Annotated in this window: 41 protein-coding genes, 1 tRNA gene and 1 pseudogene (1 of these 43 cut by a window edge); 12 read left to right on the forward strand and 31 right to left on the reverse strand. The window is 70.7% G+C overall.

The window, feature by feature from the left end; genetic code table 11:
* Both ACERZO_RS32500 and ACERZO_RS32505 read right to left on the reverse strand, forming a co-directional pair.
* A protein-coding gene (locus ACERZO_RS32500; RefSeq protein ID WP_372669135.1) for an acyl-CoA synthetase crosses the window boundary here: on the reverse strand, positions 1-361 show its 5' portion. Its footprint begins 1,184 nt before the window's first position; 361 of the gene's 1,545 nt are visible here — the first part of the coding sequence; its start codon is at positions 359-361; its stop codon lies beyond the left edge, outside the window.
* A 122-nt stretch (positions 362-483) separates the two neighbouring features.
* Entirely contained in the window at positions 484-846 is a 363-nt protein-coding gene (locus ACERZO_RS32505; RefSeq protein WP_372669137.1) for a winged helix-turn-helix transcriptional regulator, read from the reverse strand.
* Between the two features lie 92 nt (positions 847-938).
* Between ACERZO_RS32505 and ACERZO_RS32510 the strand changes: the two genes are divergently transcribed.
* Complete coding sequence (locus ACERZO_RS32510; protein ID WP_372669139.1) at positions 939-1,325, forward strand: RidA family protein; 387 nt, start codon at positions 939-941, stop codon at positions 1,323-1,325.
* Here ACERZO_RS32510 and ACERZO_RS32515 read toward each other — a convergent pair.
* The 3 genes from ACERZO_RS32515 to ACERZO_RS32525 all read right to left on the reverse strand — a co-directional run bounded on the left by ACERZO_RS32515 (position 1,322) and on the right by ACERZO_RS32525 (position 5,405).
* Positions 1,322-2,524 carry a GTPase gene (locus ACERZO_RS32515; protein WP_372669141.1) on the reverse strand — a complete coding sequence of 401 codons (1,203 nt, stop codon included), beginning with the start codon at positions 2,522-2,524 and terminating at the stop codon, positions 1,322-1,324. The genes ACERZO_RS32510 and ACERZO_RS32515 overlap by 4 nt on opposite strands.
* Positions 2,521-4,305: an isoniazid inducible protein IniA gene (locus ACERZO_RS32520; protein ID WP_372669143.1), complete on the reverse strand. Its 1,785-nt coding sequence runs from the start codon at positions 4,303-4,305 to the stop codon at positions 2,521-2,523. Before ACERZO_RS32520 ends, ACERZO_RS32515 begins: the two co-directional genes overlap by 4 nt.
* A 101-nt stretch (positions 4,306-4,406) precedes the next feature.
* A complete protein-coding gene (locus ACERZO_RS32525; RefSeq protein WP_372669144.1) occupies positions 4,407-5,405 on the reverse strand; it encodes an IniB N-terminal domain-containing protein in 999 nt (332 codons plus the stop codon).
* A 302-nt stretch (positions 5,406-5,707) separates the two neighbouring features.
* On the opposite strand from ACERZO_RS32525, the gene ACERZO_RS32530 reads away from it, so the two are divergent.
* Together ACERZO_RS32530 and ACERZO_RS32535 are read left to right on the forward strand one after the other, a co-directional pair.
* The gene (locus ACERZO_RS32530; protein WP_372669145.1) at positions 5,708-6,838 is read left to right on the forward strand and encodes a molecular chaperone DnaK; all 1,131 of its coding nucleotides are present in this window, start codon (positions 5,708-5,710) and stop codon (positions 6,836-6,838) included.
* The gene (locus tag ACERZO_RS32535) at positions 6,835-9,237 is read left to right on the forward strand and encodes a helix-turn-helix transcriptional regulator (protein ID WP_372669147.1); all 2,403 of its coding nucleotides are present in this window, start codon (positions 6,835-6,837) and stop codon (positions 9,235-9,237) included. Before ACERZO_RS32530 ends, ACERZO_RS32535 begins: the two co-directional genes overlap by 4 nt.
* 7 nt (positions 9,238-9,244) lie before the next feature.
* Here ACERZO_RS32535 and ACERZO_RS32540 read toward each other — a convergent pair whose 3' ends face one another.
* From ACERZO_RS32540 to ACERZO_RS32555, 4 genes are all read right to left on the reverse strand, one after another.
* On the reverse strand, positions 9,245-11,869 hold the full coding sequence (locus ACERZO_RS32540; protein WP_372669149.1) for a fibronectin type III domain-containing protein: 2,625 nt from the start codon (positions 11,867-11,869) through the stop codon (positions 9,245-9,247).
* A 90-nt stretch (positions 11,870-11,959) separates the two neighbouring features.
* Complete coding sequence (locus ACERZO_RS32545; protein ID WP_372669151.1) at positions 11,960-12,703, reverse strand: ferredoxin reductase; 744 nt, start codon at positions 12,701-12,703, stop codon at positions 11,960-11,962.
* Complete coding sequence (locus tag ACERZO_RS32550) at positions 12,673-13,272, reverse strand: sulfite oxidase-like oxidoreductase (protein WP_372669153.1); 600 nt, start codon at positions 13,270-13,272, stop codon at positions 12,673-12,675. Before ACERZO_RS32550 ends, ACERZO_RS32545 begins: the two co-directional genes overlap by 31 nt.
* 28 nt (positions 13,273-13,300) lie before the next feature.
* Entirely contained in the window at positions 13,301-13,912 is a 612-nt protein-coding gene (locus ACERZO_RS32555; protein ID WP_372669155.1) for a pentapeptide repeat-containing protein, read from the reverse strand.
* A 43-nt stretch (positions 13,913-13,955) separates the two neighbouring features.
* Between ACERZO_RS32555 and ACERZO_RS32560 the strand changes: the two genes are divergently transcribed.
* The 3 genes from ACERZO_RS32560 (at position 13,956) to ACERZO_RS32570 (ending at position 16,814) form a co-directional block, all read left to right on the forward strand.
* Complete coding sequence (locus ACERZO_RS32560; protein WP_372669157.1) at positions 13,956-14,849, forward strand: ornithine cyclodeaminase family protein; 894 nt, start codon at positions 13,956-13,958, stop codon at positions 14,847-14,849.
* Positions 14,850-15,043: 194 nt separating this feature from the next.
* Positions 15,044-15,298, forward strand: coding sequence for a hypothetical protein (locus ACERZO_RS32565; protein WP_372669159.1), 255 nt, complete (start codon positions 15,044-15,046; stop codon positions 15,296-15,298).
* A gap of 703 nt (positions 15,299-16,001) precedes the next feature.
* Positions 16,002-16,814: a hypothetical protein gene (locus ACERZO_RS32570; RefSeq protein WP_372669160.1), complete on the forward strand. Its 813-nt coding sequence runs from the start codon at positions 16,002-16,004 to the stop codon at positions 16,812-16,814.
* A gap of 60 nt (positions 16,815-16,874) precedes the next feature.
* On the opposite strand, the gene ACERZO_RS32575 is transcribed toward ACERZO_RS32570, so the two are convergent.
* From ACERZO_RS32575 to ACERZO_RS32620, 10 genes and pseudogenes are all read right to left on the reverse strand, one after another.
* Entirely contained in the window at positions 16,875-17,441 is a 567-nt protein-coding gene (locus tag ACERZO_RS32575; RefSeq protein ID WP_372669163.1) for a hypothetical protein, read from the reverse strand.
* Positions 17,438-19,042: a substrate-binding domain-containing protein gene (locus ACERZO_RS32580; protein WP_372669165.1), complete on the reverse strand. Its 1,605-nt coding sequence runs from the start codon at positions 19,040-19,042 to the stop codon at positions 17,438-17,440. The genes ACERZO_RS32575 and ACERZO_RS32580 overlap by 4 nt, the downstream gene beginning before the upstream one ends.
* Positions 19,039-20,166 (reverse strand): toxic anion resistance protein, encoded by a 1,128-nt coding sequence (locus tag ACERZO_RS32585; RefSeq protein WP_372669167.1) that lies wholly within the window; start codon positions 20,164-20,166, stop codon positions 19,039-19,041. Before ACERZO_RS32585 ends, ACERZO_RS32580 begins: the two co-directional genes overlap by 4 nt.
* 1 nt (position 20,167) lies before the next feature.
* Positions 20,168-21,244: a hypothetical protein gene (locus tag ACERZO_RS32590; RefSeq protein ID WP_372669168.1), complete on the reverse strand. Its 1,077-nt coding sequence runs from the start codon at positions 21,242-21,244 to the stop codon at positions 20,168-20,170.
* Between the two features lie 84 nt (positions 21,245-21,328).
* Positions 21,329-22,822 (reverse strand): carboxylesterase/lipase family protein, encoded by a 1,494-nt coding sequence (locus ACERZO_RS32595; protein WP_372669170.1) that lies wholly within the window; start codon positions 22,820-22,822, stop codon positions 21,329-21,331.
* The gene (locus tag ACERZO_RS32600; RefSeq protein ID WP_372669172.1) at positions 22,822-24,243 is read right to left on the reverse strand and encodes an ATP-binding protein; all 1,422 of its coding nucleotides are present in this window, start codon (positions 24,241-24,243) and stop codon (positions 22,822-22,824) included. The genes ACERZO_RS32595 and ACERZO_RS32600 overlap by 1 nt, the downstream gene beginning before the upstream one ends.
* A complete protein-coding gene (locus tag ACERZO_RS32605) occupies positions 24,240-25,892 on the reverse strand; it encodes an FAD-dependent oxidoreductase (RefSeq protein WP_372669174.1) in 1,653 nt (550 codons plus the stop codon). Before ACERZO_RS32605 ends, ACERZO_RS32600 begins: the two co-directional genes overlap by 4 nt.
* 10 nt (positions 25,893-25,902) lie before the next feature.
* Positions 25,903-26,829: a ribonuclease Z gene (locus tag ACERZO_RS32610; RefSeq protein WP_372669176.1), complete on the reverse strand. Its 927-nt coding sequence runs from the start codon at positions 26,827-26,829 to the stop codon at positions 25,903-25,905.
* A 13-nt stretch (positions 26,830-26,842) separates the two neighbouring features.
* Entirely contained in the window at positions 26,843-27,412 is a 570-nt protein-coding gene (locus ACERZO_RS32615) for an HdeD family acid-resistance protein (RefSeq protein WP_372669179.1), read from the reverse strand.
* A gap of 158 nt (positions 27,413-27,570) precedes the next feature.
* Positions 27,571-29,740, reverse strand: a pseudogene (locus ACERZO_RS32620) (RICIN domain-containing protein).
* 275 nt (positions 29,741-30,015) lie between these two features.
* Here ACERZO_RS32620 and ACERZO_RS32625 point away from each other — a divergent pair.
* Positions 30,016-30,088, forward strand: a tRNA-Ala gene (locus ACERZO_RS32625).
* Positions 30,089-30,825: 737 nt separating this feature from the next.
* Here ACERZO_RS32625 and ACERZO_RS32630 read toward each other — a convergent pair.
* The 5 genes from ACERZO_RS32630 to ACERZO_RS32650 form a co-directional block, all read right to left on the reverse strand.
* The gene (locus ACERZO_RS32630) at positions 30,826-34,416 is read right to left on the reverse strand and encodes a P-loop NTPase fold protein (RefSeq protein WP_372669181.1); all 3,591 of its coding nucleotides are present in this window, start codon (positions 34,414-34,416) and stop codon (positions 30,826-30,828) included.
* An 86-nt stretch (positions 34,417-34,502) separates the two neighbouring features.
* A complete protein-coding gene (locus ACERZO_RS32635; protein ID WP_372669183.1) occupies positions 34,503-35,204 on the reverse strand; it encodes a glycosyltransferase family 2 protein in 702 nt (233 codons plus the stop codon).
* A 471-nt stretch (positions 35,205-35,675) separates the two neighbouring features.
* Complete coding sequence (locus ACERZO_RS32640; RefSeq protein ID WP_372669185.1) at positions 35,676-35,948, reverse strand: hypothetical protein; 273 nt, start codon at positions 35,946-35,948, stop codon at positions 35,676-35,678.
* A gap of 117 nt (positions 35,949-36,065) precedes the next feature.
* Complete coding sequence (locus ACERZO_RS32645) at positions 36,066-36,524, reverse strand: hypothetical protein (RefSeq protein ID WP_372669186.1); 459 nt, start codon at positions 36,522-36,524, stop codon at positions 36,066-36,068.
* Positions 36,521-37,045 (reverse strand): RNA polymerase sigma factor, encoded by a 525-nt coding sequence (locus ACERZO_RS32650; protein ID WP_372669188.1) that lies wholly within the window; start codon positions 37,043-37,045, stop codon positions 36,521-36,523. Before ACERZO_RS32650 ends, ACERZO_RS32645 begins: the two co-directional genes overlap by 4 nt.
* Positions 37,046-37,595: 550 nt before the next feature.
* Here ACERZO_RS32650 and ACERZO_RS32655 point away from each other — a divergent pair.
* The gene (locus tag ACERZO_RS32655; RefSeq protein ID WP_372669190.1) at positions 37,596-37,769 is read left to right on the forward strand and encodes a hypothetical protein; all 174 of its coding nucleotides are present in this window, start codon (positions 37,596-37,598) and stop codon (positions 37,767-37,769) included.
* A gap of 109 nt (positions 37,770-37,878) precedes the next feature.
* Here the strand turns inward: ACERZO_RS32655 and ACERZO_RS32660 are convergent, their stop codons facing one another.
* A complete protein-coding gene (locus ACERZO_RS32660) occupies positions 37,879-38,172 on the reverse strand; it encodes a hypothetical protein (protein WP_372669192.1) in 294 nt (97 codons plus the stop codon).
* Between the two features lie 14 nt (positions 38,173-38,186).
* Positions 38,187-38,927 carry a galactan export ABC transporter ATP-binding subunit Wzt/RfbE gene (gene wzt / locus ACERZO_RS32665; protein ID WP_372669194.1) on the reverse strand — a complete coding sequence of 247 codons (741 nt, stop codon included), beginning with the start codon at positions 38,925-38,927 and terminating at the stop codon, positions 38,187-38,189.
* A 108-nt stretch (positions 38,928-39,035) separates the two neighbouring features.
* Here wzt and ACERZO_RS32670 point away from each other — a divergent pair, with 108 nt between their 5' ends.
* Positions 39,036-39,701 (forward strand): TetR/AcrR family transcriptional regulator, encoded by a 666-nt coding sequence (locus tag ACERZO_RS32670; RefSeq protein WP_372669196.1) that lies wholly within the window; start codon positions 39,036-39,038, stop codon positions 39,699-39,701.
* Positions 39,702-39,938: 237 nt separating this feature from the next.
* Positions 39,939-41,684: an arabinofuranosyltransferase gene (locus ACERZO_RS32675; protein ID WP_372669198.1), complete on the forward strand. Its 1,746-nt coding sequence runs from the start codon at positions 39,939-39,941 to the stop codon at positions 41,682-41,684.
* A gap of 25 nt (positions 41,685-41,709) precedes the next feature.
* Here the strand turns inward: ACERZO_RS32675 and ACERZO_RS32680 are convergent, their stop codons facing one another.
* From ACERZO_RS32680 to ACERZO_RS32695, 4 genes are all read right to left on the reverse strand, one after another.
* Entirely contained in the window at positions 41,710-46,575 is a 4,866-nt protein-coding gene (locus ACERZO_RS32680; protein WP_372669200.1) for a DNA repair ATPase, read from the reverse strand.
* Complete coding sequence (locus tag ACERZO_RS32685; protein WP_372669202.1) at positions 46,572-48,581, reverse strand: flotillin family protein; 2,010 nt, start codon at positions 48,579-48,581, stop codon at positions 46,572-46,574. The genes ACERZO_RS32680 and ACERZO_RS32685 overlap by 4 nt, the downstream gene beginning before the upstream one ends.
* A 6-nt stretch (positions 48,582-48,587) precedes the next feature.
* Positions 48,588-49,157 (reverse strand): hypothetical protein, encoded by a 570-nt coding sequence (locus ACERZO_RS32690; RefSeq protein WP_372669204.1) that lies wholly within the window; start codon positions 49,155-49,157, stop codon positions 48,588-48,590.
* Positions 49,158-49,379: 222 nt separating this feature from the next.
* Positions 49,380-51,827 carry a glycoside hydrolase family 3 N-terminal domain-containing protein gene (locus tag ACERZO_RS32695; RefSeq protein WP_372669206.1) on the reverse strand — a complete coding sequence of 816 codons (2,448 nt, stop codon included), beginning with the start codon at positions 51,825-51,827 and terminating at the stop codon, positions 49,380-49,382.
* Between the two features lie 187 nt (positions 51,828-52,014).
* On the opposite strand from ACERZO_RS32695, the gene ACERZO_RS32700 reads away from it, so the two are divergent.
* Positions 52,015-53,043 (forward strand): helix-turn-helix domain-containing protein, encoded by a 1,029-nt coding sequence (locus ACERZO_RS32700; protein ID WP_372669207.1) that lies wholly within the window; start codon positions 52,015-52,017, stop codon positions 53,041-53,043.
* Here the strand turns inward: ACERZO_RS32700 and ACERZO_RS32705 are convergent.
* Positions 53,036-56,689 (reverse strand): S8 family serine peptidase, encoded by a 3,654-nt coding sequence (locus ACERZO_RS32705; protein ID WP_372669209.1) that lies wholly within the window; start codon positions 56,687-56,689, stop codon positions 53,036-53,038. The two genes, ACERZO_RS32700 and ACERZO_RS32705, sit on opposite strands and share 8 nt — an antisense overlap.
* A 156-nt stretch (positions 56,690-56,845) precedes the next feature.
* On the opposite strand from ACERZO_RS32705, the gene ACERZO_RS32710 reads away from it, so the two are divergent.
* Positions 56,846-57,667: a helix-turn-helix domain-containing protein gene (locus ACERZO_RS32710; RefSeq protein WP_372669751.1), complete on the forward strand. Its 822-nt coding sequence runs from the start codon at positions 56,846-56,848 to the stop codon at positions 57,665-57,667.
* Positions 57,668-57,671 lie beyond the last annotated feature (4 nt).

Below are 57,671 nucleotides of genomic sequence, written 5' to 3' on the forward strand. Positions count from 1 at the left end.
GCGCGGGCACCAGCTCGGCGCCGACGAAGACGACCTTCGCGCCGGCGTCCTTGAGGACGTACGCGAGCTCGTCACCGGAGAGCCGCCAGTTGACCACGGCGTTCGCGGCGCCGACCCCGGCGGCCGCGAAGGTCGTTTCCAGGCAGGCGGGGTGGTTCTTGTCGACGAACGCGACCCGGTCGCCCTTCCCGACCCCAGCGGCGGTGAGCGCGCCCGAGAGCCGCCGGACGCGCTCGTCGAACTCCGCCCAGGTCCACTGCCGGTCGCCGAAGATCAGCGCGGTGTCGCCGGGCCGTTCCCGCGCCCAGTGCGCCAGGAGCTCGCCGAACAACCGGACGCGGGGGCGGACGTCATCGGGCATCAGGGAACTCCTCGGGCCGGCGCTGGACCATAGATCGGTCTATGGTGCGTCGCGCCCGGCCGGTCGTCAACACCGGACAACGATGACCACGACGCCCGGATTGCCCGTTTCTTCTTGGCGCGTCAGGCTTCGAACCGGCGCCGGGCCGTCTCGATTTCCCCGAGGAACCGCTGCGTCCACCCGCACATGGCGTCGACGGTCGCGCGCAGCCCCTGCCCCGGTTCGGTGAGGGTGTACTCGACCCGCGGCGGCACGGTCGGGTGCACCTCGCGCTCGACGAGGCCGTTGCGCTCCAGCATGCGCAGGTTCTGGGTGAGCATCTTGTGGCTGATGCCCTCGACGGCGTCGCGCAGCTCGCTGAAGCGCAGCGTCCGGTCACCGAGGGTCTCGATGATGAGGAACGCCCACTTGTTGGCGACGTCGGAGAAGATCTCGCGGGCGAGCGAATCCGCGCGGGAGAGGTCCGCGTCCTGCTTGGTCACCATCTGGTTCCCCCGTCACGAAAAAGTGCCTTCTTCCGCATCGTCCAACACTCTCCTACGGTTCCTGGGTAACCACAAGAGACCACGGAGGAAAAGTGGCTGTCACCCTGATCAATGTCCCCGAGCTGCCCGAGATCGACGTGTACCACCAGGTGGCGGTCGCGTCCGGGACGAAGCTCGTCTTCGTCGCCGGGCAGGTCGCCTGGGACACCGAGCCCGACCTCGCCGCGCAGGTGGAGCAGTGCTACGTCAACGTCGGCGCGGCCCTCGCCGCGGCCGGCGGTTCGTTCGACGACGTGGCGAAGCTGAACTTCTCCGTCGTCGGCTGGACTCCGGATCAGATGCCCGCACTGCTGGCGGGGATCGCCCGGGGCAGCGCGAAGGTGGGCACCACCGCCAAACCCCCGGCCACACTCATCGGTGTCGCCGCGCTGGACGTGCCCGAGCACCTCGTCGAGATCGAAGCGACCGCGGTCCTCTAGGCGAACAACGCCAGGAGCCCCTCGGTGGACCGCACCACGACGTGCGCCGCCGCACGTTCCGCGTGGGGGCGGTCCGGTCGCTCCGCCTCGTGGCGCCAGCGGCGCAGCGCGTCCAGGCCCGCGTCGTAGATGTCGCCCGGGTCCGCGTCCGGGTCCAGGCCCAGCCGGTCCGCCGGGGACGTGCCCTGCGCGCCCAGCAGCCGGATCGCCTCTTCCGCCGGCTCGCCGGACAACGCCGTGCGGCCGCCGGTGATGTCCGCGATCAGGCGCAGCTCGCGGAAGTCGTGCGCGGCCGCCGCGAAGCGCTCCACCCGGGACACCAGCCGGTCGCCGCCCGGGCGGGGCTGGGCCGCCAGCAACGCCTCCAGCCGGATGACCGCCGTACGCGCCTTCAACGCTTCGGCGCGCGCCACGAAACACCCGGCGAGGGTGTCCCGCAGCTCGCCGAGACCGCTGCGGCGGACCAGTTCCGCCGACAGCTTGAGGCGGTCGTCGCAGCCGGTGCGGATCAGCGTCAGCGCCAGCCGGACGCCGAACATCCCGAACCGGACCACCAGCGAGCGCCGCGTCTCGACCGGGATCGGGCCGGGGAACGCCGGGTCGGTGAACGAGTCCACCGAAAGCACGTGCCGTTCCAGCTCTTCGCGCGGGACCGCGGCGAACGCGGCGAGCAGGTCGAACTCGTCGTCGCGCAGGGACCGCCCGCCGTAGGCCAGCTGGCCCGCGACGGCGATCACGCCCAGGAAGCCCGTGCACAGCGGGTCTTCGCGCCACGCCCGGCGCGCGAGCTGCTTCGCGGTCAGCAACGCGTCGATCCGGCCCGCGCCGACCTCGTCGGCGCGCGAGAGCACCAGCACCGAGTTCACCGCGGTCTGCCGCGCGAACGGCGAACCGCCCGGTGTGTGCGCCGCCGCGAGCTCGTCCGGCTCGAGGTGCCGCACGAGCCGGACGGTCGCGTCCGGGAAGTCGTCGGCCGGGCCGGGGTCGTCGAGCAGCACGAGGTCGCGCAGCGCCCGCGTCGGCCATTCGCCGAGCGCGGCGGCGAGCGTCGTCTTGCCCGACGACGGCGACCCGGTGAACGCGACGCGCAGCGGCTGCTCCAGCCGGTTCAGGCAGTCGTGCAGGAGCGCCGAAGCCCGCGGGTCGTCGCGGTAGAGCCCGGCCGCGGCGTGCAGCAGGTCGCGGACGTCCTGGGTCACGCCGAAAGCTCCCGCCGCTTCCGCCCGGCGATCGTGCCGAGCTCGCCCGCGCGCTGGTGCAGCCCGGCCAGGCGGTCGATCTCGCGGCGGATGTGCCCGGTCTTGCGTTCGCGCTCGGCCGAGCCGGCCATGATCGTCTCGCGTTCGCGCGTCAGCTCGTCCGCGAGGTCCTCGGCCAGGCCCGTGAAGTGGTCGCGCAGCCGCCGCTGCACGACGCGGATCGCGTCGCGGCTTTCCTTGCTGAACCGCAGGAACACGTCGTCGACGTGCCGTTGCGCGGCCTGCTTGGCGACGGCTTGCCGCCGCTGCAGCCGCATCCCGCCCTCGTCGCGGATCGTCTTCACCGCGAACGCCGCGCCGGCGCTGATCGAGACCGGGTTGATCAGCGGCAGGCCCAGCCACGGCAGGCTGGTGACGAGGCCGAACATCAGCACGCCACCGTACGAGCCGCGCAGGCCGGTGAAGGCCTGCTGGCCGATCTTGAACTTCTCGATCTTCGGCCGCCGGACGTCGTCGAGGCTTTCCACGCCCGAGCCGTCGAGCGGCAGGTCGGGCAGCGCGTGGTCGTACTGCGCGCCGAAGCACGCCGCGACCGCCTGCGCGGTCCACTGCGCCCGCTCGGTCAGCCACGCGTAGTTCGTCTCGATCGCTTCGGCCAGCGCGTTGTCCAGCCACGGCGCGAACTCGTCCCAGACCTTCGCGGGGTCGCCCTCGTCGAAGGTCTGGTCGATGGTGTTGACGATCTTGCGCGTCCGCTCGCGCAGGTCGTACTCGACGTCGCCCATGAGGTCGGTGATTTCGTCGGAAAGCAGGTTCTGCCACCGGGTGTTCTGCCGACGCAGGTCGTCGGCCCGGCGTTGCGCGCGCTGCAGGAGAGCGGCCTGCCCGAGCCCGGCGTCCTGCCCGGCGGCCTCGACGCGGTCGCGGAGCGACTCGACGAGCTCCGCGGCAGCGGCGCGGACGCCGACGGCGGCGAGCAGCGCGCGGGACTGCTCCGGCGGGCGCGCGGCCTGTTCGGCGATCCAGGTGAGCAGCTCGGGGAAGCCCGAACGCGCGTTGAGCTCGGCGTCCCCCGCCTTCGCGGCGGCTTGGCGCACGACGGCCGAGACCGGCAGAACGGGCGCGTCGATCCCGGCCTCGGCGAGCATCCCGCGGTTGCGTTCGGCGACCGCGCGCCACCCCGGCGAAGCGTCGATCTTGGTGAGCGCCAGCACGACGTGCGGGCACCAGGTGCGCACGTGCCGGGCGAGCGCGAGCTCCGCCGCGCTGAGCGGCGCGGTCGCGTCGGAGACGAGGATCACGGCGTCCGCTTCGGCGAGCAGGTCGAGCGCCGCGGCGGTGCGGGGCGAGCGCGGGTCGCCGACCGACGGGGTGTCCACCAGGACGAGCCCGGCGGAAAGGAGTTCCCGCGGCACCCCGACCTCGACCCGGCTGAGCGTGCCGGCCGGCCGGGCGCCGAGCTCACCGCTGAGCCGTTCGACCGCGACGGGGGTCCGTTCACGGGAGCGGCTGACCAGGGTGGCGGCGGGTTCGGCGGCGTAGCCGATTTCGGTCGGGACCTCCGGGGTCGCGGCGTCGCCGACCGCGCACACGGGCGCGTTCAGCACCGCGTTGAGCAGGTATCCCTTGCCCTGTTTGGGGAAGCCGAGCACGCCGAGGCGGATCTGCCCCTCGGGGGCGTCTCGACGTCTGCGGAGGCGCTCGGCGAGATCTGCGCGGCCGTGCGTGCGGCACGCGTCCAGCGTCTCGTTGAGCACTTCGAGCCAAGCCGGTGCGGTCACAGCGGACGAGTGTCCCCGGTTTACTCCCCGTACGCACACCGGGTGCCCGTCCCGCGGCTGCACCCAGACCGCGGGACGGGCACCGGTGACCGGTTCGGGGATCAGTGCCCGAGGTGGATGTCGTTCGACGCGATGTCACCGATGTGCAGGTTGCCCAGCGCGTTGTGGCTGACGTCCGCCACGTCGGAGACCACGTCGTGGACGGCGGTGCCGTTGCCGCTGGCGATGTCGCCCACGGCGCCGGTGACCTGGCCCGCGACGTTGTGGTCCACGTTGATGCCGGTGGCGTTCGTCACGACGTTGGTGACCTCGCCCAGCGGGCCGGCGCCGTGGTGGCCGCCACCGTGCGTGGAGGCCACGTCGCCGGCGCCCTGGAGGATGCCGGAGAAGTCGCCGATGTGGCCGGTGAGGTTGCTGACCGCGTCGCCGACGCCGAGGCCGCCGGTGACGTCGTTCACGTCGGCGGTGACCTCGTGGACCTGCGCGTTGGCCAGGCCGACGGCCTGGTGCGCCTGGTCGACAGCGCCGCCCACGGCCTGGTAGCCCTGGTCGACGGCGCCGGCGACGACACCGTCGTTGGCGTCGGTCAGGTACGCCGGCGCGGCGGTCAGGTTGGTCAGCGCGGCCGAGTCGAGGCCGTTCGCCAGGTCGCCGCCGAGCACGTTGCCGGCGATCGCGGTGACGTTGCCGACGTTGGTGAGGTCGTTCACGCCCGGGAGCGCGCCGACGGCGGGCAGCTGGCCCACGGCGGGCAGCTCGCCGACGCCGAGGTCGCCGACGCCCGGCAGCTCCGGGACGGCCGGCAGGCCGAGGCCCGCGGTGAGGGCGGTGAGCTGGTCGATCGCGCCCTGGATGCCGGGGGCGTCGGTGCCGACCGGGGCCAGGTCGCCGACGACCGGGAGGCCACCGACGGCCGGGAGGCTGTCGACCGGGACGAAGTCGAGCACCAGCGGGATGACCTCGTGCACGTCGGCGGCGCTGACGTCACCGAGACCGGCGGCGGCGAGGACGCCCTGCGGGTCCGTCCCGAAGGCCGCGAGCGCGGTCGGGTCGTTGAGCAGGTTCAGAGCGAAGTCGTGCAACGTCTGCACGGAGTCCATGGGGATTTCTCCTGGTCCGGTGGTTCGGGGGACAGCATCGGCCGCAGGGACCGGTGCTCCGACATCAAGTTAGGGAGCCGGTCCCCCCACGCACATCGGGGATCACTCCGAGTTGCAGGCCGGTCAGCCGATAGGGGATCGATATGTCATCGTTAGGGAGTTAGGGGCTCATCCGAGACGCACTCAGTTGGATTTAATCCTTCCAACTACTTGCTTGACTAACCCGTTTGGGTGAGGATGCCCCGAGCCCTAGGGGGATTCCGCACCCCCGATCGGCCCCGCGAGGTGAGGAGGAAGCGCCGTTGCCCTACGTCCTCGGGATCGATGTGGCACAGGGGCGGACCCACGCCGCGACCTGCCGTCGGCAAGGCCCCGGCTGGGGCGAGCCCGAACCCCTCTGGCTGGGTGAACGGACCCCGGCCGCCGCGTCCGCGCTGTTCCTCGATGACGAGGGGTACCTGCTGACCGGCGACGCGGCCGCGCAGGCGGGCGCCCGGGTCCCGTCCCGGCTGCTCACCGGCTTCCACCGGCGGATCGGCGACGACGTGCCGATGCTCGTCGAGGGCGAGCCGTTCCCGCCCGAAACGCTGACCACCGTGCTCGTCGAAGGCATCGCCGAGCACGCCGCCAACCTGCTCGGCGGGCCCCCGCAGCACCTGGTGCTGACCCACCCCGGCGACTGGGGCGGCTACCGCCGCGACGTGCTGCGCCGCGCCCTGGCCGACGCCGGGTTCACCGCGGTCACGCTGGTCCCCGGCTCGGTCGCCGCGCTCGGCGCGCACCTGCCGGTCCCCGGCCCCGGCGCGCAGTTCGCCGGGGTGTGCGAGTTCGGCGCCGACGGCGTGACCGTCACGCTGGCCACGGCCACCGGCGCGAGCGGGTGGCAGCCCGCGACCAGTGCCGAAGGCGTGGCCCCGGCCGCCGCGCTCAGCACGCTGTTCGCCCTCGCCGGCGCGGCTTCGACGTCCCCCAAGGGGCTCGCCGGCGTGGTGTTCTGCGGCGACGTCCCGCCGCACGCGCTGCCGGCCCGGCCGCCGTGCCCGGTGTTCGCGGGACCGGTTCCGCCGGCGGCCGCCGCCCTCGGCGCGGCCGCCCTCGCGGCGCTGCGCGCGGACCACCGGGGTGCCCCGCACGAACCCCCCGCCGTCGAGACCACCCTGCTCCCCCAGGTGGACACGCTCGGTGACCTCGGCGAGCGGCCGCCCCGGCCGCCGGTCGACATCACGCCGTTCGAACTGCCCGAGCGCGCCACCCCGCTCAACCTGTTCCGGCGGCGGCGCCCCCTCGCCGCCGCGGTCCTCGTGCTCGCGGCGGCCGTCTCGGCCGTCGTGATCACCCTCACCGCCCGCGAAGCCACCGCCGGCCCCGACACCTCCCCCGCCCCGAGCCACTGCGCCCGCCCCGGCGCCCCCTCCGGTGAAGGTCACTGTTGAACACTCTGCTCACGCAGGTCTCCCCGCTCGTCCCCGTGCACCCGGCCGCCCGGCAGCTGCTCGACCAGGTCGCGGCCGCCCCGGCCACGCCCCTGCGGCTCGCCGTCGTCGCGCCCGGCGGGTACGGCAAGAGCGTGCTGCTCGCCGCCCTCGACCGCTGCTACCGCGAAGCCGGCGTCGAGGCCCTGCTCGTCGACGACGCCGACCGGCTGGCCCCCGACCAGCTCGAGGAGCTCCTCACCGGCGCGGACGGCCCGATCGTCGTCGCGCACCGGCCGGCCCCGGTGTCGGCCGCCTGGACGCTGCTGCAGCTCGGCCCGCTCGGCGTCGAAGACGTCGCGCGGCTGATCACGGCCGTGACGGGCCGGCCCGCCGATCCCGCCGCGGCGGCCGAGCTGCACGCGCGCAGCGGCGGCGTGCCGCGGCTGGCCGAGCGGGAGCTGCTCGGGCGGCTGGAGGACTTCCGGCCGGAGCTGGACGAGCTCGACGACGACGTCCTGCGCTACCTGACCGCGGCCGAAGCCGGGGCGGGGCGCAACCTCGACCTGCTGTGCGCGCTGCTGGACCGCGGCCCCGACCGGCTGCCCGCGATCGTCGACGCCGCCCGGGCGACCGGGTTGCTCGGCCCGGACGACACGCTGCCGCCGCTGGCCGCGGCCGCCGTCCGCGACTTCGGGCCGCCCGCGCGCCGGCTGACGACGGTGCAGCGGCTGGTCGAGCTGCAGCTCGCGAACGGCCTGCCGGTGCTCGACCTGGCGCGGTCGCTGCTCGGCACGGGCAGCTCGGGCGCGTCCGCCGCGGCCGCGTTCGCCGCCGCGGCCGCCGAAGCCCTGCCGACGGACGCCCGGCTGGCGACGCGGTTGTTCGAGGCGGCCGCCGAAGCGGGCGACCGCTCGTCCGCCGTCACGACGGGCTGGGCGCGCGCGACGGCGTTGTCGGGCGACCTCGACACGGCGTTGCGCCTCGGCGACGGCATGCTCGGCGACCCGGACCCCGAAACCCGCGCGTCCGGCGCGGCGATCGCGGCGACCGTGCTGGCGCACCGCGGCGAGCTGGCCCGCAGCGCGGAGCTCTACCACTGGGCGTCCCGCACCTCCCCGGACGGCGCCGGCACCTGGGCCGGGGCCGACGCGTTCGCGGCGATCGCGCTGGTCGGCACCGGCGACCTGGCCGGCGCCCAGCGCCTCCTCGACTCCCCCGCCCCCGGCGTGGCGCCGACGTTGTTCGCCGGCGCGGCGACCCGGATGGCCCGCGGCATCGCCGATTCGGTGTCCGGCTGCGCGACGGAGACGTTGTCGACGCTGCTCGGCGCGGCGGCGATGCTGGAACCGGCGCTGGGCGGCACGCTGCTGCCGGACGGCCCGGCGGCGCTGGCCGCGCTGGCGGCGTTGCACACGGGCGAGCTGGCGCTGGCGGAGTCGGTGCTGACGCGGGCCCTCGACGGCGGCATCGGCGGCGACCTCCTGGCGGTCCGCCACCGGCTGCTGCTGGGCTGGGTGGCGATGACGGCGGGCGACCTCGCGACGGCGGCCGAACACCGCGACGCCGTGGCCGGCCGGACCCTGGAGGCCCGCGACGAGCTGTTCTTCGCGACGCTGGAGCTGGGCCTGGCGCGCCGGGCGAGTGACCTCGTCGGGCTGCAGCGGTCGTGGAACCGCGCGTACCAGGCGTCGATGCGCCAGCAGACGGACCTGTTCGGCCTGCTGCCCCTGGGCGAGCTGGCGATCGCGGCGGCCCGCACGGGGGCGTTCGCGAAGATTTCCGGCCAGCTGGAACGCGCCCACGCGCTGCTGGCCCGCCTCGGCGAGCCTCCACTGTGGACGGTCTCCCTGGTGTGGCACGAGCTCCACGCGGCGATCACGTTGGAGGACGCGGAAGCGGCGAAGGCGCACCTGGCGACGTTGACGACGCACGCCCACTGCGGCCGCTACCCGAGCGCGCTGGCGACGGCGGCCCGGTGCTGGCTGTCGGTCCTGGGCGGCCAGTTCGCCCCGGACACGATTTCCGCCGCGGCGGCCGAGATGCACGACCTCGGATTGCGCTGGGACGCGGCCCGGCTGGCGGGCCAGGCGGCGATCCGCACGTCCGATCGCAAGGCGATGGTCCAGCTGCTGGAGGCGGCCCGCCAGTTCCAGGGGACGGCGGCCCGCCGCGAGCCGGGAACGACGGAGCCGGCCTCGGCGGGAACGGGACTGGCGGCGTTGAGCGAGCGCGAGCTGGAGGTGGCCCGGCTGGTCGTCGAGGGGCTGACGTACAAGCAGGCCGGGTCGAAGCTGTTCATCTCCGGGAAGACGGTGGAGCACCACATGGCCCGGATCCGCGGGAAGCTGGGGGCGTCGGACCGGCGAGAGCTGCTCGCGACGCTACGAGAGCTGCTTTCGCGGCCGGACGCCCCCTAGCGTCCCGTCAGGCTGCCGGCGTCGTCGCGGTGAAGGTGGCGGCTGGGCCGGTTCCAGTTGCCGTCACCGCTGCCACCGTGAACGTGTACGCCGTGCCCGGTTCCAGGTCGGCCACCACCCTGGTCATGCCCTTGATCGTCGGCTGGGTGACCAGCGCGTCGCGGCCCTCCACCGCGATCGTGCGGCCGTCGGACACCGTGATCGTGTAGCCCAGGACCGGCGTGTCGCCCGTGGCCGCCGGTGGGTTCCAGCGGATCGAGGCCGCCGTCGCGCTCGGCAAGGCCCGGGCGCTCGTCGGGGCTCCCGGCAGCACTCCCGGCTTCGGGCCCGGCGTCACCGGGGCCGCGGCCAAGGAGGGTTCGCTTGTGCCGTAAGCGTTGCGGGCCGCGACCGTCACCGTGTACGCCGTCCCGTCCGTCAGGCCCGGGACCTCCGCATACGCGCGCTTCGCGAAGTCGGCTGCCGAGATCGTCGCCGAGAAGGTGCGGCCACCGCCCGTGGCCGTCACCACGTACTGCGTCACGGGGGCGTTGTTGAACGCGTACGTCGGATTCCAGGTGGCGTAGAGCTTCCCGGCGACGGCGAACGTGCCCACTCGCGACGGCGCTTCGGCCGGGGCCGCGCCGCCCACCCGGCGGGTGAGGAGACCGCGGTACGCCGGTTCGAGGCCCGCGTTCGCGACGATCGCCGCCGGCGCTTCGGCTGGATTGCCCAGGAGCTTGTTGCCGCGCGTGATCGCGCCCTTGTCGACCTTGTCACGGTCGCCCTGCTCCCAGTAGTTGCCCTCGGTCAGCGTCGGGTCGTTGTTGCCCAGGCCGTCGCGGTAGTCGACGTGCACCGTGCCGACGTTCGCGTACGCCATGTCGTAGAGGACGTTTCCGCGGATCGTCTCGTAGGTGTTGCCGTTGTCGGTGTAGACGCCCTTGCCCAGCCCCCACTGGCCGTGGATCACGTTGCCGGTGACCTTCTCGCCGTCGTCGAGGGAAGTGCCGGTGATGCCCTGGGTGTAGACGCCGCCGCCGTCGTCGAGCATCAGCATGTAGTCGAAGATCAGGTTGTCCGAGACGGTGTTGTCGTGCGACAGGTTCGGCGTCGCCGGCTGCTTGATCTTGTCGGGCCAGCCGCCCCAGCCGACCGAGATCGCCGAGTAACCGACGTGGTCGATCTGGTTGTGGGACAACGTGTTCCGCACGGTGTAGCCGTTGACGATCGGCACGCCGCCGTGGAACTCCCGCGGCAGGCCGTAGAGGTGGTTGTCGGTCACCGCGATGTCGCGCACGACGTCGGCGTCGGTGTCCGTGGTCGGTTTGTCGACTCCGCCGAGCTGGACGCCGTTGCCCGAGATGTCGGTGAAGATGTCGCCGCGGACCTGGGATTCCTTGGTGCCGTCGATGAGGTCCAGCCCGGCTCCGCCGAGGTGCGCGAACACGCTGTCGCTGAACTCGACGCGCTGGCCGTGCGACACGGAGACGTTCGCGGGCTCGCGCGTCCACGACGCGTACGGGCAGGTGCCGCCGGGCACGAACTGGCAGAGCCCCTGCGTGGCCCAGCCGTCGGCGCCGGTGATCGTGTAGCCCGCCTGGATTTCGGAGAAGCCCTCCGGCGACGACGGCGTCAGCCAGGTCGCGTAGGAGTAGCGCAGTCCGCGGAAGGCGACGTCGTGGATTCCCCGCGCGTCGACGAGCTTTTCCAGCACCGGCACCTCGACGTCGGCGCGGCGCAGGTCCTGGCCCGGCTTCGGCAGGTAGTAGACGACGTGCGCCGCCCGGTCGAGGTACCACTCGCCCGGGGTGTCGAGCAGCTCGAAGGCGTTTTCCGCGTAGGTCGGGTGCCTGCCGTTGGTGAGGTCGGCCGGGCCGACCATGTTGACGCTGCGGCCCGGGATGTCCGGGAAGAGCACGCGCTTGGTCGAGTTGTCCCAGCAGGGCTGGGCCATGGTGATGGTCGTGCCCTCGGCCGCGGCGAGCGGGCAGCGTGGCTCGGTCCACTGGCCGAGGCCGTCGCGCTGGATGTTCCACAGCGCTTCGCCGGCGGTGTAGACGAACTCGACGTCCTTCGGGTTGCGCCAGTGCGCGAGGGTGTCGGCGCTCGCGGTGTAGCCGGTGGCGGTGGCCTTGACGGTCACCGGCAGCGGGCCGCGGGCGCGTTGTTCGCGGACGCCGTCGACGTACAGCTGCCGGCTGTTGTCGAGCCCGGCGGGCGCGGGCGCGGCGAACAGCCCGGCCCGGCCCGGGACCGGCCGCCACCCGGTGACGCGCACGCCGCCGTTCAGCTCGGTGTCGCCGCTGCCCTGCCAGATGACGCGGTGGCCGTTGCCGCCCGAGTCCCGGGCGTCGAGCCGCAGCGGCTCGGTCAGCCGGAAGACGCCGGGAGCGAGGTGCACGGTGAGGTCGCGCGTGAGGTGCGGCGCGCGTTGGCGCACGAGGTCACGTGCCTTGCCGAGGGTCCGCACGGGCCGGTGCGCGGTGCCCGGGGCGTGGTCGGAGCCGGCCGGCGAGACGTAGACGTCCCGGTCGGCGGCGGAGTCCGGATCCGCGGCGGCGGCCGGGCCGGTCGCGGCGAGCAGCGCGCCCGCCCCCAGGAGAACGGTCACCACGGTGCGGCGCCGCTTCGAGCCCCACTTCGTCAGCATGGGACGAAACATAGGATCTTTGAACGCCAATGTCGACAAGTTCCCGCTCAGCGGGGCGTCTTGTCACCTATTCATCAGATGGGTGGCTCACTAGTCCCGGCTGGGGCCGAACCGCTCGGTGCGGATCCGGTGCGGATCGTGGCCGAGGGCGACCAGGATGTCGGCCACGGTCTCGACGAAGCCCGTCGGGCCGCAGACGAAGCACGACGCGCCGAACTCCGCCGGCCAGCCCGCGGTGTTGAGCGTGGCGACGTCGATGCGCCGCGGGATGCCGGGGCGGCCCTCCGGCAGCTCACGCGTGTGGACGTAGGTGATGTCCAGCCCGGCCACCGGCGTGCGCAGCTCGTCGGCGTAGTACTGCTCGGCCGGCGTGCGCAGCGAGTAGATCAGCTTGAACGGCGTCCGGACGCCGGCCGCGCGGCGGGCGCGGATCATCGCCATCAGCGGCACGATGCCCGAGCCGCCCGCGACGAGCAGGACCGGCTCGGGGTCCGTCGGACGCCAGACGAACCAGCCCCCGACGGGGCCGCGGATCTCGACGGGGTCGCCGACCGCGTACGGACCGGTCAGGTGCTCGGACACCTCACCGTCGGCGACGCGCTGGACCGTCAGCTCGACAGTGTCACCGTCGGCGGGCGCGGCGAGCGAGTAGCTGCGCTGCGCGCGGTAGCCGTCGGCGGCGGTCAGCCGGACGTCGACGTGCTGTCCCGCCAGGTGCCCCGGCCAGCCGGGCAGGTCGAAGACGAGCGTGCGGGCCGTCGGGGTCTCGTCGCGGATTTCGGCCAGGCGGGCGACCCGCCAGGCTAGTCGCCCTGATACCGCTGTTCGCGCCATGGATCCCCGTAGTCGTGGTAGCCGACGTTCTCCCAGAAGCCGGGCTCGTCCCGGGTCTTCAGCTCCAGGCCGCGCACCCACTTCGCGGACTTCCAGAAGTACAGGTGCGGCACGAGCAGCCGCGCCGGGCCGCCGTGCTCGGGCGTGAGCGGCTTGCCGCCGTACTCGTAGGCGATCCAGGCCTGGCCGTCGAGCAGGTCGGCGAGCGGCAGGTTCGTGGTGTAGCCGCCGTAGGCGTGCACCATGACGTAGTCGGCGGCCGTGTCGAGCCCGCCGACCAGCGTGTCCACCGAGACGCCCCGCCAGCGGGTGTCCAATTTGGACCACTGGGTGACGCAGTGGATGTCCACTGTGGGCTTCTCGCTGGGCAGGGCCATCAGCTCGGCCCAGCTCCAGGCGTGCTTCTCACCGGTCTCGGTGGTGACCGTGAACTCCCACGTCTCGGTGCGGACGCGCGGAGTCGGTCCCGCCGACAGCACGGGGAAGTCCTCGGCGAGGTACTGCCCGGGTGGCAGGCGCGGGTTGCCGCTGCGGGCCCGGCCGCGGAACCCCGGTGTCACGACGCCCATGCGGCCCTCCTTCCCGGTCGGCCCGAGCCTACGCCCGGACGCGCAACCCCAGCGACGTGACGAGCACCGCAGCCTGTTCGGGTGACACGATCGCCCCCGCCAGGTCGGCGTTGACCGGGTCGAGCGCCGACAGGTCGCTGCCCCGCAGCTCCGCACGCGGCAGCTTGACGGCGTGCAGCGCCGCGCCCGAGAGGTCGACGTCGGCGAACACGGCGTCGCCGCAGTTCGCCCCGGTGAGGTCGGCTTCGCGCATCCGCACCCCGTGGAAGGCGACCGACCGCAGGTCGGCCCCCGCCAGCCCGGCGAACGACCAGTCGCCACCGGTGACCCGCAGCGGCCGCAGCTCGCACTCGCTGAACGTCGCACCGACGAGCTTGCACCCGGTGAACTCGGCGTCGAAGAAGTTGCACCGCTTGAAGGCGCAGCCGGTGAACGCCGAGTCCGTGTGGCGGGACGCGTTGAACCGCACGTTCCCGAACACGCAGTCGGTGAAGACCGAGTTCCGCGTCTGTGCCTCCGAGAGGTCGACCTCGAGGAACTCGCAGCGCACGTAGTGCCGTCCGGTGATCTCCTCTCCGTACCAGTCGTCGCGGACGAACCGCTGTTCTTCGACGGGTGGATCTTGCGTGGCATCGGGCACCCCGTCAGGCTAGCCGGAGCTTCCGACTCCGAAGGGTCCGCGCATGCTCGATGCCCAAGCCGTCCGGGAAGCCGTGCCGATGCCGGCCGCCGTCGACGCGGTCCGCGACGCCTTCCTCGACCTCGCCGCCGGCCGATTCGTGGTGCCGCAACGGTTGTCCTTCGGCGGCGGCACGACGCTGGTGATGAGCGCGTGCCACACGCCGACGTCGACGACGGTCGTGAAAACGCTCAGCCTGGTCGCCGGCCGGACCCCGATGATCCTCGGGACGCTCGTGTGGAACACGGCCGCGGGCCAGGTGGTCGCCGACGCGATCGAGGTGACCACCCTGCGCACGGGCGCGGCCTCCGGCGTCGCGACGGACCTGCTCGCCCCGCCGTCCGCCGGCCGCCTGGCACTCCTCGGCACCGGCGCGCAGGCCGCCGACCAGGTGCGCGCGGTGGCCGCGGTCCGCCCATTGAGCCGGCTGGCGGTGTTCGGCCGTTCGCGGACGCGCGCGCTCGCCTTCGCGGAGCGGATGGCCGCCGAGTTCCCGGACGTGACGACGCGGGTGGCGTCGTCGGCCGCGGACGCCGTCTCCGATGCGGAGATCGTGTGCTGTGCTACGTCATCTTCGACTCCTCTGTTCGATGTGGACGACTTGCCGGAGCGGGTTCACGTCAACGCGATCGGGTCGTACCTGCCTTCCATGCGGGAGCTTCCGGCCGGGTTGCTCGGGGGTGCCGCGTGTGTCGTGGTGGATCAGGTCGAGGCGGTGCTCGAGGAGGCCGGTGAGGTGATCCACGCGGTGGACGCCGGGTTGGTGGCGCGGTCTTCGTTGGTCGAACTCGGTGATGCGTTGCGGACGCCGCCGGCGGTGAGCGGGCGAACGGTGTTCAAGTCGGTCGGTCTCGCGGTGCAGGACTGGGCCATCGCGAGGTTGCTGGGATCGCGGTGACGGGCGCTTGCCCGAGGCTTCTCGGGGCTTTTCGGTCGCGTGAGAGCTCACGGAGCGTCCGAATGGGGCGGCGGAGAGCAACGAGGAGCGGCCGAACGGCGCAATCTTGCGGATTGAGCGTTTGATCGGTCACCCGATCCGGGAATTTTCCGGACATGTCTCCTTGGCGAACCACCACCAGACGGAACACGGCCGTGCGGGTCATCACGGCGATCGGCGCGATCTTCGCGGGGATCGAAGTTCTCTACATGATCATGGTGCTCGCCGGCGCCAATGCCGGCAACGCCTTCTTCATCTTCATCAAGTCGTTGGCTGTCCCTCTCGCGTTGTTCTGGCCGGGGCTGTTCAACGTGGACAACGGCAGCCTGCAAGTCATCCTCGACTTCGGCTTGGCCGCGGTGTTCTGGCTGGTCATCACCGGCATCATCGCCCGCTTCGCGGGCCGGTGACCGGCGGGCGACGTCGCCCTCCACGCTGCCACCTGCCGTCACTGCCCCCTCCGGTGGCGGCAGGTGGCTCACGATCCGCTCCCTGCTTGCGGATCGAGTACTGATGTCGCACGGAGGTGCGGGACAGTGAGCTGATCCCGCACCGGCCGCTTACGCGGCGGCCGCTGCGGAGGAACGTCCGCCGGCCGAGGCTGCGACCGCAGGAACGCATGCCGCCTCGACACGGAACGCCCGCTGGTGCGGGGAACGCCCGCCGCCTTGCCAACGGAACGCCCACTGGCGCCGGGCACACCCGCCGCCTCACCAACGGCACGCCCACTGGCGCCGGCAACACCCGCCGCCTTGCCAACGGAACGCCAACTCGCGCCGGGAACGGCCGCCGCCTCACCAACGGAACGCCCACCGGCGCCGGCAACACCCGCCGCCTTGCCAACGGAACGCACGCCGCCTCGTTGCCCCGCGGGGGACCCGTGGCCGGAGTCGGGTTGGCTGAAGGTTGGCGGCCGGGGCGGATGGGTACTGATGGCTGACCGCTGTCAGGAAGCCGGTGCCTGGCGGCTGTTGCACTCGGCGATGGGAAGCCCGTGGCCATTGGCCAGTGGCGCCGGGTAATCCGCTGCCGCCAATCCCCTGCCGCGTGAGAAACCTCCTTTTGCGTTACCTGGCGTCGGCGCTTCACCTCTCCTTGCGCGACACTGGACGGATGAGTGACGGCAGGTGGTTCGACGGCTGGTCGCCGTGGCCTGAGCTGGCCGGGCTGGCCGCGGCGGGGCGATCGCTGCTGCCGAACGTTCCCGTCACGCCCGGCGCGCTGGTGCGGACCGTCACCGAGCAGCTCGTCGGGCGGCGGCTGACCGCCAAGGTCGGGGACCGCGAGGTCGGCCTGACCCTCGCCGAACTCGACTACCCGGCCGACAGCCTCCGGCTGGCCACCGGACGCGTCGGCGACGTGCGCATCGTCGCCGAAGACGTCGACTGGCCCGAGCCCGAAGGCGGCAGCATTCCGCTGCGGCGGGTCACCGTGCTCGCCGAGGACGTCCGCCTGCGCTCACTCCCGACGCCCGCCGCCAAACCGGCCCGCGTGGACCTGCGGATCGCCGTCTCCGCGGATGTGCTCCGCGAAAGGGTGGCGCAGGTCCGGCCCGGGATCGTGGCCGCCCCGGCCGGCAGCGGGCTGCTCCAGATCCACTGGGCCAAGAAGCCCCACTGGGGCCACTTGACCCTCGAGGCCCAGGTGGCCGACGACGCCGTCGTCCTCGTCCCCCGGACGCTCCACATAGGACAACGACGACTGCGTCCACCGAGGCGCTTTCACCCGATCGTGCTTCCCCTGCCGGAACTCCCGCCGGGGATAAAGCTGACGAAGGTGGAGCCCCGGCACGACGAACTCGTGCTGCACACTGTCGCGGAAGAGTGGCCGGAACGGCTTTCCCGCATTCCTCTCGCCGATCTGTTGAGCTGGTTGACCACCGCAGCGGTGACCCTGACCTTGCCGAAACTCGGTTCGCGTCCATGACCTCGAAGCTACTCGAACGCGCGTTCGAACGTCATCACTCACAAGGGTAGGGCCGGAAACTCACACGTCCCGGTCTCGCAGATACCGCGTGTGATCGGCCTGCCGGTCGACGTCGGAGGCGTAGAACCGCTCGGCCACCCGATGCGCCTCAGTCTCGAGCAAACCCAGCTGGACCACCAATTCCTCACCCGCGCCGGCCCGCCGGGAAGCGAACCACCACGGCAGATTCAGGTAAGTCTCCAGCGACAGCGGCAAATCCGTCCGCACCAGCCGGACAAGAGAATGCTGGAGATCAGGATCAGCGGCCAGCCGCGCGGGATCCGACAGCAAGTCCCGCAGGATCGCAGCGATCCGCCCAACGGTGTCCACAGTAGACGCAGGCATCCGCGACGCCTGCGAAGAGACCCGCGAAACCAAGGTCTCCAAGGACGAAAGCAGCGAAGTCGAGAGGTCCGGCACCAACCGGACCTTCTCGGAAGGCGCCAGCAAAGCACCGGCCGAGTACAACGCCACCACGACGAACGGCCAGAACCACCCGACCACCCCGGTCACGTACAGCACGACGCCGATCAGGCCACCGACACAGCCGAGGAGGTTCTTGCCCGACCCCAGATAACGCAGCATCATTGGTACCCGCGGATTTCCTGGAAGACGTCGGACAGCTGGACCTTCCGCGCGTCGAACACCTTCCCGCCGGTCAGCGCGGCCACCTGCGTCAGCTCGTCGCTGCTCCCCTCCCCGAACAGCACGGTGAACACCGGAACCTGCTTCATCGCCGGCGGCAGCGACCCGAACGACGCCTGGAAATCCGCCAGGGACGAGCCGTTCGCGTTCTCGCCGTCGGTCATCAGGACGACGGACGTGAACCGGTCCGGATCGCGCGCCGCCAACGGTTCCAGCACCCGGTAGGCCTCGGAAAGGCTGTCGTAGATCGCCGTCCCGCCGTTGGCCGTCAGCCCCTCGGCGAACGCCTTGATGCGCGCCAGCTCGCCCGCAGGATCCTGCTCCGGCACAGTGAACGTCGAAGGCCGCGAAGGAACTGTGTTGAACGGCAGCATCGTCACCTCCTCCCGGCTCCGGAACCGCCGGAACCGGCCCGTCAGCGAGTTGTCCGCCCCCGTCAGCCCCACCAGCGCCGTCCGCAGCGAGTCGATCCGATCGCCCTTCATCGACCCGGACGTGTCCAGCACGTACAGCGTCCGCGACGGCCGCCGGATCTTGTCGAAGTACGCCTGGAGCAGCGCGTCCACCGCCTGCTGCGTCGCCGGGAACGGCAGCTCGACGAGGTCGCGCGAGGTGAACTGCGACCCTAGCGCCACGCCCGGCACGACCGGCCGCCGCTGGGTGGTCTCCATGATCCGCTTCTGGACGTCGGGCGTGCGCAGGTAGTCCGAAAGCCGCTGGTGCGCCGACCGCGCGTCGTCACCGGCGGAAGCGAGCAGGGACAGCGGGTAGTCCGCCGTGACGACGCCGTCGCTCGGGTAGACCAGCGTCAGCGGCTCTGGCAGCTTCCCGGACGCGTTCGCCGACAGCAGCACGGATTCGTAGTTGATCAGCCCGTCGATCGGGTCCGGGCCGGTCGCCCGCCGGATGTAGGCGTCCGACAGCCAACCCGAAGAGCCGGCCGAAAGCGCCTGGGCACTGAAGAACTGCGTCAGCTGCGGAGTCACCGAAGCGATCTGCTGGGCGTCGATCGCGTTGCCCGCGCCGGCCAGCGCCGAAGCGACGCCGACCAGCGCCGAGAACCCGGAGTTCGACGCCGACGGGTCCGTCATCCCGTAGCTGAACGCCTTCTTCCCGGCCTGCGCGGCGATCTCGCCCCAGCTCACCGGCTTGCCGGCCCAGCCGAGCCGCTGCACCACCGACGTGGCCAGCCCCAGCACCACCGGCGAGCTCATGATCTTGACCTGGTTGCCGAGCCGTTTCGCCGCTTCGGGAATCCCTGCGAGGTAACGGTTCGACGAGAACCACACGGCGTCGTACTTGCCGTCGACGCCGCCGTTGGCCAGCGCTTCGGCGCCTTCCAACGTACCGGTGAAGGTGAACTTGACCGTGACGCCGGTAGCGCGAGCGGCTTCGTCGAGCACCGGCTGCATGTCCGCCAGCTCGCTGCCCGCGAGGATCCGCAAGGTCCCCGGCTCGGGGTCCCCCAGCGGTGCGGACGACGAGCCGGAACACCCCGCCAGCAACGCGGCACCCAAGAAGAGCGCCAGCACCTTCCTGATCATGCTTCCCCCTCGTGCGAACGCCGCAGGTGGTCTTCGGCGCGGCGGATCTCGCCGGACAGCGACTCGACGGTCGCGGCCATCGTGCGGACGGCGTCGGCGCGGAACCCGTCGATCGCGTCGATCGAGGCGTAGATCCGGTCGAAGGACGCGCGGATCGTCTCGGTCGCGACGGCCGGGTCGCTGCTCGCCTTGCGGATCTCCGCGGACTGCAGGTCCAGCAGCTCGGTGTTGGCGCGGATCAGCCCGTCGGTGGTCGCCTGCAGCGCCGCGACCTCGTCGAGGACGTCCCGCTGGCTCGCCAAAGCCCCGCTGACCAGCAGTGCGACGCGCAACGCGGACACCGTCGTCGACACCGCCCGCTCGACGCCGCGGATCAGCTCGTCGTTGTTCTTGCGCACCAGATCCAGCGCGAGGTAGCCCTGTGCGCTGACGGCCAGCTGGGTCAGCAGGTCCTGGTGCCGCTGCCGGATCGGGTACAGCACGTCCGCACGCAACGCGTTGGCGCGCGCGGGATCCGTCAGGTCGAAGACGCCGGCCTGCGCTTCGATCGCGCCGTCGACGGCTTCGGCGAGGGCGGCCGCTTCGGCGAGCTTCCCCATCACCTTCCACAGCCGCTCGCGCTCACCCTTGATCGAGGCGTTGTCGCGGCGCAGCACGTCCTGGCGGCCGCGCAGGTCGACGACCAGCGCGTTGACCGGCTCGTTCGCCGCGCGGTAGCGGTCCAGCGCCCGCTTCGCGCCGGCCGCGGCCGGGAACATCCCCAGCAGCTTCCGGCCGGTGAGCGGCAGCTTCGCCGGGTCCAGCTCGGCGACCGTCCGGCGCAGGCTCGCGAGGCTCGTCGTGACGCCGTCCTGGGGCGACGCCGCGCTGCGCAACGACCGGTCGAGCATCGTCCCGGCGACCCCGGCCGCCGCGCGCATGTCGGCCTCGCCGACGGCCAGCAGCTCGTCGAGCAGGTCGGTGAACTCCGGCGAGCGGACGTCGAGGGCTTCGAGCCGGGACGCGAACTCCGAAGCGCGAACGGTGATTTCCGTCCGGGTACCGGAACTGAGCGTGATCAGCCCGGCGGCGCGCTCGGCCGGGATCGTGGTGACCGGCTCGGGCGGCGTGAGCGCGAAGTCCATGTCAGTACTGCTTGCCGACGGCGTCGAGCAGCCGCTCGAGGGTTTCGAACGACGGCGGTTCGACGGCGTCCACCAGGTCGGCGGGCACGTGGGCCGGCGCGGCGACCTCGGCGAACAGCTTCGGGTCGGTCGTGCGGAAGCCGAACGTCGCGGCGAGCTTGCCCAGCTCGGGGTCGGTCGCGAGGAGCTGCCCGACCTTGTCGCCGTCGCCGGTCAACGGCACCAGCGTGTGCTTCGAGTAGACCGTCGGCGCGGTGTAGAGCATCCGCATGTCCGGCCGGATCGAGCCGTCGCCGCTCACCACGCGGCCGACGAACTGCGACTCGTAGATCAGCGCCAGTGGCGTCTTCCCCATGCCCGCGGACAGGTAGTCCTCGAACGGCCCTTCGGTGCTGTTCTGCGTGTACCCCTGGTCGAGGAACAGCTTGGCCACCGACGGCAGCACCTTCGCCTCCTGGTCGGGCGTGCTGACGACGGCGTTCCCGTTGGCCACGAAGGAAACGATCGACAGGTACATCGCCGCGGAGTTCGACTCGCGCGGGTCGGTCGTCGTGACCAGGACGTTCTTGCGCGCCGGGTAGGCGGTGTTGCCGGGCAGCTGGTCCCAGCGCGTCCCGGCCTTCGCCAGGTCGAGGTACTTCGCGATGTCGAGGACGTCGTAGTCGCCGGCGCCCTTGTGCACAACCCCGTTGGCCCGCAACAGGGAAACGATCGGCTCGAAGGAGGCGACGGCCATCGGCGACTGGAACGGCGTGTAGACCGTGGTCACCTTGCGGTCGCGCTGGATCTTCTGCGCGGCGGGCGACGACGACGGGAACGCGAAGGCGTACTTCCCGAGGTCGACGGTCGTCGCGAGCTGCCGCGACCCGGCCGTGTCGACCTCGACCTTCAGGCCGTGGCGGGCGAAGGCGTCGACGACGCGCTGGTCGGTGAAGAAGGCCTGCTTCTCCGAACCGATCACCCCGCGCACCGTCGTCGTGGAGCCCGCGGCGCTGTCGTCGCCGCGACCCCAGACGATCACCCCCACGACGGCCAGCACCAGCACCACGGCCAGTCCGATCGACACCCGGCGTTTCACCTGAGCCACTCCCCTCGACGGGCCTTCGCTCATTGGACGCGGGAGCGGGCCGGTTCGAAGTGAACGGTGGGTGAAGGAACGGTCTCAGGTCACCGGGAACCAGGTCCCGGACGCCCATTCCGTGTCGCCCCAGGCTTTTCGCTCGTCGGACCGTGGATCGAGCACCAGATCGGTGTCTTCCCGGAAAACCAGCACCGGCCGGAGTTCGGGGCCGTAGGGCGGCCACTCCGGGCCGTCCGCGTCCGCGACGCCGTCCCGGACGAACCGCACCCAGGCGCGATGGATCAGCAACGCCGCGCGCTCGCGCTTCGGGTTGACAGCTGAGCCCTGTGAAGCGAGCGGCAACGGCGTCTTCCACGCCATCGTCGTCTCCGTGCCGTGGCCGCCGTCGAGCTGTTCGGGCACGCCGGGCGCGGCGATGTCGATGCGGTAGCGGTAGACGGGCGCGTGCACGGACTGCGCGTCGGCGAGCCGCTGCGTCGGGATGCCGTAGCGCTCGTCGCCCATCGCGGCGATCTTCGCGGACTTCAGGTCCGGGACGCGGCGAAGGTACGTCTCGAGAAGGTGCGAAGTGCCTTCACCGCCGAGGATGCTCTCGAGCACACCCGAAGCCGGCGCCGTCGCGACGTCGTCGCCGAGCATCAGCGCGTACGTGCTGCCTTCGTTGCTGTTGCAGCCGACCAGCAACGGGACTCCTGCCGCGCTCCCCCGCCGGATCGGCTCGATCGGCACCTCCGGCAGCACGCTCGGGTGCAGCGTCGGCCGCCAGAGCCACAACGCCTGCAGCCCGGACAGGATCCGTTCCTGCGCCTCGACGAACTCCTTGGCCGGCAACGCCCGCAAGGAGTCCAGGTCGTGGCAACCGACCTCGGAAAGGAGCCGCCGGGCCAGCGCGGTCCCGGCCTCCGGCGTCGCCACGTGGTCCGCGCCGCCGCTGCTGCTGATCGCCTGCGCGAACAGCCCTTGGCCCAGCGGGCTGCCCATCAGGTTCCCGACGCTCTTCGCGCCCGCCGAGACGCCGTAGACGGTGATCCGCTCCGGGTCCCCGCCGAACGCGGAGATGTTGCGGCGCACCCACTTCAGGGCCTCGACCTGGTCGAGGAACCCGCACACCCCGGCGTCCGCTTCGGACTCGCCGAAGATCCCGGCGAGGTGCAGGAACCCGAGCGAGCCGAGCCGGTAGTTGATCGTGACGACGACGATCCCGGCGCGCGCGAACTCCTCGCCGTCGCCCAGCTGCTCGCCGTGCCCGACGCGGTAGCCGCCGCCGTGCAGCCAGAACAGCACCGGCCACCCGCCGGCGGGCGCGGGGCCGTCCGGGGTGCAGACGTTGAGGTACAGGCAGTCCTCGTCGCACACCGCGGCCGGGTTCATCGGGTCCGGCGACTGCATCGCGTGTGGCCCGTACTCCGTCGCGACGTGCACGCCGCCCGACAACGACGGCGGCCGCGGCGCCTTCCACCGCAGTTCGCCGACCGGCGGCCGGGCGTACGGGATCCCGCGCCACACGCGGACGCCGTCACCCGCCAGCCCCACCAGCGCCCCGAGCTCGGTCGTGACCGTCGGGACGGATGCCATCAGAGCGAGGCCTGCTCGACCGTCGGCAGGCAGACCTCGAACCGGGTGTTCCCGGGCTCCGACTCGACGCGCAGGTCGCCCTGGTGGCGTTCGACGACGATCTTCCACGAGATGTCCAGGCCCAGCCCGGTGCCCTCGCCGACCGGCTTGGTCGTGAAGAACGGCTCGAAGATCCGCGGCTTGATGTCCGCCGGGATGCCGGGGCCGGTGTCGCCGATCTCGACGCGGATCTGGTCGTCGACGCGCCAGGTGCGCAGCGTCAGCGTGCCGTCGCCCTTCATCGCGCCGAGCGCGTTGTCGATGATGTTCGTCCAGACCTGGTTCAGCTCCGCCGGGTACGCCGGGATCTTCGGCAGGCTCCGGTCGTACTCCTTGACGACGCGGATCCCGGTGCCGACCTTGCCGGACAGCATCACCAGCGTGGAGTCGAGGCCGTCGTGGACGTCGACCCACTGGTGCGGCGCCCGGTCCATCTGGGAGTACTGCTTGGCCTTGCCGACCAGCGCGGAGATGCGCGTGGTGGAGTCCTCGATCTCGCCCATCAGCATCTCGGTTTCGAGCGCGTAGGCGAGCCAGCGGACGGCGCCGTCGATGAACGTGTCGCCGACCTGCTCGAGGACGTTGTCCAGGTCGGCCGTGGTCAGGCCGGCGCGGACGTAGATGTCCGCGAGGTCCCAGCCGCCGTCGATGCCGCGGTCGTCGAACCAGTCGCCGATCTCGTCCTCGCGGTCGGCCTGCTGCATCGCGGACAGCTTCTCGGCCTGCGCGACCTGCTTGACCAGGCGCTCCTGGACGTCGATGAGCTGGTAGAGCAGCTCGGGCTCGATGTCCTTCTTGGCCAGGAAGGCGAGCTTGTGGCGCATGCCGGCGACGCGTTCCCGCAGGGCGGATGTCGCCCGGACGGCGGCCGCGGCCGGGTTGTTCAGCTCGTGCGTCAGGCCCGCCGAGAGCTCACCCAGCGCCAGGAGACGGCGGCGCGACCCGATCACGGTGTCGCTGTTGCGCCACCCCAGGTACATGCCTTCCAGCAGGTGCGTCGCCATCGGGAACCACTTGCGGAACTCGACGGAGAACTCCTTCGACGGCAGCGCGAGCAGCGTGACGTCGGACAGCGCCCGCACGGTCGCGCCGTAGCGGTGGTCGTCGTCCTGGTGCACGAAGAACTGCGTCGCGCCGAAGTAGGCGCCGCGCTGGTCGGACCGGTTGGTCTCCACCTCGGTACCGCTGACCAGGCGCGTCATCCGGATGGCGCCGCCGAGCAGGACGTAGAAGCAGGTCGCCTCGCCGCCCTCGCTGATGATCGTCGAGTCGCCTTCGTACTCCTCGAGCACGGCGTTGGCGGCGACCCAGTCGAGCTGCGCCTCGGAAAGGTGTTCGAAAAGGAAGAGCCCGCGAAGCTCTTCCCGCGGCAGTGCGCTCATTGTTCCTCCAGGTACCGGTGTACCAGCGTCACGGCCATCGCGCCCTCGCCGACCGCGGACGCCACCCGCTTGACCGACTGGGACCGCACGTCACCGGCCACGAACACCCCGGGGATGGACGACTCGAGGTAGTACGGATCACGGTCGAGCGGCCAGCCCGCCGGCCGCTGCGCGTTCGCCGTCAGGTCCGGTCCGGTGCACACGAAGCCGTGCTCGTCGCGGTGGAGGCCCTCGCCGAGCCAGTCGGTGCGCGGGGCGGCGCCGATGAAGATGAACAGGTGGCCGGACTCGACGGTCTCGGTGACGCCGTTCTCGCACAGCGTGAGCCGCTCGAGGTGCTCGTCGCCGTGGGCCTGCTTGACCGTGGTGTGCGTCCGGACGTGGATGTTCTCGATGCCGGCGATCTGCTCGATCAGGTAGTGCGACATCGACGCCTCCAGCGACGAGCCGCGCACGAGGATCGTGACGTCGCTGGCGTGCCGGGAGAAGAACACCGCGGCCTGGCCGGCGGAGTTGGCGCCGCCGACGATGTAGACGTGCTCGCCCTTGCACTCGGGCGCCTCGGTCGCGGCCGAGCCGTAGTAGACGCCGCGGCCGGTGAGCTCCTCGATGCCCTCGGCCTCCAGCGCGCGGTAGGTGACGCCGCTGGCGAGGATCACCGAGTGGGCGGCGATCTCGCTGCCGTCGCCGAAGGTGACGACCCGCGACGAGCCGCGGGCTTCGAGGCCGACGACGTCGCGCGCGGTCAGCACCTCGGCGCCGAACTTCTGCGCCTGGCGCCGCGCCCGGTCGGTCAGCTGCGCGCCGGAGACGCCGTCGGGGAAGCCGAGGTAGTTCTCGATGCGGGAGCTGGTGCCGGCCTGGCCGCCGGTGGCCTTCTTCTCGACGAGCACCGTGCGCAGGCCCTCGGACGCGCCGTAGACGGCGGCGCCGAGGCCGGCCGGGCCGCCGCCGATCACGACGAGGTCGTAGAACTCCTGCGCCGGCCGGGTCGACAACCCGACCGCGTCGGCGATCTCGCTGCCGCTGGGGTTCTTGAGCACGGTGCCGTCGGGGGTGACGACGACCGGGATGTCCTTCTCGGTGGCTTCCGCGGCCTGCAGGATCCGGGCGCCTTCGTCGTCGTCGACGGAGAACCAGCGGTACGGGACGGCGTTGCGGGCGAGGAAGTCGCGCATCTGGAACGACGGCGAGTTGTACCGGTGGCCGATGAGCTTGACCTCCTCGACCGGCCGGTCGCCGACCGCCTTCCAGGTCTCGACCAGCGCGTCGATCACCGGGTAGAGCTTCTCCTCCGGCGGGTCCCACGGCTTGAGCAGGTAGTGGTCGACGTCGACGACGTTGATCGCCTGGATCGCGGCGTCGGTGTCGGCGTAGGCGGTCAGCAGGGCGCGACGGGCGTGCGGGAAGAGGTCCATCGCCTTCTCGAGGAAGGCGATCCCGTCCATCTGCGGCATCCGGTAGTCGGCGAGGATGGCCGCGACGGCGTCGCCGCGCAGCTTGATCTCCCGCAGCGCTTCGAGCGCGTCCATGCCGGAGTCGGCACGGATGACGCGGTAGTCCTTCCCGTAGCGGCGCCGCAGGTCGCGGGCGACCGAGCGGGACACGGCGGGATCGTCGTCGACGGTCATCAGGATCGGCTGGCTCACGCCATGCAGCCTACGGCGCGTCGTGCCCGGCTGGGGAGGACCGGCGTTTCGGCACCTGGACCCGCTCCAGGTCCTCGGCCACGACGATCTCGCCGTCGAACTCCGCCTTCGCCTCCTCCAGGAAGCGCGCCGGGTCGGGGTAGCGCTGCGAGAAGTGCGTCAGGACCAGCTGCCGGACCCCGCATTCGGCGGCGACGCGGGCGGCCTGCTGGGCCGTCAGGTGCCCGAAGTCCTTCGCCAGGGAGGTGTCCTCGGCGAGGAACGTCGCCTCGATGACGAGCATGTCGGCGTTTTCGCTGAGCGCGTACACCGCGTCGCAGAGGCGGGTGTCCATGACGAACGCGAAGCGCTGGCCGGGCCGGGGCGTGCTGACGTCTTCGAGACGTGTGTTGTCGAAGTGTCCCTCTCGCTGGAGCTTGCCGACGTCCGGTCCGGCGATGCCGTGCTCCTTCAGCTTCTCCGGGAGCATCGTGCGGCCGTCCGGTTCGGTCAGGCGGTAGCCGAACGCCTCGACGGGGTGGCTCAGGCGCCTGGCCTCGAGGGCGAACTTCCCGGTGGCGATCGGGCCGTCGTCGGTGATCGGGTGTTCGCGCAGGTCAGCCGTCTCGTAGAACGACGTCGCGTGCCGCAGCCGTTCGAAGTAGTGCGCGCCGGACGCCGGGAAGTGGGCGTGGACCGGGTGCCGGACCTTGTCCAGGGACAGCCGCTGGATCACGCCGGGCAGGCCGAGGCTGTGGTCGCCGTGGAAGTGCGTGACGCAGAGGCGCGTGATGTGGGTGGCGGCCACGCCCGCCCGCAGCATCTGGCGCTGGGTGCCCTCGCCGGGGTCGAAGAGGAGGCCCTCGCCGTCCCACCTCAGCAAGTAGCCGTTCTGGTTCCGGTGGCGCGTGGGCACCTGGCTCGCGGTGCCCAGCACCACCAGTTCGCGGGTCGACACCCCCGCACGCTACTCACGCGGCGGGCGTGGTGTCCCCCAGTTTGCGCAACCGGAAGGCCAGCACCAGCAGCATGATCCCGTAGAGCAGGGCGTAGATGCCGACGAGCAGCGCGATGCCGAACGCGCCGGCGATCGGGTTGATCACGATCAGGATGCCGGCGATCACGGAGAGCGCGCCGGCCGCGATGAGGAACGCCTCGCCCGTGATCTGCTTGCGCAGCCGGATCGCGGCGGCGATCTCCGCGATGCCCGTCACGATCGCCCACAGGCCGACCAGCAGGGCCAGCAGCAGAACCGTGATGCCGGGCCAGACGAGGACGAGGATTCCGGCGATGATGCCGAGCGCACCGAGGATTCCGTAGGCGGCGCGGTGGGCGGCGTCACCCGGGCGGAAGGCCTGCATGAGGCCACCGATGCCGTCGACGATCGCGTACACGCCGTACAGGACGGCCAGCACGAGCACCGTGGCGCCCGGCCAGATCAGCGCGAAGAGCCCGAAGAGCACGGCGAACACGCCGCGGACGGCGGCGATCGGCCATGCCTTGCGGGGCTCGACGACGGAGAACGCTGCGAAGGAGGTCATGGGTCGCTCCTCGGGTGTCGGGGCACCCAGTATCGCGGCAAAGCGCCTGACTGGCGCGGTTGACCACCCGTTCGGGCCATGCGTCCACTGTGTCCGGTCAGTGTGGACTTGGAGGACCGGCGTGCGCCGCGGCCGCCACCACGGCGCACGCCGGTTGCTCAGGGGTAACTCACCAGGTTCGACGGCCGGGTGCCGTCCGGGGTGATGTCACCGGTGTTGTTGATGACGTGGTTGATCCGGCCCTGGGTGCCCAGGGAGACGGTCACCATGTCGTGGAACCGCACGTTCGGGTTGTTCGGCGCCTCGAACGCGTGCGCGCTGACCACGGAGGGGTTGGTGCTGAAGAAGCAGTAGCTGCCCAGCCCCCACGCTTCGTGGCTGGTGACGTTCGGCCCCACCTTGTAGGCGGAGTAGCCGAGCGTCGACCCGTTCATCCAGCCGGCCTGGTTCGGCACGTCGTACGGCATTTCGTTCTGGAAGAAGTACGTCCGGCCGCCGTTGCCGTTCCAGACGACCTGCGTCTTCTGGTAGTGCTCGACGAACAGGCCGTACATCGTCACGTTGTTGCCGTTGACCGTGAGCCCGGTGTCGGCGGTGTTGGTGTTCCAGCCGACGTAGGCGTTGTTGTCGGCGTGGTCGGCGCGCCAGATCCACATGTGGTCGCCGATGACGTTGTTGCTGTTGACGACCAGGCTGTTCGTCGCCTTCCCGACGTTGGCGCCGCCGATGCGGAAGAAGACGTCGTGCAGCGACGTCGGGTTCGCCGAGTGACTCGCGGTCGAGCCGGCCGCCCTGCATGAGGGTGTTCGAGTTGGTCGTGCCGGCGTCGATCAGCAGGCCGGCGACCTTGACGCCGTCGACGTCGTCGACGTTCATCGCGGTGACACCGCCGTCCGGCACCAGCGTGGCGATGCCGAGCCCGAGCACGACGGTGTCCGGGCGGGTCACGTGCAGCGCCTGGTTCAGGTGGTAGACACCCGGCGTGACCAGCAGGTTCTTGCCGGCGGCGAGCGCGGCGTTCATGTCGGCGGCGGTGGCACCCGGCTTGGCGATGTAGAACTGGTCGATCGGGAGCGAGGTGCCGGGCGCGGCGCCGTTCGCCCAGCTGGTGCCGGCCGCGTTGGTCTTCACGCCCGGGACGAAGACCTGGTAGTTGCCGGAGCCGTCGATGTAGAGGAACGGCTTCTCGCGCACGACCGGCGTCTGGCCGACGGTGGTGTAGGGCGGCGCCGGGAAGGTGTTCGCCGGGGCGCCCTGGACGCCCGCGAAGACCATGTTCCAGTTGGAGCCGTTCCAGCTGCCGAACTGCGAGTTGCGGGAGATCCACTGCTGCTGCGAGCCGGAGCGGACCTGGCCGTCGATCTTGGTGTCGGAGATCCAGCCGCCGCTGGCCCAGCCGCCGTCGTCGAGCTGCAGGTCGCCGCGGACGTGCATGCGGCGGTACGGCGCGGCCTGGCTGACTGCCCAGCGATCGGCTCCCCCGTTCGGGGTCACAGACAGGTTCTCGGCGCCCCGCCAGAAGTTCTGGGTGGCGTTCTGCGGCGGGAACCAGTCGGCCTCGACGTGCACGGCGCCGTTGATGGTGACGGCGTCCGGGCTCAGGCCAAGCCCGAGGACCTGGGTGTAGAAGCCGACGTTGACGTCGTTGGCGTACGTGCCCGGCTTGAACATCACGGCGTAGCGCTGGCTGCCGAACTGGTTGCGTTCCTGCTGGCTGAAGATGCTGTTGAGCCGGCTCTGGATGGTCGAGCTCGACATGGAGGGGTCGAAGACGACGACGTTCGGGCCGAAGTCGGGCTGGCCGGGCTGGGTCGTGTTCACGGGGTTCAGGGTGAAGGACTGGGCGGCGGTGCCGTTGCAGGAGTATTGCTGGAGCTGGACGTCGCTGGTGGAAGCGCCGGGAACGTCGAGGCACTTCCCGCTGTTGCGGCTGACGAAGTGGTAGCGGCCGTTGCCTTCGTCGACGGCCTGCCACTGCTGGTTGGCCCCACCTCCATAGGTCCAGAGCTGGAGCAGGCCGCCATCGGCAGTGGAGACGTTCGCGACATCCCAGGCGGCGGCCGGGTTGCCGCGCGCGTTCACCCGGAAGTAGCCGTCACCGGTGGACTGGAACTGCCACTGCTGCGAGCCGGTCTGGTTGCAGGAGTACTGCTGCACGACGGTGCCGTCGGCGGTCCCGGCAGCCCGGGCGTCGACGCACTTGCCACTGTTGGCGGCGGTCACGGTGTACCAGCCATCGGGGGTCACGGCCGCTTGGGCGCTTGTCGCGGTCGCAGCGCTCCCGACCAGCACAGCCGCTGCGGCGAGCAACGTCATCACCCTCTTCATGCGAAACCTCCTCTGCCGCGCGGGGCGGCGTTCGTAGAGCAGGAAACGGCAGAGGCGTGCCCGGTCTGGGTAGACGCGGCGTAACGGGCGGGGACCTCGGCGTCACAACCGCGCAAAATGTAACGGCGGCCACACCGGGAGTCAATACACGACTAAAAATAAGGTGTAAAGACTCAGGTCAGAGGGTTGTCGTTGCCGTGGGGACCCCCGCGTGGAGGGGTGTTGGGCGGGGTGTAATGTATGGACACACGAGATGCGGAGTTCAACTTCGCTCCGGGGCTATGGCGCAGCTGGTAGCGCACCTCACTGGCAGTGAGGGGGTCAGGGGTTCGAGTCCCCTTAGCTCCACATCGTACGAAACCCCTTCGTTTCAGCCGTTTTGGCTGGTCGGAGGGGTTTTCTGCATTCCGGGTTCGATGTCCGGTGATCGTTGTGTGGCGTGATCTTGTGGTCCTCGTGGGGCAAAACCGGAGCACTGCCCCAGCCCCGACACGGCGTCGGCGTGGTGTTCCAGCTGCTCCCGGCCCCGGCCGGCGAGTGACCCCCACCGTGGCGAGCGGAGGACAACCGGCGCCCGTTTCCACCGTCGGCCACGTACGGTGACGGCGTCGGCGGTGGCGGGGTCGCCGTATGGCTCCTGGCCCCACTCGGTCACGCCCAGCGCCGTGATCACCCAATGACAGGGCCCCGAACTTCGGCAGGATGTGACACCGCAGCCGACTCCGATAACTCTCGATCGTCCGCGGATCCAGATCCAGCGACCGGAACCACCGCACCAGACTGCGAACAACGAAATGTTGCCCCCAACAGATGTAGTTCCCCACCGGAGACATCACCAGCGGCCGCTCCTAACGACGATGCAGGCGCCGGCCGGCATCCAGGAAGCACAGACCGGACGACCGATCCGTACGAACTCTCGTAGCCGCTGGAAGTGCGTCCGCAATTCTCCGAAAGAGCAAGTCGTCGGATAGCGATTCCGGCCGAACTAACGCGCCGGACGGGTGCAGCGACGAGGTGCCGGCTGTGAGGGGCGCGAACCACGCCTCCGAAGTGCGTGGTGTCATCGGACGAAGGGCTGCACGCTCTCACCCCAACGGGCGTTGCCGATCCAGTGCGCTGACGATCTCGCCCGCGGGGAACGACAGCCTGCCGACCGGGACCACCCATTCCGCCCACGCGCCGATCGGCTCGGCTAGAGGCAGGTTCCGCCGGGCCGCTTCCTCTCCGGCCGTGCGCAGACCGTCGAGCATCGCCTGCCACTGCTGTGCCCGCGCGTGCTTCATCACCGGCTCCGCGGGGTTCTCCCACACCGTCGTTCGGACCGGTCGCAGCGCGTCGAGGAACTCCGGCCACGACATACCGGGCCGCTCGGCGGCGGTGTGGTGCAGGTGTACGAGGAACGCAGGACCGAGCGCCGGGTATGCGACGAGCGCAGCCAGCAGCACAAGCCCCGCCCGGTAAGAACGGAAAACTACCCCGTCGACCGTCGTCTCCGCGAGGTCGGTGTGCCGGTGATCTCGGCGGATGGCGGTCAGCAGGCCGTAGCTGTTGGTGAGCCGCTTGACAGCGCGGGGCGTTGCCACGAGCAACGGCGGGCCAAGGATGTCCAGCAATGTCAGCTCTTCGGGCTCCAGGGTGAGGGGGTCGACGCGTTCCACGGGCCGCGCAGCAGGCAACGCCGCCCCGGCGGCTGGGAGACCCCGGTCATCGACAGCAGCCTCGGCGCGCGGCGGCACAGTGCCGGCGCGAGTAGCCTGTTCGCGACCGACCGCTGCCGGCTGGGAAGCGCGCGTCCCGACAAGCGTGCGCAGGAGCCGCTGGTAGCCGACAGTCTCCATGGGTGGCAGGGTCAACACGACCTGGAAGATCTTCTCGAGGTACTGCGCGGGCGAGGACTGCCGAAGCGCCTCGTCATCGGGCTCGTCGAAAAGGCCCCGATAATGGGACCCGATCGCCCGCAGTAGCCACCGCGGGTCCACCGCGACGACGACCACGAACAGATCGACGGCGAGCAGAAGATGGATCGCCTCCAGAGTCTCCACCACGCGCCGCGGCGGGCACCGGTCGAGGTCGTCAATGTAGATAATGATCCGATCAATGCGCGGCAGCGTGTCGCCCGCCTCGTCGCGATCCGCCTCGTCCTCGTCGTCGGCAGACTGCATCAGGAGGGCAGCCATGCGGTGGAAGTCCTCGCGGATCCGCGTCATCACCCCGAGCCTGCCGCGGTAGTCGCTGTCCTTGACTCGGTCGGTGACCAGCCCGGCCAGCTGTCCCGCCGCGGTCAGATTCTGCTCCTCCCGCGCCAGTTTGGCGACCTCGGCCGCCGCAACGTCGACTGCGGTGCGCAACCGTTCCTGTTGGGCCTCGGCAACGCGCGCAGCGAAGCTCCATGCCGGCGCGGCCCTATCCTTCGCCGTCGCACGCAGCGCCACCAGTACACCGACCACCGTGGACACTGCGGGCAGGGCGGCCACCACCGGTAACAGAAAGAGCACGGACACGGTCGCCACGAGCCCGACTACCAGCACCGCCCAGGTCACCGGCCGGAGGCTGCGCAGGAACCGCTGCCACCTCTTGGTGTTGTCCCGCGCGAAAGCGATTGTTCGGGTCGCGTCCCGATACACCGACTCCGCCCGGTCACCTGCCAGGATCCGCAGCTCCGCACGCTGCTCGTCGGACAACCCGACCCAGGACCCCTGGTCGTCGCGTTCAGCCTTGGCCAGCTGCTGCCGGAGCGCCTCGTGCCGGGCACGGGCCGCCTGATGCCGTGCACGCACCCCGTGCTCAGCCACCAGCTCGGCGGTGAGCCGCGAGTGGCGGCGTTGTTCCGCAGGCGCGTCACCGTCTGGTGGCGCTGCCAGCTGTGCGAACAGTTCAGCCACGAGGCTTGCCCACAAGTCAGTCTCGGCGTAGTGCCACGCGTTGAACCGGATCTGGCGCACCGCACTATGGGCGAGCGAGTTGCCTGACCTCGCGGTCGCATCCACTTCCTGCCACAGCAGCGATAGGAAGTGGCTCTTGCCCGCGCCCCAGTCCCCAAATAGACCGACCGCGAGCGGAGGCCGCGCCGTGCGCGCGGTGATCAGCTCGGCGAGCGCGGTCGCATCGGTATCGCGGAAAAGCTCATCGACGGTGTGGGCCGCGTCGGACTGGTAGGACGGAAGCCTCGGTACTGGCCGGTCGGTCACGACCTCCCATAGCCGTACCGTCGCCTCGGACCCGCCCGTCGCCAACACAGGTTTCCCGTCCACCGCTTGCCAATCCATCCACAGCACAGCGTGGGTGTGCCGAGGGAACGGCTTCGCGATTTCAGTGTGAGTGAACGGGTCCCAGAGCCGCACGGTGCCGCCGGCGTCACCGGTGGCGAGCACGAGCCGGCCGCCGATCCGTGCCCACGCCCCGCACCGGACGGCGCTGGTGTGTCCGGACAGGGTGGCGAACAGACCACCCGTCTCGCCCTCGATCAGAACCACCTTGCCGTCCTCCCCACCGGTCGCGAGTATCGGCAGCCCGGCGGCGGTCGTCCAGGCCCCCCACCACGACGGCCCCTCGACCGTCACCCCCGGGAGCGTTGTGCCGTCCGGCCGCCACAACCTTACGGATCCGCTCTCGTCACCGACGGCGAGCTGCGGCGATCCCGGTTCCGGGGCCCACGCGCCCCACCGGACGGCTGCGCCGAAGTCCACGGACACGGGGTGGGAATCGGCGTCCCGGAACCAGAGGCGCACAAACGGGTAGTCTCCGCCGGTCGCGAGTACTGGCTGCCCGTCGACTCGTCCCCACGCTCCCCACCGGAGACCCGAACCGTGGCTCTGCAGCGATGAGTGCCTCGACGGCATGCCAGAGTCCCACAGCCGCACCGATCCGGTGCTGCTCCCGGTCGCGAGGACGGACCGACCGTCGAACTCGGCCCAGGTGCCCCACCAGACCTGCCCGTTGTGGCCGGTGAGCGGTGAGCCGATCGCTGTGCCCGTCACCGGGTTCCAGAGGATTACCGTGGAGTCGTGCGAACCCGTCGCCAGCACCGGCTCGCCGTCGATCTCTCCCCACTTTCCCCAGGAAACCGAATCTGTGTGCCCGGAGAGGATTGTCGCCTCCCCGGTGTGGGGATCCCACAGCTGCACCCGTTCGTCGTCGCCGGCGGTCGCCAGCACCGGCCTGCCGCCGACCGCGCCCCATCGGCCCCACCACGCCCGGCTCTGATGGCCGGTGAGCGGAGCGCCGAGTGGCAGGCCACGCAGGTCCTCCCACGGCGGTACGGATTCGGGCGCGGACAGCCACGCCATAGCCGCTCCGTTCCCAATCTCGACGGAGAGCCACGCCGACTCGTCGCGTGCCCACGCCAGCCGGAACGTCGCGGCCGACACGATCACGGTGAGCCCACCCGCGGTGGTGTGTGGCTCGCCTGCGGCGGACAGCCACGCCATCAATGCGTCCGGCTGGTCGGTGTTGTCCTCGATGTGGATTGCGACGACGACCCCGGACCTCCTGGAGCGCGTGCCCGTGCGGTAAGCCCGCGCCAGTGCCTCGGGAAGCCGGCCGACGAGCACACCGATATCCTCCGGCGCAGGTACCGCGATGAAGCCCTGAACACTGTCGTTGTCCTGCGCCGTGGGTAACGACAGCCCCACCTCGTCGAAGGCACGCAGCACCGCCCGCCACGACACTCCCGGCATGGACCCTGCTCTGCGCCCGACAACGCTGACGGCCACATAGGCCGTCCAGGTTGGTGCCACGTTCGCATTCCTTTCCTGGGCCGACGTCACCAGCGGTCACGCAGAGACTGCGTGGAATTGTAGAACCGGATTTCCTCATCGGACAGGAACAGTGGCGGCGGCGCCTGGTACCAGCCTTCACCGTCCCCGGATCCCGAAACGGGCTCGAAGTGCCAGGTATTGCCAGAGTGGCGGACACAGACGAAGATCCCGTCGCTTTTCACTCTGGCCAATCGCGCGCCCTTTCGGACGAGTTCGGTGAGCATGCCGACGTCCTCGCCTAAGGAGACATCCCGGTAACCGGCTGACCGCTGCCACGCGGCTCTGGTAAACGCGAGCGTTCCGCACACAACGCTGTCGAGGTAGTTCAGCCGGAGCCTGGCCGACCTACGCCAGAACCGGCGAGCCGGGACGTCGTACAGGTAGTCCCAGAGCAGCGCCGACACCTCGGCGTCGCCACGAGCAATCGGTTCGACCTGTCGTCGTAGCCGGTGGCTGCCGTACCAGTCGTCGTCATCCCATTGCACGAGGACGTCCCCAGCCGCCGCCTCGCAGGCGAACTGCCTCGTCCAGCCGATGCTCCTACGGACGTCCAACCGGTGGTACCGGACGACATCACCGGCCGGAATCAGGTCGGCGATCGGGTCTGTTCCGGTATCGACGACGATCAACTCACAATTGTTGTAGTCCTGGCCGAGGAAGTGGTCGATGGCACGCCGGGCGAGCTGTCGCCGGTCGCTGGTGGGCATTAGGCAGGAAACTGCCGGAAGCCGATCCCGGGACTGGTCCACGATGTCCAGAGTCTGCACAGTAGTACTCCGCCTGTTCGAGGGCAGCGTAGGTGCTGATTCTTGCAAACTCGGTCACCGCATACCTCCCCGCCACACCCAAACCGATCGTCCACGGCGCCGGTGTCGTGAGTAGTCGCGCCGGACCCCGTCGCCGTTACACACCGGATCACCGTGCGTGACCGCACTCTTCTGTCGCAGGCCGGTCGACGGGCGGCGTGACGCGCGCTCATGCCGATGAGCGGACGCAACAACCCCGTCAGGCTGTCGAGCGCTTCGGTGACCGAAAACAGCGCCAGGCGCTCGGCTGGTCCGGCGGCGATCGCCAGCGGAGTGTGCCGGAACAGCTGTGCCATTCGGCGCCCGTGTGTCCCCGTGGCTTCGCTCGCCGCAGGAACGAGGCGTCGCAGATCCGCGTACAACGCGTACGTCTCATCGGCCAGAAGCGATGGCATCGCAGCCGAGCTGCCACATGTCGTAGTTGCCGTACTCTGCCGTGCTCTTGGCCACCGCTTGAGCCGCGGTGATGAAGTCGTCGACCACCGGTGACAGCTGCAAAGTCGCCACCGCGAGGCATACCTTGTCCGGCCCCAGATCCGGGACGCGCACGTAGGTGACCTCCGGGTGCGTGTAGAAGACGGTCGCCGAGCGCGTCAGGAACGAGATGCCCCGGCCGGCGGCGACGTGCTCGAGCGTTCCGTCCACGCCGCGCACCAGGCATCCGGCGTTGAGGTGCGGGCGACTGGTGGGCTGCGTGCTCGCGTCGGCGTGTCAAAGCAGCGGTCCGCCCACGCGCGCCGCCGGGATCGGGCGGCAGAGAGATTATTCCGGTCGCCGGCTCAGCTCTTCTCGGCGCCGGAGGAGTGCTGCACGATCACGGTGAGCGGCGCGCAGCCCCACCAACGCGACGCCGCCGAGCACGAGCACTATCAGAAGGAGTTCAGGCTCGACGCGGTGCCGCAAGGTCGTGATGACCAGGACGCCGACGGTGAACAACAGCCAGGCCACGATCCCCAGCCAGGCGGCGACTACGCGATCGCGGGCGAACAGCGGGGCCCGGCGCGTCACCGCCCAGGTGCCGAACGTCGCCCAGCCCACCCCGATCGCCACGAGCACGGCGAACGCGACCTTGGTGCGCGGGGGAAGCCCCGGCTCGGTTGCCCACAACAGCCCGACCACGCCGCTGCCCAGCAGCCCCGCCAGGGCCACGATCACGTAACCTACCCGTCGCCGCAGCGACAGCGGCTGCTCGAGCCGCTTGACCACCTCGTCCGGCGTCATGCCTCGTACTCCTTTCGCGTCAATTCGTCCCGCAGCAGCCTCCGGGCCCGGTTGAGCCGCGACTTCACCGTGCCGACCGGCACACTGCAGATCTGGGCACACACCTCCAGGGGGAGGTCCTCGAGGTAGAACAGCAGCAACACCTCGCGTTCTCGGACCGGCAGCGCGCCCAAAGCGTCCGCGAGCACCTGCCGGTCAGCGAGCGTGTCGACCTCGTCCGGGCCGGACGGCTCCTCCGACGCGTCGGGTTCGGGCGTGGGTTGGCCGTAGGTGTCACGCAGCCTGTTCATCACGGCGCGGCGGGCGATGGTGAACAACCACGGCGGGAACCGTTCAGGCTGCCGCAGTCTGGGCAGCCCTTTGAACACCGCCAGCCACACTTCTTGCACGACGTCGTCGTCCGGGCCGGCCAGCATCCGCCGGACGTAGCGTTCGACTGTCCCGTGCCAGCGGTGCACCAGCTCGGAGAACGCGTCGCGCTCGCCCAGCCGGCACCGCACGATCAGCAGTTCATCGCTCATCTGCCCTCCTTCTCGTGTTCAGTCGACGAGGACACGCGAAAGGTTCACGGCACTGCATGAGAGCAATCTCCCGGCCCCGCCCCACCTCCGGGCGACAGCCGCCGAGCACGACCTCGGCGCTTGTCTCCGCCGCTACCGTCGCAGGCCGGGAGTCGTCGGGGCCTACTTCGCCTTCGCGCCGCTCCCGGGCGCACTCGCGCTCGGAATCCGTGAAGGAGACACGATCGCAACGCTGGCCATCGTGCTGTTCGTGTGGCCGCCACTGTTCCTGTGGTGGTGCGTGTCGACGCGGAAACGCCTCGACGGCCGCATCTACGTCTTCGGCGGAAGCCGCCGGACATCGTGCTGTCCGGGGTCAACCACGGCGCGACGTCGGCCGCGCGGTTCAGCACAGCGCCGGTGACCGAGACCCCGACCTGGCGCTCCGACTTCCCCAGCCGCCCGAGCCCCGGGGCGCGCCCTTCTCGGCTGGTCGGAAGGGTTTCTGCATTCCGGGTTCGATCTTCGGTGATCGGCTTGCGGCGTGATCTTGTGCTCCTGGTGGGCAGAAATGGAGCACCGCCCCAGCCCCGTCGGCGCGGTCTTCCGGCTGCTCCTGGGCCCGGCCTGCGGTCGACCCCACTGCTCGCGCAGTAGCGCGACCAGGAACGGCGGCAGCGCGATCGTCCGCGCCGAGGTCCGGGTCTTCGGCGGCCCGAGCCACCGCATCGACCCCGACTCGTGAGCCCAGCTGCCGACGCCACAATGACTTCCCACACCCCAACGAGAACGACGAATCGTCGTTCCGCACTCTCATGCGACGAACCGAGCTTGCTCATACACCGTGGCCAGAGCTACGCCGACAACGGACCGCGAACCAGAAACTGCCTGATGCCGTCCCTCGCCTCACGAGCGGACAGCGCGTCGTACTTCGCGAACCTCTCGACCAGATTCCGAAGCCGGTACCGAGCTCGCCTCGACGCCACCGATCCCGTCAGCTTCAATGCGGCGTCGACGGCCTGGGCGGCCACCACTGCGGCGGCGAGACCGACCCAGAACACGGGCCGGGGATTCGGCGTGACTTCGGCGATCGAGCCGGTGATGAGCATCCCCAGCCCGCCCGCGACGACCATCATCGCGCTGATCACCCCGATCCCGGCGGCTACACCCGGCACTTGTAGGTATCGATGACCTCGCGCAGCGAGCCGCTCATGCGGATCCGGCCTTCGTCCATCCAGATGGCCGTGGTGCACAGTTCGGCGAGCAGCTCGTCGGAATGCGAGGCGAACACCAGCACCCCGGAGCGTCGAGCGAGGTCCACCAGTCGCGAGCGAGCCTTGGCGAGGAATCCGGCGTCGATCGCGCCGAGGCCCTCGTCCAGGATGAGGATCTCGGGGTCGATGGTGGTCACCACGCCGAGCGCGAGCCGGACCCGCATGCCTGCCGAGTAGGTGCGCAACGGCAGGTGCAGGTAGTCGCCGAGCTCGGTGAACTCGGCGATGTCCTCGATCCGCTTCTCCATCTGTCTGCGGTTCATACCGAGGAACAGGCCCCGGATCAGGATGTTCTCCCGGCCCGAGACCTCGGGGTCCAGCCCGACGCCAAGATCGAACACCGGCGCGATCCGGCCGACGACCCGGCTGCTTCCCCGGGTCGGCTCGTAGATGCCGGACAGCAGCCGCAACAACGTCGACTTGCCGGCGCCGTTGTGCCCGACCAGGCCGACCCGGTCCCCTTCCGCCAGGGACAGCGTGATGTCCTGCAGCGCCTCGATGATCGGGACTTTCGCTTCGGTGCCGATCTTGCCGCCGACCTTGCCGAGGACCTGCTTCTTCATCGAGCGGGTCTTGGCGTCGAAGATCGGGAAGTCGACGTAGGCGTTCCGCACCTCGATACTCACCATGCTCGCGCCCCTCTCGGCGGTCGACTCCCGGCAGATGCGAATGCAAGTTATCATTCGCATCTCGGCGGGGTCCACCACCCCTCTTCGGCGGGAGGTAACGTGCGGCCGGTGAGCAAGCAGACCGACGAGCGAGGCTTCCACCCGCCTCAGCAGGCTCGCAGCCGGGCGTCCCTGCAGAAGGTGCTGACGGCCGCCGAGCACGTGCTGGCCCACCGTGGGATCGAAGAGTTCACCGTCGGCGCTGTCGCCGAGCAGGCGGAGCTGTCCGTGGGCGCGATCTACCGCCGGTTCTCCGGCAAGGAGCAGCTCCTGCACGCGGTAAAGGATCAACTGCTCAGGCAACTCGAAACCAACGTCGGCGAAGCACTCAGCGTGTCGGCACCTGGACTACGCGAGACCCTCAGCGCCTTCACCCACGCTCTGGCGCACACATTCGCCAGCCACGACCGGATCTTCTCGGAGCTGCTCGACGGCCAGCGCGCGGAAGGCCGCGAGCGCGGTTTGGAAGCACTTGCCGCAATTCAGGAAGCATTCGTCGACTCCAGTAGCCCCTACCTGCACGAGATCTCCCGCCACGACCAGGTCCAGGCCATCCGGATGGTTGCTCGAACGATCATCGGTGCGTGCGTGCACCGCGCAGCCACCTGCCGCTATTGGCCCGACAACCTGTCCTGGGAAGCGTGGGCCCTCGAGACGACCGAGTTGACATTCGGCTACCTCACTTCGTCTGCAAGAGCCGAAGCGACGCGTCCGGACCAACGCACGCCGCGGTGACCGCGCGCGATCGCGATCCAGTAGGCCCCGGTGGTCTCGGCCGGGCCCACCGCAGACCGGTTGATAGGCTGCGCACCGAGCGACGAGTGATCATCTGCTGATATCCGACCGGTGAGGCCGGCATCAGCGGAAGGCAGATCTCGCAGTCGCTAGGTCCGCTTCGCGATCCCCATGCAATGCGGGTGCCCAGGACGGCTCAACCAGGCATCACCCACCGGCATGAGGAGCGTTCCGCAGATGAGTACGGTCATCGACGACGCACCCGCCCCGGTGGGTGAGGCCCCTGAACCCGGCGCTCGCCGGGCCGCATGGGGCACCTGGCTCCTGCTTGGGCTCACCGTAGCCGTGTTCGCCGTGCTGGCCTGGAACCGGCGCTGGATGAGCGACGACGGCATGATCGTCCTGCGTACGGTCCGCCAGATCCTCGCCGGTAACGGACCCGTCTTCAACGCCGGCGAACGCGTCGAGTCCAACACCAGCACCCTGTGGACCTACCTGCTGGTCGCGTTCGGCTGGATCCCCGGCCTGCGCCTCGAATGGCTCGCCGTGATCCTCGGACTGCTCTGCTCCATCGGCGGTCTGCTCCTCGCACTCGACGGCACCCGGCGACTGGTCGGCGCCACGCGTCCCGCGCTCGTCGTCCCCGCCGGGGCGCTCGTGCTGATCGTGCTGCCGCCCTTCCTCGACTTCGCCACCTCGGGACTCGAGACCGGCCTGACCACCCTGTGGCTCGGCTCGACCTGGTGGCTGCTCGTCCGCCACGCCCGGCGGACACCCGCCTGCCCGGTCGCGGTCACCGCACTGGTCGTCGGGCTGGGCGTGCTGGTCCGGCCGGACCTGGCGCTGTTCAGCGTCGTCGCCGGCATCGGACTGCTGGTGCTGGAATGGCGAAGCTGGCGCCGCGCCCTGCTGTGGGTGGCTGCGGCCGCGGCTCTGCCGGTCGCCTATCAGGTCTTCCGGATGGGCTACTACGGCCTCATCACCCCCAACACCGCCCTGGTCAAGGAAGCCTCCGGCGCGTTGTGGAGCCGCGGCTGGGACTACCTGACCGACTTCGCCGGGCCCTACTACCTGTGGATCCCCCTCGTCCTCTGTCTCCTGCTCGGCGGCTTGCGCCTGCGGCGAACCCAGATCGACCGGGCGGTCGCCGTCGTCGTGGCGGTGCCCCTGCTCGGCGGTCTGGCTCTGGCGACCTACGTGGTCCGGGTCGGCGGGGACTTCATGCACGGCCGGATGCTGCTGCCCGCGCTGTTCTGCCTCCTGCTGCCCGTGCTGGCCGTGCGGCTGACCCGGGCGACCGCCGTCCCCGTCGTCGCGCTCGCGGTGTGGGCGGTGGTCGCCGGCGGGTGGCTGCGCACCGGCACCGACCTGACCGGGCTGGCGAACGGCACCGTCGACGTCGCCGACGAACGGGCCGCCTACGTCGCCGCCAGCCACCACGAACACCCGATCCTGGCCGAGGACTTCGACGAGTTCACCGCGATGGCCGGGCCCATCAACGCCATGCTCGCCACCGGGCAGGAACCAGCCGTGCTCGTCCAGAACAAGCAAGGCGTCTGGCACCGCTACCCCACCACCAACGGACGCACCGTCGTCCAGTTCTTCAACATCGGCGGCCCCGGCCTGCTCCTGCCCCTGGACGTCTGGGTCCACGACCCGATCGGGCTGGCCAACCCGACGGCCGCGCACTCCACCCCGTACCCGGAACGCCGGATCGGCCACAACAAGTACGCCGGCAGCGTCTGGGACATCGCCGAACTGAGCAACGAAAGCTCAACCGAACTGACCCGCTACGGCGACGTCGTGGACACCAGCATCGACGCGATCCGCGGCATCTTCGCCTGCTCGCCCGCTCGGGAAATGCTCGACTCCGTCCGGGCGCCGCTGACGCCCGATCGCTTCTGGCAGAACCTCATCCACGCCGTCGGACTCAGCAGCCTGCGCTATGACCACGACCCCCGCCAGGCCTACCGCTGCAACTGAGATCCCGGGGCGGAGGACTTCGCGATCAAGCCTCCTCTCGCGTCAACTGCAGTGCCGCGCGTCCGATGGCCGTCTCGATCGCGCCCACCCGGTCGGCCAGTAAGCCCACCGCGCCGACCGCTCGGCTCAGCGGGTCCTCGCCGTCCCCTCCCAGTGCCTGTTCTCGCAGGTACGCCGCCTTGACCTCCGCCCACCGCTGAGCCTGCGAAGGGGACAGCCGTCCCCGCAGCTCGGCCAGCTTCAGCAAGTTGGCCTCGGCTCCGGAGGTCAGCGTCTGCGCCTCGCCGGCGTAGTGGTCGTCGATCAAGGCCTCCAGCTCCGCGTCGTTCATCGCCGGCACTATCCGCTCGGCGAGCTTGTTCATGTTCCGGTACGAACCCTGCAGCTGGAACGGCGGTTCCGTGCGCGAAGCGTCCGCCTGCGCCGCCGAGGCGATGTAGGCCTGGTTGTTCGCCAGCACCGTCCGCTGGACCCGCACCAGCTTCCGGAGCACCGCGAGGACCTGCTCCAGCTCCGTCGCCGAATACGCGTGCGAAAGCTGGTCGGCGCGCGCGGAACCGTCGCCGCGGGCCATCCGCACCAGGATGTCCACATCGGACCGTTCGCGGGACACCAGTGGCGCCAGGACGGCGTTCGACGTCAACGCGTTCTCGACGTAGCTCAGCGCGAAGAGCTCTTCCTTGCCGGACAGCACGTCGCCGAGGTTCCACACGTCCGCGCGGTTGGCGAGCATGTCGGGGATGCGGAACCGCTTGCCCTGCTCGGTGTACGGGTTGCCGGCCATGCACACCGCGAACCGCTTGCCGCGCAGGTCGTACGTCCGCGTGCGGCCCTCCCACACGCCTTCCATCCGCCGCTGCGCGTCGCACAGCGAGATGAACTTCTGCAGCAGCTCCGGTGACGCGTGCTGGATGTCGTCGAGGTACAGCAGCACGTTGTTGCCCTGCTCCAGCGCGAACGAGATCTTCTCGACCTCCTGCCGCGCGGTCGCGTTCGGCGCGTCGGCCGGGTCGACCGACGTGACGTCGTGGCCCAGCGCCGGCCCGTTGACCTTCACGAAGACCAGCCCGAGACGGCTGGCGACGTACTCCATCAGCGTCGTCTTGCCGTACCCCGGCGGTGAGATGAGCAGCAGCAGCCCGGACTGGTCGGTGCGCTTGGCGTCCCCGGCCGCGCCGAGCTGCTTGGCCAGGTTGTCGCCGATCAGCGGCAGGTAGACCTCGTCGAGCAGCCGGTTGCGCACGAAGGCGCTCATCACCTTCGGCTGGTATTCTGCCAGCCGGAGCCGGTCGCGTTCGGCCGCGACCAGGTCGTTGCGCAGCCGCTGGTACGCGCGGAAACCCGGCACGCGGTCGCGACGGAAGCGGTGCGTCCTGGCGAGCGTCTCGTCGAGCCGCACCGTCACCGACCGCCCGGTGAGCCGCGGGTGCGCGCCGAGCAGACCGTCCACAGTGGCCGTCAGCGTCGCCGACGAGTCGTACCGCGGCAGGTCGCACAGCTCGATCGCGACGGCTTCGGGCAGCTCGTCGGCCGGCAGCCCGACCGAGTCCACAAAGGACCGAAGCCAGGCGTCGGCGAGCTGGTACCGGTCCGCCAGGTCGTCGAGCGCACCCAGGTCTTCGGCGAAGCTCCGCCGGTCCAGCCGGAACTTGTCCAGCACCGCCCGCGCGCCACCGCTGGTGACGAACCCGGCCGGGGCGACGGCCAGCTCTTCGACCAGGTACTCCCCGGCGAACTCGGTGTCGAGCAGGAGCCCGTCGGTGAACGCCGTGATCGCGTCCCCCAGTTCCCGCGCCAGCTCGTCGATCGCCCGGGTGGGGCCGAACGCCTCCCGCACCCGCGCGAGCGATGCGGCCCGCGTAGTCCAGGTAGCGCGCGCCCGCTCGTCCGCGCCGAACGCCCAGAACAACTGGGCCGCCGCCCGGGCCGCGGGCGGGTAACGCAGGAGCCCCGCGGCCGACCGCAGCCGCAGCAGGGCGCCCAGGATCGCGGCGGCGTCGTGGTCGTGGACCCCGCGCGCGTACCCCTCGTCGTACCGCTCCCCCGCCACGCTCCGGACGACTTCCAGGAGGTCGGCTTCGACCAGCTCGGCCACCGGCCGTTCGGCGAGGATCGACGTCGCGAGGTACTCGGCCCGGTAGACCTCCGGCGACTCCGAGACCAGCAGCTGCTCCCAGTACGGCCGCGTCGCCTCGAACGCGGCGTCCCGCACCGGCGTCCGGTAGTCGGTGCCGGTGATCGCGAACTTCATCGTGCCGTCGTGCGGCACCAGCGTCAGGTCGACGTCCTGGGTGTTGACGGCGAAGGTGTGCCGGCCGAGGCGGATCGTCTCGCCGCCCTCGCCGTACAGGTCCAGCCGGTCGCGCAGGGCCCGGCCGGCCTCCTGGCGAGCGGCTTTCACCCGGCCTTCCAGCTCCTCGGCCCGCACCTGGTCGCCGAGGGCCCGCAGGTCCTCGACGACGGTGCGGAGCTTCGAGACCATCGGGTCGGCCGCGAAGTAGGTGTTGATCTCCTCCGCCGAGCCGAGCGAACCGACCCGGCGCGTCACGCTGCCAAGGATCCGGTCGGCGGAAGAAACCAGCCGGTCCGCCCGCCGCGCCCGCTCGTCGAGCAGCGCCTGCTTGCGCGAGGAGAACGCCTCGTAGACGTCGGTGCGCTTCTCCCCGAGCGCGGTCAGGAAGTCGTCGAACTCCCCGAACCGCGATTCGAGGTTCTCCAGCTGCAGCAGCAGCCGGCCCAGCTGCTCGTCGCAGCGCTCCGGGGTGTCCGCGACCGCGAGCCCGCCCGCGATGGCCTGCGCCAGCAGCGCGAACTCGGCCGCGAACTCCGCCCGTCCCTCGGTCTCCAGGAGCTCCTTGCGGCGCGCTTCCAGGGTGGCCCGCGCACGGTTGACGGCGCCGATCACCTCGCCGACGCGCTCGAGGATCTTGGTCCGGACGACGGCGTCGGCGATGTCCAGCCCGCCCACGACGTCGGTGAGGACCTCCAGGCCGGCGGACTGCTCGTCAAGCCGCTCGGCGACCGGGCCGGCCTCGGCGACCGTCCTGATCGCGCCCGCCGCCGCGATGAGCCCGTCCACTTCGGCGTGGTAGCCGGTGAACGCCTCCTCGCCCTGCAGGAACCGCACGGCTCGCTGCGCGGCCTCGGAGAACTCGGTGTCCAGGTCCGCGATCAGCGTGTCCACGCGGGCGGTGTCGGCGTACCGCAGCTCCCGCACGGTGACCAGGCGCCCGCGCGCCCGGTGCATCTCGGCCAGGCGCCGCACCCACGCGTCCGCCGCGTTGAGCGCCTCGCCCCGCACCCGCCGCACGAGCGACGCCGTATCGGCCGCCGCGGTGTCGACGGCCTCGGCCGCCTGCGCCGTGAGCGAGGTGACCGTTTCGAACTCGTCCAGCACCTGCTCGGCGGTGACGCGGACGTCGGACAGCGGCGAGCGCAGGTCACCCAGCTCGGTCTCGCCGAGCCAGTGGTAGTGGTCGAAGACGCGCGCGCACGCGGCGATCAGCGCCTCGAACACCGCCGCCGACGGCGCCATCTCCCCGATCATCCTGGTGATCGACAGGCAGTCCGAGATCCCGCGGACGAGGTCGGCGTTCCCGACCCGCTCCAGCGGCCCGGTGCCGGCCGGCTGTGACGCGGCGTAGGTGTCCGACTGGAACGGCGTCCGCCACACCTGCATCGGGTGCACCCGGCTCGGCTCGTCGGACAGCGCGCGGAACAGGATCATCGTGCCGTCGTCGAACAACGAGTACCCGTGGCACGGGATCGGGTTGGCGACTTCCTTGCGGATCACGTTGTACGGCAGCAGGAGCGAGCGCCCCTCGGCCCGCGCGTGGAAGACGTACAGCACGTCTTCGCCGTTGGGCGAGCGGATCACGCGCTCGAACTCGAGACCGTCCACAGTGGTGTCGAACGTCTTGCTGACGCCCGTGTCGAGGTAGTAGCCGCCGGGGAAGATGATGCCGTGGTCCTCGGGGAGCCGCTGGCAGGCCTGGCCGATGCCGTCGAGCCGCACGACGTCCTGGGTGCGCGTGTTGAACACCAGGTAGCGGTAGGTGGTTTCCTTGTACGGCAGCATGCGCAGCAGGATCAGCGGGCCGATCCGGGCGTAGGAGACCTCGGCGTCGGCGAGGCTCTGCAACGGCTCGTCCACCGGCTCGGCGTACACGCCGGCGCCGGTCTCGGTGTTGTTCTCGACCTTGACCGTCAGGTTGCCGCCGACGGTTTCGACGAAGACCTCGTTCTCGATCGAGATGTGCGGGTGCCGGCCCAGGACGTGGTCCTCGCGGGTCGTCTCGATCCACTCGAAGTCGTGCGACGGCGGGAAGACGTGGTCGCGCTCGCCCCGGCTGTCCAGGTAGGACACGCTGCCGTCGGCCGCGACGGCCCAGCGCAGCACCCGGATGTCCTCGGTGCGCGGGCCGATCTGGAACACCGCGAGCAGCTTCCCGTCCAGCCGGCGCAGCTGCAGCAGCTTCGCCTGCCGGTAGTACCGGTACAGCTCGCCGAAGTCCCGCCCGAACTGCTCGTCACGCAGCAGTTCGGGCAGCTCGTCGGCGCTGACGTCGTCGAAGCGGAACGCGTCTTCGTCACGGCTGAAGCGCTGCAACGAGAAGACGTCGTCGATCGCCGTCTCCGGCTTGAGCCCGATGAAGACGTTGTAGCCGAACAACATCCGCCCGTCGACCGCGACGATGTCCCGCGGCACGCAGTTGTTGGCGGTGCGGATGCGTTCGGTGCCGACCAGCGCGAGCTGCGCGCTGCCGAAGACCTCCAGCCGCCGAGCGTTGAGCTCGTCCGCGCGCTTCGCCAGCTCGGCGGCCTGGGCGGCCAGCCGGACGCGGAGCACCTCATACGTGCCCGCGTCCAGCTCCGTTGCGGCCGCCGTCACTGCTTCGCGGCGACGACGGTGGCGACCGACGTCTCGGCGAGGCCGAGCTTCTGCGCCGTGGTCATCAGCTCACGGAGCTTGTCGCTGTCCGGCCCGCCGGCCTGCAGCTGCTTGGCCAGGAAGGCCGACAGCGTCAGGTTTTTCACGTCTTCCGTGCTGACCGCGCCGATCAGCTTGGCGAGGTCGTCGGTGAAGCTGGCCGACCCGTCGAGGTAGGGCCGCGCGAGCGACTGGACGACGTCGGAGTGCTCGACGAAGCCGTCCACGCTCTTGCCGAGGCCGATCGAGCCGACCACCCGGTCGAAGAACATGGTCTCGCCGCCGACGATGTCGATGTCGGCCTTCTCCAGGCCGGCGCTGAGCACGACCGCCTGCGCTTCGGCGACGTCACGCTGCACGTCGAGCGCGGCCAGCCGGATCTCCTTCTCCGCGTCCAGCCGCAGCCGGTACTCCTCGTGCTCCCGGCTCGCGCTGTCGAGCGCGGCCAGCGCGGCGGCCTTCTCGGTGAGGCCCTCGGCCTCGCCCTTCAGCTTGTCGCGCAACGCTTCGGCGACCACGACGGCCTTCTCGCGCTCGACGATCGCCTCGGCGCGGCCGACCTTCTCCAGTGCGACGGCGTCGCGCTCCCGCACCTGCGCGGCGGCGAGCCCGGCGGCGGCCTCCTCGGCCTGGATGCCTTCGGCGAGCCGGATCTTCGCTCGCGTCTCCAGTTCGGCGGCCTGCTGGCGCGCCTCGGCCAGCGTCAGCTCCTCACGGGCCTTGAACTTGGCGGCCTGCTCCGCGGCCTCGGCGGCCTTGATGCCCTTGACCAGGTTCTCCTGGGCTTCGGCCTCGGCGCGGATGACGACCGCCTCGCGGTCGCGCTGGGCCTCTTCGACCACGCGCAGCTTCTTGATGTTCTCTTCCTGCTCGGCGACGGTCTTTTCGACGGCGATCCGCTCGCGGATCACCTCGGCGATCGACCGCTTTTCCGTTTCGAGTTCCTTGTCCTTGGAAATCCGGGACAGCTCGGTCTCCCGCTCGCGGCCGATCACCTCGAGCAGGCGGTCCTTTTCGATCCGCTCGGACTCGATGGCGATCACGCGTTCGCGGTTCTTGCCGGCGACCTCGATTTCGCGCTGCTGGTTCTGCTGCTGGATGCCGAGCTGCTCGTCGGTGCGCAGCTGCGCGGCCTGCGACTTGAGCCGCTCCTCGGCCTGCACCTTCGCGATCTCGGCTTCTTCGCGCGCCCGCATGGTCTCGACTTCGCGACGCTGCTTGATTTCCGCGTCGGCCTGGCGCCGCTCGAGTTCGAGGATCGCCTCACGCGCGTCGACGTTCTGGCGCGTGATCTCCTTCTCTTCGTGGCGGCGGAATTCGTTGGTGCGCACGTGCTCGATCGCCGTCAGCTCGGTGATCTTCCGGATGCCCTGCGCGTCCAGGATGTTGGCCGAATCGAGCGACGCCATCGGGGTCTGCTCGAGGTAGTCGATCGCCGCGTCTTCCAGGCTGTAGCCGTTGAGGTCGGTGCCGATGACGCGGATGATCTGGTCGCGGAACTCGTTGCGCTTGGTGTAGAGGTCGACGAAGTCCAGCTGCTTGCCGACGGTCTTCAGCGCCTCGGAGAACTTCGCGTTGAACAGTTCCTGCAGCGTTCCCTCGTCACTCGCGCGTTCGGTGCCGATCGCCTGCGCGACCTTCACGACGTCCTCGACCGTTTTGTTGACCCGCACGAAGAACGAGATCCGGATGTCGGCGCGGATGTTGTCGCGGCAGATCAGGCCTTCCCGGCCGGTGCGCTCGATGTCGATCGTCTTCACCGAGATGTCCATGACCTCGGACTTGTGCAGCACGGGCAGCACCACGGCACCGGTGAAGGTGACGTCGACCTTGCGCACCTTGGAGATGATCAGCGCTTTCCCCTGCGGCACCTTGCGGAACAGCCGGCTCACGACGAACAGCAGCACCAGGACGATCAGGACCACGACGGCGATCAACACGCCGGCCCCCAGGCCGATGGCATCCATTCCAGTTCAGTCCTTTTCTGCTTCGAGTTCCATCGGGCTGACCCAGAAGAACTCACCCGCGGAGTCGTAGTCGTAGAGGACAACGCGGCTGCCCACGCCGAGGTTGCCTTCGCCCGCCAGTCGAATTTGGATGATCGCCGACGAGCCGTCGGCAGCGGTGGCTTCGGCCTGCCCGAAGTCCTCGGTGACACTCGACGTCCGCACGACGGCGACCCGGCCGACGAAGTCCTGCCGCGTCGGTTCGGCCCCGGCGAACACGCGGCGCAACGGCACGATGACCAACCGGGTGCCGAGCGCCCCGAGCACGAGCGCGCCGGCCAGGACGCCGAAGCCGAGCAGAACCCGCAGGGGCGCGCCTTCGATGAGGACCGTCCCGACGAGGCTGAGGAACCAGCTGAACGCGACGAGCAGCGACAGTGAGATGGACAGCGGGACCCCGCCGAAGAACCCGATGTCACCGTCTTCGACGTCGAGGACGCCGAGCAGGGCCAGCCCCCAGTAGCCGATCACGACGACCAGCAGGAAGCTGAAGAGCACGGCCGGAAATGCCAAAGCCGCGGAGACGAACCCGCTCATCGTTTCCTTCCCCCCAAGGACGAGCCCGGCAGTGCGGGGCCCTGGCCAGCGACTATAACCGGCGCGCGAGGGGGCGGATGAACATTTCGGACACGAAGCGGTCACGCACGAGCCGGCTCGATCGGTACCTGCGGTGACAGTTCGCTCACGAGTGGTCACGTTTCGGGACTGGGCCGGTATCGCGGGGCGACGCGGCGGCGTCGCCCCGCGACCGGCACCGTGCTAGCGGATCACGAACGGCGCCGACACGTCCACCGCGTACGGTGTCGTGCTGTTCTTGTTCAGCTGCAGCACATAGCTGCCCGGAACCACGACGGGCGGCCCGGACCCGTTGATGTCGCCGGCGCTTTCGGCCAGCGCCGCCGCCGGGAAGGACACCCGCACGACCTGGGACCGGCCCGGGTCGAGCGTCACCCGCGCGAAGCCGACCAGCCGTTGCGGCGGGACGACCACCGGGCTCACCGGCTGGGCCACGTACACCGGCACGATGTCGGTGCCGGCGCGGGTTCCGGTGTTGGTGACGGTGAACGTCGCGGTGGCCGTGCCGCCCCGCGCGACCTTCGGCGTCACCGCCAGGTTCGTGTGGGTGAACGTCGTGTACGACAGGCCGTACCCGAACGGGAACTGCGGGTTGTAGGCGTTGCCCGCACCGGACGCGGTGCTGGGCAGCTGGTCGAAGAACTTCGGCTGGTCCCCCAGCGGCGACGGGGCCGTGCCGGCGAAGTCGGCGCCGACCGCCGGTGCGTCGGACGGCCAGCTGATCGGCAGCTTGCCCGCCGGGTTCGTCCTGCCGAACAACACATCCGCCACCGCCGTGCCGGCTTCCGTGCTGCCCTGGTAGGCCATCAGCACCGCGTTCGCCTTCCCGGCCGGGCCCAGCCCGACCGGCCGGCCGGCGACGACCACGACGATCACCGGCTTGCCGGTCGCCTCCAGTGCCGAGATGAGGGCCTGCTGGTCGGGCGCCAGCGCCGGAGCCGGGTTGTCGCCCAGCCCTTCCGCGTAGGCCTTCTCCCCCACGACCGCCACGTAGGCGCTGGTGTCCGCCGCGGCCGCGACGGCGCTCGCCTGATCCGGCGCGTAGACCGCCGCCGGGTTCGCGGCCCGGATGCCGTTCAGCACGGTGGTGCCCGGCGGGATCTGGTTGTCGGGGCCCATGCAGCACACGTGCCCGGCACCCGCCACGCCCTGCCAGCTCACGCTCCAGCCGCCGAGCTGGTTGGTCATCGAGTCCGCGCTCGGCCCGGTCACCACGACCTTCGCGCCGGCCGGCAACGGCAGCGCGTTGTTCTCGTTGCGCAGCAGGGTGATCGACTCCCGCGCGGCCTTCAGCGTCTGGTCGCGGCCCGCGGTGACGGCAGCGTTCGCAGCGTTCGCGTCGACGCACGGTTTCGCCGGGTCGGCCACGCACGGCTGGTCGAACAGGCCGAGCTGGAACTTCAGCGTGAGGATGCGGCGCACGGCCTGGTCGATCCGCGCGGGCGAGATCTTGCCCGTGTTCACCGCCTGCAGGATCGCGGCCTGCCACCCGGCCGCGTCGGAGACCTGCATGCTCATGTCGACGCCCGCGTTCACGGCGGCGGCGATGGCACCCGGGAGGTCCGCCGCGATGTGGTAGGCGGTCTGCAACGCGGTGACGTCCTGGTAGTCGCTGATCACGACCCCCTGGAAGTGCAGCTGGTCGCGCAGGACGTCGGTCAGCAGGTAGCGCGAAGCGGTGGCGGGAACGCCGTTGATCGAACCGGAGTTGACCATCACCGTCCCGGCGCCCGCGTCGATCCCGGCCGCGTACGGCGGCAGGATCGTCGTCTGGAGGTAGTTCATGGGGAGCAGCGCTTCGGCCCGGTCGTGGCCGTTGACCGACTGCGAGTAGCCGGCGAAGTGCTTGACCGTCGCGCTGACGTTCAGCTCACCGCGCTTGCCGGGCGTCTGCATGCCCTTGATGTTCGCGGCGCCCATCGCGGCCGACAGGACCGGTTGCTCGGCCCACGTCTCGTAGGTGCGGCCCCATCGGTTGTCGCGCGCGATGTCCTGGACCGGGGCGAAGTTCCACGTCCAGCCGGTGGCGCGCAGGGCGTCCGCGGTCGCCTTGCCCCCGGCCTGGGCGAGCGCGGGGTCCCAGGTGGCCCCCATGCCGATGGACTGAGGGAACAGCGGCGCCTGCCACGGGTGGCCGAAGCCGTGCACCGCGTCGATGCCGAACACCACCGGGAGGTGCAGGCGGGAGTTCTTGATCGCGAACTGCTGGATGGTGTTGTACTCGGTGGCCCAGTCGTAACCGGTGTTGCCCACTCCACCTTTGCCCGTGGTGTCGATCGGATTTTCGGTACCACCCGCCAGGATCGAGCCGACGTGGGAGTCGACCAGGATCTTTCGCATGCATTCGGGGTTGGGCAGGTTGAACCCGTTGTTCCCGCAGGTCGTGCTGTTCGCGTCGGTCAGCGTGGTGACCAGCTGCTGGTCCATCTGGCCGACCTTCTCGGGCAGCGTCATCGCGTGCAGCAGCGCCTCCACCCTCGCCGGCACCGGGCGATGGGCGTCCAGCCAGGGTGCGGCGCCCGGGTCGATGGCGGCGCTGCTGCTGGCGGTGAACGCGGAAACCGCGAGGGAGACCGCCGCCGCGAGCACCGTGACGGTGGCGCGGGTACTGCGTCTGTGGTTGCGGAACACCTGACCTCCTTCAGCCGTGGTCGGCACGGACCGGCCGCGTGGATGCGAGCGCACCGTAGGCACCTTCCGCCGGGCTGTAAAGCGCCGAACGGCGGCCGAGCGCGGTCCGGCCCGCACCCGCGTTGTACGTTGTCGACGAGCCGTCAACGCCGATGGGAACCGCCGGCCGCGTGGCTAGGAGGCAGTGGTGCTGGAAGCGCTGGGCATGACTCCCGAGGAAGAACGGGTCTACCGCGTGGTCGTCGGCGGGTACCGGATCGCGCCCGGCGAGATCGCCGGCCGGATCGGCGTGGGCCGCGGCGAGGTGGAGCCGATCCTGGAGGCCCTGCTGGCGAAGGGGCTCGTCAGCAGGATCGACGGGCACTACGTGTCCGCGCCACCGGACGTCTCCCTCGGCCCGCTGCTGGTGCACGGTCAGGAGAAGCTGGAGGCCGCCAGGGCCGCGGTGTCCCAGCTCGCCGAGGAGTACCGCGGCAGCGTGCGGCGGCGTGACTCCGCGCAGCTCGTCGAGGTCATCACCGGGGTGGACGCGATCCGGCGGCAGGCCCTCGCCATCCAGCGCGGCGCCCGCGAAGAGTCGCTGTGGTTCTGCCTGGAGGGCAACGTCGCGATGGCGGCGTCGGAGAACGTCGAGGAGGCGCTGGCGCAGGCCCGCGGCGTGCAGTACCGCGTGATCTACGAGACCGGCCTGCTCGAAGAACCCGGCCGGATCGTCAACGTCCTGGAGGGGATCGAGGGCGGCGAGATCGCCCGCTCGATCTCGAAACTGCCGGTGCGCCTGGCCATCTCCGACCGCAGGGTGGCGCTGTGCCCGCTGGTCAGCCACGACAGCACGGGCGAGCCGACCGCCGCGCTCGTCCGGGAGAGCAGCCTGCTGTCGGCGTTGGTCGCGCTGTTCGAGGTCTACTGGGAACGCGCGTCGCCGCTGCGGATCGGCGACACCGCGCCCACCGCCCACCTCGACCCCGACGAGCGGCGGCTGTTGTCCCTGCTCATCGGCGGGGTCAGTGACAAGTCGATCGCGACCCAGCTCAACGTCAGCTACCGGACCGTCCAGCGGCGCCTGCAGGACCTCATGCGCCGGGTCAACGTCCACACTCGGATGCAGCTGGCCTGGCAGGCCAGCAAGCTCGGCTGGCTGGACGAGCCGAGCCCCGGGCACCTCCTGCCGCGTGACGGCGGGAGGCACCCGGAGCCCCTGGGCGACGCTATTTGAGCCCGTACGCCCGCAGCACCGTCTGGTCGACGGCGTTGCCCGCGCTGTCGGTGGCCCGCACCCGCAACGCGACGTAGGAGTTCGTCGCGCCGAGCGACGGGTGGTCGATCGTGGCCGCGTACGACTTCCCGGTGCGCCTGACGTCGACGGCGCGCCAGGTCTTTCCGTCGTCGTAGGACGCCCAGGCCTGCACCGACCGCACGTCCGGCGCGGCCATCCCGTCCTGGAACCGGGCGGTCAGGCCGATCTCGGCCCGGCGGCCGGCCGGGAGCCGGTTGCCGGCGTCCGCGCCGACCGCGTAGTCCAGCTGCAGCAACGGAAGCAGCGCCGGTGCCGCCGACCGTGCCGAGCGGAACGTCCACGACGTCTGCGTGCTGGTGCCGAACAGCCACTCCGGCGAATCCCGCCGCACCGACAGGTCGAGCCGGTAGGTCGCCGGGTCCGCGCCGGCGGGGAAGGTGCCGAACGCGTACGGCTGTTCCGACACGAGCTTGCCGTCGCGGAACAGTTTCGCCGACGTCGTGGCCGGCCCGGCCTGGTCGTCGCCTTCGTTGAAGCCGTAGTGCCCGGCCTGGCTGTCGACGAACTCCGGGATGCGGATCTGCAGCTTGTCCCCTTCGCGGGTCGAGTCCAGGCCCGGCACGCCCCGCGGGATGGCGGGCCGCACGACCGGCGCGAACCAGTCTTCGGTGATGTTCTCCTTGCCCGTGTAGGTGCGCGGCGCCGCGGTCATGCCGCCCTGGAGCGGGGACATCTCGTCCCAGATCAGCCCGTGCTTGACCCGGTGCTGCCACAGGGTGTCCCCGGCGCTGACGTACTCCTGCCGGGTCGAGGGCGTCGTCACGTACCGCTGGTATTCGTTCACGGCGAAGTCCTGCCACGGCTTCCACGCGAACCGCTGTTCCTTGGCCTCACCGCCGCTGCCGGTCTGGCGGTAGTGGGTGGTGACGGTCGCGGTGTTCGCCGCGGTGACCTGGTGGACGGGCTTCTCCGGGATCCGGTCGTGCTCGGTCTGCACCACGTCGTAGAGGTACGGGCTGACCGCGGTTCCGTGCAGGCTCAGGAAAGCCGGGAAGCGCTTGATCCTGTCCAGCAGCGCGAGCCCTTCGTCCCGGTCGAGCTGGACGGTCGGGATGGTCAGGAACGGCGCCGCGCTGATCGAGGGCACCGAGGCGGCGCCCCAGCCGTCGGGCACGACGATGAAGACGATCGCCGCCCCGGCGGCCGCGGCGGCACGGGACACCTCGTCGCGGTTGTAGTCGGCCGGGTCCGGGTCGACGATCGCGGCCTTCCCGCGGACGTCCTTGAAGTCCGCCGGTTTGCCCCGTCCGGCGGCTACGGCCTGCAGCAGCCGCCACCCGTCCAGCTTGGGCGACCCGGCCAGGTAGCGGTTCGTGAGCGAAGCGCGGCCGCCCAGGACGTTCACCGTCAACGGCGGCGCGATCCTCGACCAGCGGGAGCCGAACTCGAAGGCCCCGGTCGTCACCTTCGGCGTCGGGGTGACCCGGAGCTCGCGGGTGTAGTCGAACTGCATGGCGTAGTTCGCGATCTTGCGCGAGCCGAGCTCCCGGTACGTGTAGTAGCTCCAGATCCCGGCCTGTTCGGACGGCTGCGGGGTCTGGATGTCCACCTTCACCGCCTTGCGGGCGTCCAGCACGACAGTCGTGTCGCCGCTGATCCGCAGCTCCGGCAGGACGACCTGGGAGACGGTGAGGCCGTCCCGGGTCCCGTCGACCTCGGCGGTCAGGTAGTACACGCCCGCGCCGAGCTCGACCGTGAGGCTGCCGCCGCCCAGCCAGGTGTTGACGTCGAAGCGGTAGTCCTCGCCGTACATCAGCAGCCAGGGCGCTACGGCCGGCTTGCCCTGCAGGTCGAGCGCGGTGAGGGTGACCTTGTGCTTGGGCGCGGTTTTGTCCGCGCCGAGCGCGGTGTGCACGACCACTCCGTTCGCGGTCGCGGTGAGCCGGCCGCTGTAGGTGCCCGGCGCCAGTTTCGCCGGGTCGCCGGTGATCGTGACGGTCGCCCGGCCACCGGCCGGAACGTCCACAGTGGACTTTTCGAGCCGGATGCCGTCCGCGGCGGGGACACCGGCGAGGGACTTCGCGTCGAGCGAGAGCTTCAGCGAGACCGGTGTGGTGCCGACGTTGGTGTAAGTGACCTCTTTGGACACCGGCGCCCTGCCGTCCTCGACCGCGCCGAGGTCGAGCGTGCCGGTGGCGAAGACCTGCTGCTTCACCGCGTGGGCCACGTCGACCCGGCCGCCGCCCTGCTCGAACACCGAGAGTCCGCTCGCGGTCCGGGAAGTACTGGCCAGCGCGTCCTTGAGCCGGCTGCCCGGCCAGTCGGGGTGCTGCTGGGCGAGGATCGCCACCGCACCCGCGACGTGCGGCGTCGCCATCGAGGTGCCGGAAGCGGCGGTGTAGTGGTCGTCGACGACGTCGCCCATGGCGGTCCCCGCGGCGCGCGCGGCGACGATGCCGACGCCGGGCGCGGTGATGTCGGGCTTGACCGCGTTGTCGCCCAGGCGCGGACCACGGCTGGAGAACGACGCCAGGCTCTCGTCACGGCCGACGGCGCCGACGGTCAGCGCGGCTTCGGCGGTGCCCGGCGAACCGACCGTGTACGCGCCCTGTTCGCCGTCGTTGCCGGCGGCCACCACGAAGAGCGTGCCGGTCTGCTCGCTGAGCGCGTCGAGACCGACGCTGAGTGCGTCGGTGCCATCGGTCGGGCCGCCGCCGAGGCTCATGTTGACCGCCTTGGCACCCGAGTGCGCCGCCCACTCCATCCCGGCGAGGACCCAGGACTCGTAGCCGAAGCCGTCGTCGTCGAGCACCTTGCCGACGAGCAGTTTCGCGCCCGGCGCGACACCCTTGAGCCGGCCGCCCGAGGCGGCGCCGGAGCCCGCGATCGTCGAGGCGACGTGCGTGCCGTGGCCGAAGTGGTCGGTCGTGTCGGGGCTGGTCGTGAAGTTGACCGCCTCGCTGACGCGACCGGCCAGGTCGGGGTGGGCAGGGTCGTAGCCGGTGTCGAGCACGGCGACCGTGGTGCCGGTGCCGTCGTAGCCCGCGGCCCACGCCTCGGGGGCGCCGATCTGCGGGACGCTGCGATCGAGGGAGACGCGGACCTTGCGGTCCAGGGAGATCCGCTCGATCGCGGTGCCCGCACTCGATGTCCAGAACGCGGCGGCGGTCGCCTTGCCGGCCCGCGCGGAACGGCCGTTGACGCTGGTCAGCGTCGCGCCCAGGTCGGCGGCCGCCACCGGGGCCGCGCGGAGGTCCGTGCCCTTGCGGTAGGTGAGGATCAGCGGCAGCGTCGCCGACTGCTCGTCGGCGTACCCCTCGGCGATCAGCTCGGTGACGTCGAAGAGGGTCCGGTCGACCTGCTTCGAGCCCAGCCGCGGGGTGACGTCCTCGGGGAAGACGCTGAGGTGGCCGTCGACCTCCTGCTGGTGGAACCGGATCTTTTCCCGGCCCGGCCCGGGCCGGACGGTGGCGGCCTGCTTGCCGCCGGGCTGCCGTTCGACCTGGACGACGTCCCCGGTGAGCAGGGTGACCGAATGCCGTTCGACGCCCGCGGACGACGGTGTCCCCGGCCGGCCGGGGGCCGCGTCCGCGACTCCGGCGGTGCCCGCGACCAGGGTGCTCACGCAGGCGATGACCAGAACAGATGATCTCCAGTGCATCGCACCAGGCTCGCGCCGCCACCCCCATCCGTCACTAGGTCGGACGCGTCCGAATCACGACACGTCGCATCTTCGTCAGCGGCCGGCTGCGATGCTGTGAGCGTGGAATACGTGTCCAGAGTGCCGCGGCCGCCGCTGGACGGGCTGATCGACGACATCTACTACCTGGACGGCACGTCGCCGTACGCCCGGCTGACGCTGCCTCCGGCGCCGGCGGCGTTGCTCGTCGTCAACCTCGGGGCGCCGTTCCGCATCCGCGCCGGCACCGACGTCGGGACCGCCGAGTTCGCCGACGGTTGCGTGGTCACCATGCCCACCCACGCGTGGGAGTTCGGCTATCCACTCCGGACGAGGTCCGTCGGGGTGCACTTCAAGCCGTGGGGGCCGGCCTCGTTCCTGCCGATGCCCGCGGCCGAGCTGCGTGACCGGCCGGTGACGGTGGAGCAGGTCTGGGGCCGGCGCGCGGTTGCCGAGCTGCGAGACCGGCTGGCCACGGCAGGCGGACCCCACGAAATGCTGACGCTGCTCGAGGAGGAACTGCGGCGACGGCTGCGCGAGACCGCCGGCCTGGGCCTGGTCCGCCACACGAGCGGCGTCATCGCGGCGACCGGCGGTGCGGTCGCGATCGGCGACCTGAGCGCGGCAGCCGGGGTCAGCAGCACTCATCTGGCGCAGCGGTTCAAGGAGCTCGTCGGCGTCACGCCGAAACGGCTGGCCCGCACCTGCCGCTTCGCCGCCACCGTGTTCGCGATCGACCCCCGCGGACCGGTCGACTGGGGCGACCTCGCCTGCCGCGCGGGCTACTTCGACCAGGCCCACTTCGGCCACGAGTTCCAGGCGTTCACCGGGCTCACACCGACCCGGTACGTCGAAGTCCGGCGGCGGTTCCTGCGCGAACACCCCGGCCACGTCCTGGACGGCTGGCCGCTGCCCGCCGATTGAATTC

It is taken from the genome of Amycolatopsis kentuckyensis, from assembly GCF_041679295.1.
Lineage (GTDB): Bacteria > Actinomycetota > Actinomycetes > Mycobacteriales > Pseudonocardiaceae > Amycolatopsis > Amycolatopsis kentuckyensis_A.

Excerpts from the sequence above, each read along its gene's own strand:
- ACERZO_RS32580 (WP_372669165.1), bottom strand. The coding sequence starts at position 19,042 with ATGATCAGGAAGGTGCTGGCGCTCTTCTTGGGTGCCGCGTTGCTGGCG.
- ACERZO_RS32685 (WP_372669202.1), bottom strand. The coding sequence starts at position 48,581 with ATGGATGCCATCGGCCTGGGGGCCGGCGTGTTGATCGCCGTCGTGGTC.
- ACERZO_RS32675 (WP_372669198.1), top strand. The coding sequence starts at position 39,939 with ATGAGTACGGTCATCGACGACGCACCCGCCCCGGTGGGTGAGGCCCCT.
- ACERZO_RS32545 (WP_372669151.1), bottom strand. The coding sequence starts at position 12,703 with ATGGCGCGAACAGCGGTATCAGGGCGACTAGCCTGGCGGGTCGCCCGC.
- ACERZO_RS32645 (WP_372669186.1), bottom strand. The coding sequence starts at position 36,524 with ATGACGCCGGACGAGGTGGTCAAGCGGCTCGAGCAGCCGCTGTCGCTG.
- ACERZO_RS32525 (WP_372669144.1), bottom strand. The coding sequence starts at position 5,405 with ATGGACTCCGTGCAGACGTTGCACGACTTCGCTCTGAACCTGCTCAAC.
- ACERZO_RS32635 (WP_372669183.1), bottom strand. The coding sequence starts at position 35,204 with ATGCCCACCAGCGACCGGCGACAGCTCGCCCGGCGTGCCATCGACCAC.
- ACERZO_RS32585 (WP_372669167.1), bottom strand. The coding sequence starts at position 20,166 with ATGGACTTCGCGCTCACGCCGCCCGAGCCGGTCACCACGATCCCGGCC.
- ACERZO_RS32690 (WP_372669204.1), bottom strand. The coding sequence starts at position 49,157 with ATGAGCGGGTTCGTCTCCGCGGCTTTGGCATTTCCGGCCGTGCTCTTC.
- ACERZO_RS32505 (WP_372669137.1), bottom strand. The coding sequence starts at position 846 with ATGGTGACCAAGCAGGACGCGGACCTCTCCCGCGCGGATTCGCTCGCC.
- ACERZO_RS32655 (WP_372669190.1), top strand. The coding sequence starts at position 37,596 with ATGGAGCACCGCCCCAGCCCCGTCGGCGCGGTCTTCCGGCTGCTCCTG.
- ACERZO_RS32595 (WP_372669170.1), bottom strand. The coding sequence starts at position 22,822 with ATGGCATCCGTCCCGACGGTCACGACCGAGCTCGGGGCGCTGGTGGGG.
- ACERZO_RS32630 (WP_372669181.1), bottom strand. The coding sequence starts at position 34,416 with ATGCCGGGAGTGTCGTGGCGGGCGGTGCTGCGTGCCTTCGACGAGGTG.
- wzt (WP_372669194.1), bottom strand. The coding sequence starts at position 38,927 with ATGGTGAGTATCGAGGTGCGGAACGCCTACGTCGACTTCCCGATCTTC.
- ACERZO_RS32575 (WP_372669163.1), bottom strand. The coding sequence starts at position 17,441 with ATGATGCTGCGTTATCTGGGGTCGGGCAAGAACCTCCTCGGCTGTGTC.
- ACERZO_RS32615 (WP_372669179.1), bottom strand. The coding sequence starts at position 27,412 with ATGACCTCCTTCGCAGCGTTCTCCGTCGTCGAGCCCCGCAAGGCATGG.
- ACERZO_RS32540 (WP_372669149.1), bottom strand. The coding sequence starts at position 11,869 with ATGCTGACGAAGTGGGGCTCGAAGCGGCGCCGCACCGTGGTGACCGTT.
- ACERZO_RS32600 (WP_372669172.1), bottom strand. The coding sequence starts at position 24,243 with ATGAGCGCACTGCCGCGGGAAGAGCTTCGCGGGCTCTTCCTTTTCGAA.
- ACERZO_RS32650 (WP_372669188.1), bottom strand. The coding sequence starts at position 37,045 with ATGAGCGATGAACTGCTGATCGTGCGGTGCCGGCTGGGCGAGCGCGAC.
- ACERZO_RS32570 (WP_372669160.1), top strand. The coding sequence starts at position 16,002 with ATGAGTGACGGCAGGTGGTTCGACGGCTGGTCGCCGTGGCCTGAGCTG.
- ACERZO_RS32550 (WP_372669153.1), bottom strand. The coding sequence starts at position 13,272 with ATGGGCGTCGTGACACCGGGGTTCCGCGGCCGGGCCCGCAGCGGCAAC.
- ACERZO_RS32560 (WP_372669157.1), top strand. The coding sequence starts at position 13,956 with ATGCTCGATGCCCAAGCCGTCCGGGAAGCCGTGCCGATGCCGGCCGCC.